55 protein-coding genes and 1 riboswitch (2 of these 56 running past the window's edge) are annotated in these 57,345 nt (G+C 53.6%); of the genes, 18 read left to right on the top strand and 37 right to left on the bottom strand.

Features of this window, described 5'->3' with window-relative positions; translation table 11 throughout:
• From CJP46_RS33575 to yyaC, 3 genes are all read right to left on the bottom strand, one after another.
• A protein-coding gene (locus CJP46_RS33575) for a DUF6483 family protein (protein WP_094599964.1) crosses the window boundary here: on the bottom strand, positions 1 to 447 show its 5' portion. The gene continues 207 nt to the left of window position 1, outside the view; the window shows 447 of its 654 coding nt (coding positions 1-447); its start codon is at positions 445 to 447; its stop codon lies beyond the left edge, outside the window.
• Between the two features lie 192 nt (positions 448 to 639).
• Positions 640 to 1,434: an alpha/beta fold hydrolase gene (locus CJP46_RS33570; protein WP_094599963.1), complete on the bottom strand. Its 795-nt coding sequence runs from the start codon at positions 1,432 to 1,434 to the stop codon at positions 640 to 642.
• Between the two features lie 181 nt (positions 1,435 to 1,615).
• Entirely contained in the window at positions 1,616 to 2,194 is a 579-nt protein-coding gene (yyaC, locus tag CJP46_RS33565) for a spore protease YyaC (RefSeq protein WP_094599962.1), read from the bottom strand.
• 173 nt (positions 2,195 to 2,367) lie between these two features.
• Between yyaC and CJP46_RS33560 the strand changes: the two genes are divergently transcribed.
• Positions 2,368 to 2,592, top strand: coding sequence for a DUF1128 domain-containing protein (locus tag CJP46_RS33560; RefSeq protein WP_094599961.1), 225 nt, complete (start codon positions 2,368 to 2,370; stop codon positions 2,590 to 2,592).
• Positions 2,593 to 2,690: 98 nt separating this feature from the next.
• Here CJP46_RS33560 and CJP46_RS33555 read toward each other — a convergent pair whose 3' ends face one another.
• Together CJP46_RS33555 and CJP46_RS33550 are read right to left on the bottom strand one after the other, a co-directional pair.
• On the bottom strand, positions 2,691 to 3,425 hold the full coding sequence (locus CJP46_RS33555; RefSeq protein ID WP_094599960.1) for a pirin family protein: 735 nt from the start codon (positions 3,423 to 3,425) through the stop codon (positions 2,691 to 2,693).
• 202 nt (positions 3,426 to 3,627) lie between these two features.
• Complete coding sequence (locus CJP46_RS33550; RefSeq protein ID WP_094599959.1) at positions 3,628 to 4,635, bottom strand: asparaginase; 1,008 nt, start codon at positions 4,633 to 4,635, stop codon at positions 3,628 to 3,630.
• Between the two features lie 330 nt (positions 4,636 to 4,965).
• Here CJP46_RS33550 and CJP46_RS33545 point away from each other — a divergent pair, with 330 nt between their 5' ends.
• The 3 genes from CJP46_RS33545 to CJP46_RS33535 all read left to right on the top strand — a co-directional run bounded on the left by CJP46_RS33545 (position 4,966) and on the right by CJP46_RS33535 (position 6,130).
• Positions 4,966 to 5,223 (top strand): GlsB/YeaQ/YmgE family stress response membrane protein, encoded by a 258-nt coding sequence (locus CJP46_RS33545; protein WP_076176073.1) that lies wholly within the window; start codon positions 4,966 to 4,968, stop codon positions 5,221 to 5,223.
• A gap of 37 nt (positions 5,224 to 5,260) precedes the next feature.
• Positions 5,261 to 5,701 (top strand): YtxH domain-containing protein, encoded by a 441-nt coding sequence (locus CJP46_RS33540; RefSeq protein WP_094599958.1) that lies wholly within the window; start codon positions 5,261 to 5,263, stop codon positions 5,699 to 5,701.
• Between the two features lie 102 nt (positions 5,702 to 5,803).
• Positions 5,804 to 6,130, top strand: a complete 327-nt coding sequence (locus CJP46_RS33535) for a DUF5665 domain-containing protein (protein WP_094599957.1) — start codon at positions 5,804 to 5,806, stop codon at positions 6,128 to 6,130.
• 64 nt (positions 6,131 to 6,194) lie between these two features.
• Here the strand turns inward: CJP46_RS33535 and CJP46_RS33530 are convergent, their stop codons facing one another.
• Positions 6,195 to 7,367, bottom strand: coding sequence for a Gfo/Idh/MocA family protein (locus CJP46_RS33530; RefSeq protein WP_094599956.1), 1,173 nt, complete (start codon positions 7,365 to 7,367; stop codon positions 6,195 to 6,197).
• Complete coding sequence (locus CJP46_RS33525) at positions 7,367 to 9,772, bottom strand: DUF4091 domain-containing protein (RefSeq protein WP_094599955.1); 2,406 nt, start codon at positions 9,770 to 9,772, stop codon at positions 7,367 to 7,369. Before CJP46_RS33525 ends, CJP46_RS33530 begins: the two co-directional genes overlap by 1 nt.
• A gap of 412 nt (positions 9,773 to 10,184) precedes the next feature.
• On the opposite strand from CJP46_RS33525, the gene CJP46_RS33520 reads away from it, so the two are divergent.
• From CJP46_RS33520 to CJP46_RS33500, 5 genes are all read left to right on the top strand, one after another.
• Entirely contained in the window at positions 10,185 to 11,078 is an 894-nt protein-coding gene (locus tag CJP46_RS33520; RefSeq protein ID WP_094599954.1) for an ABC transporter permease, read from the top strand.
• Positions 11,079 to 11,090: 12 nt separating this feature from the next.
• The gene (locus tag CJP46_RS33515) at positions 11,091 to 11,981 is read left to right on the top strand and encodes a carbohydrate ABC transporter permease (protein WP_094599953.1); all 891 of its coding nucleotides are present in this window, start codon (positions 11,091 to 11,093) and stop codon (positions 11,979 to 11,981) included.
• Positions 11,982 to 12,028: 47 nt separating this feature from the next.
• Positions 12,029 to 13,645 carry a type 2 periplasmic-binding domain-containing protein gene (locus tag CJP46_RS33510; RefSeq protein WP_094599952.1) on the top strand — a complete coding sequence of 539 codons (1,617 nt, stop codon included), beginning with the start codon at positions 12,029 to 12,031 and terminating at the stop codon, positions 13,643 to 13,645.
• 105 nt (positions 13,646 to 13,750) lie between these two features.
• Entirely contained in the window at positions 13,751 to 14,746 is a 996-nt protein-coding gene (locus CJP46_RS33505) for a LacI family DNA-binding transcriptional regulator (protein WP_179281438.1), read from the top strand.
• Positions 14,747 to 15,056: 310 nt separating this feature from the next.
• The gene (locus tag CJP46_RS33500) at positions 15,057 to 15,503 is read left to right on the top strand and encodes a copper amine oxidase N-terminal domain-containing protein (RefSeq protein WP_094599950.1); all 447 of its coding nucleotides are present in this window, start codon (positions 15,057 to 15,059) and stop codon (positions 15,501 to 15,503) included.
• A gap of 252 nt (positions 15,504 to 15,755) precedes the next feature.
• Here CJP46_RS33500 and CJP46_RS33495 read toward each other — a convergent pair whose 3' ends face one another.
• Positions 15,756 to 16,097 carry a winged helix-turn-helix transcriptional regulator gene (locus CJP46_RS33495; protein WP_094599949.1) on the bottom strand — a complete coding sequence of 114 codons (342 nt, stop codon included), beginning with the start codon at positions 16,095 to 16,097 and terminating at the stop codon, positions 15,756 to 15,758.
• Positions 16,098 to 16,247: 150 nt separating this feature from the next.
• Here CJP46_RS33495 and CJP46_RS33490 point away from each other — a divergent pair, with 150 nt between their 5' ends.
• On the top strand, positions 16,248 to 16,601 hold the full coding sequence (locus CJP46_RS33490; RefSeq protein WP_094599948.1) for a DoxX family protein: 354 nt from the start codon (positions 16,248 to 16,250) through the stop codon (positions 16,599 to 16,601).
• 133 nt (positions 16,602 to 16,734) lie between these two features.
• Here the strand turns inward: CJP46_RS33490 and CJP46_RS33485 are convergent, their stop codons facing one another.
• The 11 genes from CJP46_RS33485 to CJP46_RS33435 form a co-directional block, all read right to left on the bottom strand.
• Positions 16,735 to 17,703, bottom strand: a complete 969-nt coding sequence (locus CJP46_RS33485) for a magnesium transporter CorA family protein (protein WP_094599947.1) — start codon at positions 17,701 to 17,703, stop codon at positions 16,735 to 16,737.
• 133 nt (positions 17,704 to 17,836) lie between these two features.
• The gene (locus CJP46_RS33480) at positions 17,837 to 18,607 is read right to left on the bottom strand and encodes a sigma-70 family RNA polymerase sigma factor (protein WP_076176089.1); all 771 of its coding nucleotides are present in this window, start codon (positions 18,605 to 18,607) and stop codon (positions 17,837 to 17,839) included.
• Positions 18,604 to 19,056: an anti-sigma B factor RsbW gene (rsbW, locus tag CJP46_RS33475; protein WP_094599946.1), complete on the bottom strand. Its 453-nt coding sequence runs from the start codon at positions 19,054 to 19,056 to the stop codon at positions 18,604 to 18,606. The genes CJP46_RS33480 and rsbW overlap by 4 nt, the downstream gene beginning before the upstream one ends.
• Before the next feature lie 18 nt (positions 19,057 to 19,074).
• Entirely contained in the window at positions 19,075 to 19,413 is a 339-nt protein-coding gene (locus CJP46_RS33470; RefSeq protein ID WP_094599945.1) for an STAS domain-containing protein, read from the bottom strand.
• A 113-nt stretch (positions 19,414 to 19,526) separates the two neighbouring features.
• Complete coding sequence (locus CJP46_RS33465; RefSeq protein WP_094599944.1) at positions 19,527 to 21,203, bottom strand: response regulator; 1,677 nt, start codon at positions 21,201 to 21,203, stop codon at positions 19,527 to 19,529.
• 17 nt (positions 21,204 to 21,220) lie between these two features.
• Entirely contained in the window at positions 21,221 to 22,081 is an 861-nt protein-coding gene (locus CJP46_RS33460; protein WP_094599943.1) for a CheR family methyltransferase, read from the bottom strand.
• A 73-nt stretch (positions 22,082 to 22,154) separates the two neighbouring features.
• On the bottom strand, positions 22,155 to 25,814 hold the full coding sequence (locus tag CJP46_RS33455) for a response regulator (protein WP_094599942.1): 3,660 nt from the start codon (positions 25,812 to 25,814) through the stop codon (positions 22,155 to 22,157).
• Positions 25,811 to 26,980, bottom strand: a complete 1,170-nt coding sequence (locus tag CJP46_RS33450) for a PP2C family protein-serine/threonine phosphatase (RefSeq protein ID WP_094599941.1) — start codon at positions 26,978 to 26,980, stop codon at positions 25,811 to 25,813. The genes CJP46_RS33455 and CJP46_RS33450 overlap by 4 nt, the downstream gene beginning before the upstream one ends.
• Before the next feature lie 214 nt (positions 26,981 to 27,194).
• Positions 27,195 to 27,539 carry a YflT domain-containing protein gene (locus CJP46_RS33445; RefSeq protein WP_094599940.1) on the bottom strand — a complete coding sequence of 115 codons (345 nt, stop codon included), beginning with the start codon at positions 27,537 to 27,539 and terminating at the stop codon, positions 27,195 to 27,197.
• 92 nt (positions 27,540 to 27,631) lie between these two features.
• Complete coding sequence (locus CJP46_RS33440) at positions 27,632 to 28,144, bottom strand: hypothetical protein (protein ID WP_094599939.1); 513 nt, start codon at positions 28,142 to 28,144, stop codon at positions 27,632 to 27,634.
• A 48-nt stretch (positions 28,145 to 28,192) separates the two neighbouring features.
• Positions 28,193 to 28,693, bottom strand: coding sequence for a DUF948 domain-containing protein (locus CJP46_RS33435; protein ID WP_094599938.1), 501 nt, complete (start codon positions 28,691 to 28,693; stop codon positions 28,193 to 28,195).
• Between the two features lie 246 nt (positions 28,694 to 28,939).
• Between CJP46_RS33435 and CJP46_RS33430 the strand changes: the two genes are divergently transcribed.
• Positions 28,940 to 29,104, top strand: a complete 165-nt coding sequence (locus CJP46_RS33430) for a DUF1328 domain-containing protein (protein ID WP_094599937.1) — start codon at positions 28,940 to 28,942, stop codon at positions 29,102 to 29,104.
• Positions 29,105 to 29,249: 145 nt separating this feature from the next.
• Here CJP46_RS33430 and CJP46_RS33425 read toward each other — a convergent pair whose 3' ends face one another.
• Together CJP46_RS33425 and CJP46_RS33420 are read right to left on the bottom strand one after the other, a co-directional pair.
• Positions 29,250 to 29,822: a hypothetical protein gene (locus CJP46_RS33425; protein WP_094599936.1), complete on the bottom strand. Its 573-nt coding sequence runs from the start codon at positions 29,820 to 29,822 to the stop codon at positions 29,250 to 29,252.
• A gap of 30 nt (positions 29,823 to 29,852) precedes the next feature.
• The gene (locus tag CJP46_RS33420; protein WP_094599935.1) at positions 29,853 to 30,506 is read right to left on the bottom strand and encodes an SGNH/GDSL hydrolase family protein; all 654 of its coding nucleotides are present in this window, start codon (positions 30,504 to 30,506) and stop codon (positions 29,853 to 29,855) included.
• Between the two features lie 239 nt (positions 30,507 to 30,745).
• On the opposite strand from CJP46_RS33420, the gene CJP46_RS33415 reads away from it, so the two are divergent.
• Entirely contained in the window at positions 30,746 to 31,120 is a 375-nt protein-coding gene (locus CJP46_RS33415; RefSeq protein WP_094599934.1) for a hypothetical protein, read from the top strand.
• Positions 31,121 to 31,294: 174 nt separating this feature from the next.
• Here the strand turns inward: CJP46_RS33415 and CJP46_RS33410 are convergent, their stop codons facing one another.
• Both CJP46_RS33410 and CJP46_RS33405 read right to left on the bottom strand, forming a co-directional pair.
• Positions 31,295 to 32,128 (bottom strand): C40 family peptidase, encoded by an 834-nt coding sequence (locus CJP46_RS33410; RefSeq protein WP_094599933.1) that lies wholly within the window; start codon positions 32,126 to 32,128, stop codon positions 31,295 to 31,297.
• Between the two features lie 297 nt (positions 32,129 to 32,425).
• On the bottom strand, positions 32,426 to 34,261 hold the full coding sequence (locus tag CJP46_RS33405; protein ID WP_094599932.1) for an outer membrane protein assembly factor BamB family protein: 1,836 nt from the start codon (positions 34,259 to 34,261) through the stop codon (positions 32,426 to 32,428).
• A 365-nt stretch (positions 34,262 to 34,626) separates the two neighbouring features.
• On the opposite strand from CJP46_RS33405, the gene CJP46_RS33400 reads away from it, so the two are divergent.
• A complete protein-coding gene (locus CJP46_RS33400; protein WP_094599931.1) occupies positions 34,627 to 34,812 on the top strand; it encodes a hypothetical protein in 186 nt (61 codons plus the stop codon).
• Positions 34,813 to 34,894: 82 nt separating this feature from the next.
• Here the strand turns inward: CJP46_RS33400 and CJP46_RS33395 are convergent, their stop codons facing one another.
• Positions 34,895 to 36,520 (bottom strand): ABC-F family ATP-binding cassette domain-containing protein, encoded by a 1,626-nt coding sequence (locus tag CJP46_RS33395; protein ID WP_094599930.1) that lies wholly within the window; start codon positions 36,518 to 36,520, stop codon positions 34,895 to 34,897.
• A gap of 282 nt (positions 36,521 to 36,802) precedes the next feature.
• Between CJP46_RS33395 and CJP46_RS33390 the strand changes: the two genes are divergently transcribed.
• Positions 36,803 to 37,177, top strand: coding sequence for an OsmC family protein (locus tag CJP46_RS33390; RefSeq protein ID WP_094599929.1), 375 nt, complete (start codon positions 36,803 to 36,805; stop codon positions 37,175 to 37,177).
• Between the two features lie 105 nt (positions 37,178 to 37,282).
• Here CJP46_RS33390 and CJP46_RS33385 read toward each other — a convergent pair whose 3' ends face one another.
• Positions 37,283 to 38,266: an MBL fold metallo-hydrolase gene (locus CJP46_RS33385; RefSeq protein ID WP_094599928.1), complete on the bottom strand. Its 984-nt coding sequence runs from the start codon at positions 38,264 to 38,266 to the stop codon at positions 37,283 to 37,285.
• A 449-nt stretch (positions 38,267 to 38,715) separates the two neighbouring features.
• On the opposite strand from CJP46_RS33385, the gene CJP46_RS33380 reads away from it, so the two are divergent.
• Positions 38,716 to 39,852: a virulence factor gene (locus CJP46_RS33380; protein WP_094599927.1), complete on the top strand. Its 1,137-nt coding sequence runs from the start codon at positions 38,716 to 38,718 to the stop codon at positions 39,850 to 39,852.
• 129 nt (positions 39,853 to 39,981) lie between these two features.
• Positions 39,982 to 40,189: riboswitch (Lysine riboswitch) on the top strand.
• Between the two features lie 131 nt (positions 40,190 to 40,320).
• Positions 40,321 to 41,778: an amino acid permease gene (locus CJP46_RS33375; RefSeq protein ID WP_094599926.1), complete on the top strand. Its 1,458-nt coding sequence runs from the start codon at positions 40,321 to 40,323 to the stop codon at positions 41,776 to 41,778.
• 130 nt (positions 41,779 to 41,908) lie between these two features.
• On the opposite strand, the gene CJP46_RS33370 is transcribed toward CJP46_RS33375, so the two are convergent.
• From CJP46_RS33370 to CJP46_RS33360, 3 genes are all read right to left on the bottom strand, one after another.
• Positions 41,909 to 42,433 carry a hypothetical protein gene (locus CJP46_RS33370; RefSeq protein ID WP_094599925.1) on the bottom strand — a complete coding sequence of 175 codons (525 nt, stop codon included), beginning with the start codon at positions 42,431 to 42,433 and terminating at the stop codon, positions 41,909 to 41,911.
• Positions 42,434 to 42,556: 123 nt separating this feature from the next.
• Positions 42,557 to 43,699: a transglutaminase domain-containing protein gene (locus tag CJP46_RS33365; RefSeq protein WP_094599986.1), complete on the bottom strand. Its 1,143-nt coding sequence runs from the start codon at positions 43,697 to 43,699 to the stop codon at positions 42,557 to 42,559.
• Positions 43,700 to 43,954: 255 nt separating this feature from the next.
• Positions 43,955 to 44,605 carry a bifunctional 4-hydroxy-2-oxoglutarate aldolase/2-dehydro-3-deoxy-phosphogluconate aldolase gene (locus CJP46_RS33360; RefSeq protein WP_094599924.1) on the bottom strand — a complete coding sequence of 217 codons (651 nt, stop codon included), beginning with the start codon at positions 44,603 to 44,605 and terminating at the stop codon, positions 43,955 to 43,957.
• A gap of 256 nt (positions 44,606 to 44,861) precedes the next feature.
• On the opposite strand from CJP46_RS33360, the gene CJP46_RS33355 reads away from it, so the two are divergent.
• Complete coding sequence (locus CJP46_RS33355; RefSeq protein WP_094599985.1) at positions 44,862 to 45,059, top strand: hypothetical protein; 198 nt, start codon at positions 44,862 to 44,864, stop codon at positions 45,057 to 45,059.
• Positions 45,060 to 45,325: 266 nt separating this feature from the next.
• Here the strand turns inward: CJP46_RS33355 and CJP46_RS33350 are convergent, their stop codons facing one another.
• The 7 genes from CJP46_RS33350 to CJP46_RS33320 all read right to left on the bottom strand — a co-directional run bounded on the left by CJP46_RS33350 (position 45,326) and on the right by CJP46_RS33320 (position 53,638).
• The gene (locus CJP46_RS33350) at positions 45,326 to 45,559 is read right to left on the bottom strand and encodes a glutaredoxin family protein (RefSeq protein WP_089549838.1); all 234 of its coding nucleotides are present in this window, start codon (positions 45,557 to 45,559) and stop codon (positions 45,326 to 45,328) included.
• A gap of 87 nt (positions 45,560 to 45,646) precedes the next feature.
• Complete coding sequence (trxB, locus tag CJP46_RS33345; protein WP_076176148.1) at positions 45,647 to 46,588, bottom strand: thioredoxin-disulfide reductase; 942 nt, start codon at positions 46,586 to 46,588, stop codon at positions 45,647 to 45,649.
• 282 nt (positions 46,589 to 46,870) lie between these two features.
• The gene (locus tag CJP46_RS33340; protein WP_094599984.1) at positions 46,871 to 48,835 is read right to left on the bottom strand and encodes a heavy metal translocating P-type ATPase; all 1,965 of its coding nucleotides are present in this window, start codon (positions 48,833 to 48,835) and stop codon (positions 46,871 to 46,873) included.
• A gap of 346 nt (positions 48,836 to 49,181) precedes the next feature.
• Positions 49,182 to 50,480 (bottom strand): hypothetical protein, encoded by a 1,299-nt coding sequence (locus tag CJP46_RS33335; RefSeq protein WP_143813072.1) that lies wholly within the window; start codon positions 50,478 to 50,480, stop codon positions 49,182 to 49,184.
• Between the two features lie 314 nt (positions 50,481 to 50,794).
• A complete protein-coding gene (locus CJP46_RS33330; RefSeq protein ID WP_094599922.1) occupies positions 50,795 to 52,090 on the bottom strand; it encodes a homocysteine synthase in 1,296 nt (431 codons plus the stop codon).
• 208 nt (positions 52,091 to 52,298) lie between these two features.
• A complete protein-coding gene (locus CJP46_RS33325; RefSeq protein ID WP_094599921.1) occupies positions 52,299 to 52,889 on the bottom strand; it encodes a permease in 591 nt (196 codons plus the stop codon).
• Between the two features lie 119 nt (positions 52,890 to 53,008).
• Positions 53,009 to 53,638 carry a TetR/AcrR family transcriptional regulator gene (locus CJP46_RS33320; RefSeq protein WP_094599920.1) on the bottom strand — a complete coding sequence of 210 codons (630 nt, stop codon included), beginning with the start codon at positions 53,636 to 53,638 and terminating at the stop codon, positions 53,009 to 53,011.
• Positions 53,639 to 54,260: 622 nt separating this feature from the next.
• Here CJP46_RS33320 and CJP46_RS33315 point away from each other — a divergent pair.
• Positions 54,261 to 54,716, top strand: a complete 456-nt coding sequence (locus CJP46_RS33315) for a MarR family winged helix-turn-helix transcriptional regulator (protein ID WP_179281437.1) — start codon at positions 54,261 to 54,263, stop codon at positions 54,714 to 54,716.
• Positions 54,717 to 54,882: 166 nt separating this feature from the next.
• On the opposite strand, the gene pruA is transcribed toward CJP46_RS33315, so the two are convergent.
• Both pruA and CJP46_RS33305 read right to left on the bottom strand, forming a co-directional pair.
• Entirely contained in the window at positions 54,883 to 56,454 is a 1,572-nt protein-coding gene (pruA, locus tag CJP46_RS33310) for an L-glutamate gamma-semialdehyde dehydrogenase (protein ID WP_094599918.1), read from the bottom strand.
• Positions 56,455 to 56,472: 18 nt separating this feature from the next.
• Positions 56,473 to 57,345, bottom strand: partial view of a proline dehydrogenase family protein gene (locus CJP46_RS33305; RefSeq protein WP_094599917.1) — the 3' portion only. The gene runs 42 nt beyond the window's last position; only the last 873 of its 915 coding nucleotides appear in the window; its start codon lies beyond the right edge, outside the window; the stop codon is at positions 56,473 to 56,475.

Genomic DNA, 57,345 nt, shown 5'->3' with positions numbered 1-57,345 from the left:
CAGCAGAACCTTCTCGGTCTTGACCGGAAGAAGGTATCCCTTCACTTCGTCTTTCAGCTCCGCCACGCGGTCCTGCAGCTGCAGCATGGAGCGCTGGGCCCCGTTCAGGTCGGCGTATATATAGAGGTGGAGCGACTTCATGAAACGTCTGAGCGCTTCATCCTTTTCTCCCTTGTCTTTGTACACGCCGCCTTCCTCCTGCAGGAGCCGGGCTACGGTCTGCAGCTTGTCGGCCTCCACGCCGCCGCCCAATCGAAACATATCAATAATATCTTCTACAGATAAGGAATTTAACAGACGGGTATTGAGACGGAAGTTCTTGCTGAGCAGATCGTCGATTTCCCACAGGGCTTCGGCATACTTCTTCTGCTGCTTCAAACCGAACACTTTACCAACCATTTCGACCATATCTTCAACCATCTGTACGAGGTAATCTTTGCGGAACATGGATCGTCCTCCGTCCTTCCTTCAGATCAGCTTGTCAGCTTCCCTTTGATTGTAAGGCATTCGGGAGGTCAAAGCCAGTTCTTGCGGGATTCGCCGGGAAAGGGTTGATCGGGCTGGGATTCGTGTAGGAAAGATCCGGGAAAAAGAAAAAGCCGGAAGCCTGCGTTCGGCTTCCGGTCGAGCGTTACGGATTTATGCGTTTTTCATCTGCTGCATATATTGAAGGATCACCCGCGCCAGCTCCTCCGGGGCTTCCATCATACTCATATGGCCTGCCCCTTGGATCACAGCCTGGGTCACGTTCGGCTTATCCACCGTGAACACCTTCTCCGGCGGCGCGACGCTGTCATATTCTCCGGCAACCAGCAGCAGCGGCAGCACCGTCGCCGACATAACGTCCCGCCGGTCCGGGCGCTCCCGCATGGCGAGGGCGGCCCCAGCCGCTCCCTGCGGCGGTGTCAAATAACCGATTTCCTTGGCCCGTTGGATGAGCTCGGGATGAGTCTGGTCTGCATCGGGTGCAAACAGCCCGGGGATCAGCCCGTCGATAAATGCGGTAACGCCTTCCGATTGGATCGTGCTGACTGCCTTCAGGCGCTTCTCCTTGCCTTCCTCGGTATCCGGATAGCCCATCGAATGGATGAGGCCGAATCCGTTCAGCCGCGATGCGTAACGCTGCGCAAAGGATAGCGTCACATACCCGCCCATCGAGTGGCCGAGCAGCGTCACCTTCGACAGGTCCAGCTCGTCCAGCAGCTTCAGGACGTCATCGGCCATCTGCTCCAGCGAATAGGCACCGAGCGGGGCATCCGAGTGCCCATGGCCACGCAGATCGACCGAGATGCACCGATGGCTGCCCGACAATAACGGAACCAAATAATCCCAGTATTCGGAACTTCCGCAGAAGCCGTGGAGCAGCACAATCGGCTCTCCTTGGCCATGATCGGTGTAACAAAGGGTATGACCGTCACAAATCAATTTTTCCATGATGACATCCTTCTTTCTATATCAGCTTGAATTTCACCGGTTTCATCGTAATAGGATTGCAGAAATGAAGCATATATATAGAATGAACTAAAGATGAATTCTCTTTTCATACCGAAGTTGCTCCGTATGAGGTGATGACGATAAACAAGCTTTAGTTCAATCTATATAATTATGTATATTATTAAGCCAAAGGCCATAACTTGAAACGGGCCTCTGTCTCGGCTCCGCCGAGCCCGAAGCCTTCCACAGCGGCAGACGCGATCTGGCCGGCCATCGACATGACCTGGTACAGCGAGGTCATCTGCAGTGTCGAGTACGGCCGCGGACCGTTGACATTAACGACCGCCGCCACGCTGTAATGCCCGACGGCCGGCAGCATACGGCCCACCGATTTGGCGGGGAGCAGTGGCTCGTCCGACAGCAAATAGCTTCCAACCGAAGCCGGATGCCCCAGACAGGCGTCCACCGCCACGACGATATGGTCCGCCGGAATCCCCGCAATGGCCGTTTCCAAATTGTGTGCGTCGCAAGGAGAGAACAGCGTGCCGATGACATTCGGTACCCCGCTTAGGACGAGCTCGCTTCCCGTGAGCGGTCCGAGGGCATCCCCCGTGGACCGATCCGTGCCGATACATACAAAGGTAATTTTATCTAGTTGGTGGCGTTCATGAATCTGCCTGAAAAATGCGATCAATCCCTGCGCATTCATCTGCTTGCTGCGCTTGGTGCCGCGGATGTGATGGGGATCTTGAAATGACATGTCCAGCCTCCTCCCTGCTTCTTTCATTCTTGGCTCGATAGATTGATTTTACTGCAAAATCATTCGGTTGAAAAACAGGGCCTGCTGGATGGGCCGAAAAAAGCAGGTAACGGGCGTTAAGACATGCTACAATAGAACACAAGCTTAGGCACAGGAAAGGATGGGCGCTTGACATGGATTTATCCCAAAAAACACCTGAAAATATAGAGTATATGATTGAAGGTATTAAATCGAAGCTGAGAATGGCCAGCGGCGCAGCCATGAATGCATCGGCTTTCTCCGTCGACCGGTACGAAGACATCCAGGACGTCTATGACCTGGTCATGTCCAAGGACAATTTGAGCATTTCCGAGGTGGAAGCATTAGTCTCGGAGCTGGGACGCCTGCGTAAAGCGTAAGGCACCCCTTTACATTTCGAAAGCCCCCTGATGTCCGGAACCGCTGCAATCAGTCGATTCCCGGAACATCCGGGGGCTTTTCCGTCAAGGGACGCCAATTAAGGTATATCCACCAGTACAAATTCAGACTCTCCTTCACTGCTCGTTCCTTTAATATGAAGATCGCATGATTTTCTCACTCTGGCCGAATCGCCGGGCTCGAGCTGGAACGTTCCGTCGTCGCAGCCAATTTCCAGGTTGCCCGAAATCAGGAACAGAAACGTCCTGCGTTCTTCTTTCTGCGGGAACACGATTTCCTGTCCGGTCTCCAAGATCGGAAAACAGACGGATACGTCGGCATGGATCTGAAGTGCATCCGCGGACTTCGGCAATCCCTCCGCCGAGCCACTGACGAGCGGTACCAGCTTGTTAAGCCTTTCCTCCCTTGTGAAAGGGTGCGCTTTCCATGCGGGCCTGTGACCCGGTGTGGACGGCAGGAACCACATTTGCAGAAAGCGGACCGACTCTTCTTCCGACGGATTGGTTTCGGAGTGCATGATGCCGGACCCGGCGCTCATCGCTTGAACGGTTCCTGCCGGAAGCTGAACCTGATTTCCCATGTCGTCATTATGTTCAAGCGTGCCGGATATGACGTAGCTGACAATTTCCAAATCATGATGAGGATGTTTCTTAAAGCCTTGTTTCGGACTTAGCTGATTGTCGTTATGGGCCAAGAGGCAGCCAAAATGCGCATTGCTCGGATCATCATAATCGGCAAACGAAAAGCTGAATTCGCTGTGGATCCATCCCCGTTCCGACGTATGGCGCTCCGCTGAAGTCACTACTTTAATCATTTACATCCACCTCCATGAACTGCATGTGTTATTGGAATATGTAATTCTTACCCCCAACTTCGGGGGACTAATCAATCCGCTCCCCTTCTTTCGCCAAAGAAAGCATAGATACGAAAAAAGCCCCTCGCTGCGCGGCAGCGGGGGCCAAAGATTCCTTCCGAAGGACATTATTTGTTACTATATATCGGCCAAACATCTGCCTCTAGCGGGATCGCTCCAGTGTAAATACGGTTTCGGCGTGCCCCACCTTCCGGCCGGCATCATTGTATATATCTTTGGTAAATTCGGAACGCAGGCCCTCCAAAAGACGGCGGTTATCATATCCGATCTGCTGCAGGATCGATTCAACCACCCAGCCCCATTCCTCTTCCGATCCGTCCAATATTTTCAGCGCGATGCCAAGCCGCTCCTTTTTCAGACCGAAACAATACACACCCTTGAAGCCGCCTTTGGCAACAATGTTCGTGTCATCCAAAATGAACGTGTCCACCCGGTGGGTTCCGCCAACCATGGCGGGATAATGGTTCATGGCCGCTGTAATCGTCCGTACGGCCGTCCGCGTCGGTTCGTCCGTAATGAGGTCCGGACAGGCCAGCTTCACATAGGCGCTCGCCATCGCGGACAACGGCAGCGCAAATACCGGAAAGCCGCAGCCATCCGTTCCCAGCCCAATCCGTTCCGCTTCCAGACCGCTCATCATCGCGACCACGTCCAGAATTTCCCGCTGCGCGGGATGATCCGGTTCGGCATACGTCTCCTCCGGGTTATGCCGCATCCGGCTGTAACCCAAAACCCCCAAGTGCTTTCCGGAACAATTGTGGTACAGGCGCCGCTTGTGGCCTTGTTCCCGGATGGTGTGCTCCTTGCTGTCCTCGCTTAGAGGGTATGTCGGCGCGCAGACCATCTGCTCCTCGTTCACCCCGATTTTCCGCTGAATGCTCTCCAGTACTTCGATATGCCGGGGTTCTGCCAGATGGGAAGCAGCCATAATGGCGATTTCCTCCTCCGTCAGCCCGTAATAATCCGCGATCCCCGCCCGAATCCCGGGGATGGCCTGCAGCGGTTTGGCCGCGGAGCGCGTAAAGGTGACAAAATGGGGATCTCCCGCCGATGCGTACACCTCGCATCGATCATTTACGATACATATATGTCCATAATGGGTACTTTCCACGATTCCGGCCCGATATTCTTTCACCAATAAAGCGTCCATACAGCCTCTCTCCTTTTCTTGTTGCCTACCTATGATACAACTTATTCAAAGCATAATAAAGTTGATTGTCTACAGGCTCATTCCCTGCCGGGAGAATAGTGTGCACTCCACGATATTTGTAAAGCCACTTAAATGGCCAAATCCTTAATAATATCCCATGTCTGCAAAATAATTCTCCACATTTCGCTGAATATCTTCCTTTTTCACGCCTGTTGTTTCACTCCATATCTCCTCGTTTATATACGAAGTAAGATCGACGCATTGTTACAGCAGGTTAGAACGCATTCAGCGGAATTCTTCATCAAACCTTATAAAAAGGAGGCGATCGTCATGTGGGGAATTATCATCAGTATCGTTATGGCCATCATTATCGGAATTATCGGTGATGCCATCGCGGGACACAACATGCCGGGAGGCGTGATCGGTGCCATGATCGCTGGCTTTGTTGGCGCATGGGTTGGAGCTTGGCTGTTCGGCGACTGGGGTCCTGTCATCGGCAACTTCGCCGTTATACCGGCGATTCTTGGGACGGCGATCTTCGTCTTTATCCTTGGCCTGATCAGCCGCTTGTTCTCGCGTACCACCTAAATTCATATAAACCAACAATTAATAAGGAGTGATTGGCATGAATAAAGAAGAGACGGAATATCCAGTTCAAAGCGGAAGCACGTTCTTCAAGGGCGTATTTATCGGAGGTTTGCTCGGGGCGGCCGCAGCGCTGCTGTTTGCGCCCAAGACGGGACGCGAACTGCGCGGAGATCTCTCCGACAAGCTGAGCGTCGTTACCGACAAGACGAAAGAGGTCGCTTCCGTCGTGTCGGAAAAGGCAACGGATTTGGCCAAATCGGTATCGTCCAAGACGAGCGATCTCGCCAAATCCGTCAATGAAAGCAAAAATACGATCATGGAAAGCGTCAAGCAGGCTTCGGCCGACGTGGCGGATGACGTGAAGAGTGCATCCGGCGACGTTGCAGGCGATGTCAAAAGCGCTTCGAAGGATGTCATGGACAAATCAACCGATGCATCCAGCGATATCCGCCGGGAGCTTAATAAGACTTCTTACTAAGCTGCCGATTCACCCGATAGCCAGCTGACCAGCTGGCTATTTTCATGCATGGGTCCGTGATCGTCAAGGCCGAAATACCGACTGAAAAAGGAGGGGATACTGATGAGCAAAGCCAATCCTTATGACGTGGATGAACATCCTTTTGAACTGCGGCACGAAGTGAAGCGGCTGAATAACCGGCTTGACCAGATTGCCGATTCATTAGATCGATCCGAACTTCAGGATATGATCGAGAACTACACGAACACCAAGAAGCGGCTGATCACCAACTTTACGGCAGGCTTGTCCCGAGGTCTTGGCCTATCCCTTGGAACCTTTGTAGTGCTTGGCCTGCTCGGATACTTGCTCAGCTTGTTTGTCGATATGCCGGTGATCGGCCAATACATCGCCAACCTGCAGGATTATATCAGCCAATACAAATCGCAGTAACGGGTCGTGCACGGGCAAAAAGAAACGGATGGTTCCGGGGAATCCCGGGCCATCCGTTTTGGCATTATGAAGGTGCCGGTTCTTCGTTCGCCGCGACGATGACCGGCTCGATCTCTTGAAAGGCGTTCGCCTCGGCCGACTCCCTCGCCTTCAGGCAGATCAGCGCGCTCCGCAGGCCGGCTTCGAGATCCGGGCCCGCCGCAGCTCGGCCAGTCAAGCGCTCGACGAAGTGGCCGGCAATCGCGGCGTCCCCGCCAAAATGTCGCCCTTTCGCCTCAAGCCGGTAGGTCTCGACCTGCGGCGTATGATGCAGATCGACATGAATCGTCTGTGTGTAAAAATCGAACTCGAGCGTCCCTTTGTAGCCCAGCAACCGGGCGCCGCGGCGGGCAGCACCCCGGCGGGCGAAGAAATTCTGCGAATAGCTCACATGCATTCCGCTGTCGTACATGAGTAGAGCGCTCCCCGAATCCTCGTTGCCTGTATCCTGGGCGAAGCAGCAGTAATCCTGGATGTCGGAGTCGGAACCGGGCTCCTTGGCGCTCACTCTTTCCGCGCAATACGCCTCCCCGCATTCGAAGCAGCGCAGGCCGGCCGGCTTGTTGCCCCGGAATACCCTTTTGGAGGTCATGGCCCCGATCCGGACGGGAGTCCCGCCGATGATATGATGAATATAGTCGAAATCATGCGTGGCCTTCTGCAGAAACAAACCGCCCGTCTCCCGCTCGTCGCGGTACCAGTCGTGGAAATAGACCCCGCCGTAGGGGACGTTGTTCAGCGCCTGAACATGTTCCACCGTTCCGATTTTGCCGGAGTCGACGATTTCTTTCACCAGCTGAACGATCCCCGACATTCGCAGCGGGAACGAGACGACCACCTGGGATGCGGATTGGCAGGCAGCCTCATAGAGACTGCTCCATTCGGCCATTTGGGTGGCTACCGGCTTTTCCAGAAAGAGCGGAATGCCTCTGGAGAGCACCTTGACGGCCATTTCCGCATGCAGGCTGCAGCGGGTGCCGATCAGGACCGCATCGAGCTGTTCCCTCTCCAGCATTTCGTCAGCCCGCTCATAAAACCGCGGGGCCCACTTGGCGGCAGCAACCGATCCCATCCGGTGCCTCACCTGGTCCGGTTCGACATCCGTCACGGCGGCAACGTGCAATCCCGGGGCGAACGCCTCCATTTCCCGGATCATCAAGCTGATTCGAAAACCGTAGCCGATCACGCCGAGCCGCATTATCCGGCTCCTTGATCCGAAGCAGGAATCATCGTGCCACCGGGAGTTTTCGAGGTGAGCCGGAAGCTGTCAAAGTAAAGCGTAAACGGCTGCTCCAGCTGGAACATCCACAGCTCGATGCCTTTCATCTGCGTCAAATCCAGCCGCACTTCCCGCAGCGGTACGGTGATGGTCCGCGTCTGTCCCGCCGGCACCGAGACGAAATGCGTATCGTCCGAGCTGCCGTTGGTCTGATGAAATTTGACATAGAAGATTGCGGTCCGGTCAGGATTCGGATTCCGGACGTCAAACTGCAGCGCGCCATAGGAGGACCAGTCGGCGGACTTAAACCCGGTTCCGGCGCCAAACAAGCGGATGTTTGGAAATTTCACGCCCGAGGCAAAGTCAGCCTGCAGCCCCTGGCCGCCGCCGGTCGAGAATGCATCCGTCAGACGAAGCGTTACGCCCGTCTTGGTCCAACGGGACACATCGGCTTCCGAATCCGCCTCGTTTAAAGGTGCTGCGTACGGATAGCTCTCAGCCACCTGCAGCTTGCGCACGGCCGTCTTCGTCTTCCCATCTCTCGTTATCGCAATCTCCACCTCGTGCATACCCGGCTCAAGCGTCAAAGTCCGCTCGAATCTGTCGTAACCCGAGCTGTTCTCGGACGGCTCCATCGACTCCCCGCCGATCTGCACCTGCGCTCCCTTGGCCGTATATACGGCAATCGTCCGGATCGATTCGTCCGGCTTGCGGACCGTGACCAGCGGGGTGCCCTGGGGATCCTGAGCGAGTTCCGCGATAAGACCCGCCACTTCTTTGCGCACTTTCAGCAGGCGCTCCGGCTCCTCCGGATAATCCCGCATATTCGTATACAGCTCGTCAAAAATCGGCTGGAGAACGTCATGAGTATCAAACTCGTCCCCCAGACCCAAGGATGCGGCCGATTGCTTAACAAGCTGCTCCAGCCGCCATAAATACTCGTAATCCTCCGCGCCTTCGCGGAGATTTTCCAAACGCAATGTCGGTAACGGGCCGTCGATACCGAGATCATAACCGGGATAGAACAGGTATCCGTCGCCATTCGCTCCAGGAAAAGCGACCGGATCGGTCCACACTTCCCGGGGGACGTATTTCTGGCCGTTCCATTTCTGAAAAATGGTCGTCGACCAGTACAGCGTGCCCTCCACGCCGTAATCCTTTTGTTCCCAAGACAGCAGCCGGCTGCCCAGAAGATCGTCGTCGGTATGATAGGTCGGGAACGGATCCTTCGGTACGACGCTCGTATACCACCATACATGGTCGCCGCTTGCCTGGAGTTGATGCGCAAAGCTCTCATCATATTTATTGACGAGCGCGACCCACGAATGAACGCTGCCAGCCAGCTCATCGACCGGCTGGGTCGTGTTGAAGCTGCGCACGTCCGGCGCCGCCTCCTTCAGCTGCTCGGCGATGCTAACGACCTGCGGATACTTCGCCGGTCCCGGTTCATCCACCATGCTCGGGTAGAAGTAGGCTTTGTCCAGCAGCCCCTTGGAGCGTAGCAGATCGACCAAGGCTTTGATTTTCCGCACATCCAGCGACCCGTCTGCATTGGTGTACACCGGCAGCCGGTAGGCGGATACCTTGGGATTCTTGATATAAGGCTCAGCCCTCCGGACGAATTCCTCCACATCGCCCGTCGGAACCGGGAGGTAGCTGGGGGTCAGCCGCTCCTCGACCGATGCCCAGTAATACTTATCCAGCAAGCTCCAATAAGCCTCCCCTTCGACTCCTCCGTGCGCCGCGGCCACCTGGTCCCCCCATAAGGTAAAGGCCGTTTCGGCATGGCTTTCGTCGGTTAATTCGAAATCCCATACCGTAAACGAGACCGGAATCCGCACCGGGTTTCCCGTCTCATGCAGGGTGATCTCTCCCGCGTAGTTCCCGGCCGGAAGCCCTTTTGGTACATGGACCTTTACGTAAATCCCCTGATTTCGTCCGGCTTCGACCTGCAGCGTCCCGTCTAGAGGGATAAGCGCATCGGGATACCAACCGGCAGGGTACACGCCGGTCGTCGGCTTCGTGACCTGTATGTAATGCTCCGTAAACAGCTCGATCTGATCCTTGCCGATCTTGGCGTCTCCCCCCTCCTGCTTCAGCTCGCTGATACTGACCTGCAGGCGGCCGAGCGGCCGATCTCCGGCGTGAACGATCACCTGTCCGCCTTCATATTCGTTTCGCGCAGCTGCCATCTTAAGTACAGGCGCCGCCTGCTCCGGCACAGGATCGTCCCGGAGAATTTTATCCATGTTCGTCGGAACGTACACCGCGAATGGCGGAGAGCTCTCGGCCCGTACAGCCGCCGGACCCCACCAGCTTGTACCCAGTTCCATCCCAACCAGCAGCATGGCAGCGGATACCGCCATCATCCCTTTCCTTTTCATCCAAACAGCCTCCTTAAGCTATCATGATGATTGTTTCCTCAGCGGGTTCACCTCCCACCTGCGTCAGGCGGGCAACATGCACCCGCAACATCCAAGCATTCATAACGTGTTATGGAATAATCAGCAGGTATCGATAGTCTTAATGTTAAAAAACCACCTCCAATCGACCGTATTTTTTTGTACGTCCTTCACCACCACTAGTAACGAACGTTATTTTCCCTGATTATGGCAGGTAGAATATAACACGGCAAACACCCCTGGTCAATCCTTTTGGAACCCCTTATTCCTACTGTAATCTCTATGTTAAATTTCAAAAAAACGCTTGACTTTTAGGTCTGGTGCCGTAAGAATGTGGAATAAAAACAGGCTCATTTTTATAACGCGTTATTAATTATGTTTGGAGGCGCCGCTTATGAGAGTGTTCAGGAAATACTGGGATTTGTATTTGCTCATCCTTCCCGTCTTGGTGTATGTGCTCATCTTCCACTACTATCCGATGTTCGGCCTGCAGATCGCCTTCAAGAACTTTGTCGCCGTCAAAGGCATCTGGGACAGTCCCTGGACCGGGCTCGATCACTTCCAGCGATTCTTCGACAGCTATTACTTCTGGCGCCTCATCCGCAACACGCTCGGCATCAGCCTGTACGAGCTGGCCGTCGGCTTTCCGGCCCCCCTGCTCCTAGCGCTGATGATTCACGAAGTCCGCCACCGTACTTTCCGTAAATTCGTCCAAACCGTCACCTATGCGCCGCATTTCCTGTCCATGGTCGTGCTGGTCGGCATGGTTCTGATGTTTCTTTCTCCGCAAAAAGGCGTCGTCAACCATCTGATTACCTGGTTCGGAGGCGAGCCGATTCCCTTCCTGACCGAACCCGAATGGTTCAAAACGGTTTATGTGCTCTCCGGTGTCTGGCAGTCCGCAGGCTGGGGATCCATCATCTATCTGGCCGCGCTCGCGGGCATTGATCCGGGCCTTCATGAAGCCGCTATCATCGACGGAGCCAGCCGCCTGCGCCGGATTTGGCATATCAACCTCCCCGGAATCATGCCGACGGTCGTCATCCTGCTGATCCTGAACCTCGGGAGTCTGATGGGAGTCGGCTTCGAGAAAGTGTACCTGATGCAAAACAGCCTGAACAAAGAAAGTTCCGACGTTATTGCCACCTATGTTTATCAAAGCGGCATCCTCGGTTCCCAGTACAGCTTCTCGGCCGCAGTCGGATTATTCAATTCGGTGGTGAACTTTATTCTGCTGGTGATCGTCAACGCCGCCGCGCGCAGGCTTAACGAAACCAGCCTTTGGTGAGGAGGGATTACCGTGGATCATCCAACGATCGGCGACCGCATTTCGGGCGCATTCATTTACGCCGCCTTGGCCGTCATTCTGATCCTTGTGCTCTATCCGCTCATTTATGTGCTGAGCGCATCGGTCAGTGAGCCTTCCGCCGTGATCGAGGGCCGTATGTGGCTGTTTCCCGTCGACTTGACGTTTACCGGGTACAACAAAATCTTCCACAACCAAGAAGTGCTGATCGGCTATCGCAATACGATTCTCTATACCGTGGTCGGGACCGCCATCAATTTGTTCATGACGACCGCCGCAGCCTACCCGCTGTCCCGAAAGGACTTTGCCGGACGCGGCGTCATTACCGCCATCCTCGTGTTCACCATGTTCTTCAGCGGCGGCCTGATCCCTACGTACCTGCTCATCAAAAGTCTTCATATGATCAATACCGTCTGGGCGCTTATCCTTCCGGGGGCCGTTTCGGTTTATAACATCATCATCATGCGCACCTTCTTTCAAATGAGCATCCCGCCGGAGCTTCAGGAAGCGGCGGCGATCGACGGCTGTGGCAATCTGCAGACGCTGTGGCGGATCGTCCTTCCGCTGTCGATGCCCATTCTGGCGGTTATGGTGCTCTTCTACAGCGTCGGGCACTGGAATTCCTACTTCAATGCCCTCATTTATTTGTCCGAACGCAGCAAGTTCCCGCTTCAGCTGTTTCTCCGCGAAATCCTCGTCAAGGGGGAAGTCGACAACATGGTTCAGGGCGGGGCCGCCATGATCGGCCAGGATCAGCAAATATTGGACGCCGAAATCATTAAATACGCCATGGTGGTTGTCGCCAACGTCCCGATTTTTCTGCTGTATCCGTTCCTGCAGAAATACTTCGTCAAAGGCATTATGATCGGCGCGATTAAGGGCTAAACCGCTCTTGTCGATAAATTTGATGTGTTCAGGGAGGTCTTATCCGTATGAAATGGAAAAAAGGTGCACAGCTGCTGACCACAGTTTTGATGGTGACCGGGATAATCGCAGGCTGCAGTGGGGGTTCTGGAAACGGACAAGCGGAGGAAAAGCCTGGCGGGGAAACCAGCGGGGAGTCATCCGTTAGCGCAACCGGTTTTCCCATCGTGCAGCAGCCGATTACGCTGAACTTCTTTGCCGGGCAAGCGGCCAGCGCGCCCCCGGACTGGAACCAGGTAGAGATTTGGAAAGAGTATGCGGCAAAGACGAACATCAACGTCAACTGGCAGCTTACGCCCGTGGACAGCCTGACGGAAAAACGCAACCTGCTGCTGGCGGGCGGGGACCTGCCCGACGCCTTCCATACCGCGAGGTTTACCAGCGTCGATCTGGCGAACTATGGTGCCCAAGGACTCTTGATCCCGCTGAACGACCTGATTGACAAATACGCCCCCAACTTCAAGGCTTTGATGGAAAAGCATCCGGAAATCAAGAAGGGACTGACGATGCCCGACGGCAACATCTACTCCCTCCCCACCTTCTATGATCCGGACTTCAAATCCGTCGTCATCGGCTCGGAGCTGTGGATCAACAAAAAGTTCCTTAGCGCACTCGGGATGAAGGAGCCGACGACGACTGAAGAGTTCTATCAGTATCTAAAGGCTGTGAAGACAGGCGATCCGAACGGTAACGGCAAGAACGATGAAATTCCGTACGCAGCCAGCGGAGTCGGAGGACTGCTCGATCAGCTGAAGGGCTCCTGGGGTCTCGGCAACCGGGGGAACACCCACCCCCGCGTAGATATGGACCCGGATAGCGGCAAGCTGAGATTTATTCCGGCGGATCCGAAATACAAGGAGCTTCTGCAGTATGTGAGCCGGCTGTATAAAGAGAACCTGTTTATACCTGAAATTCTGACGATCAAAGGAAATGAGGTACTCGCCAAAGGTAAGGACGGCCTGTACGGTTCCTTTATGTACACCAATGCCGATACGTTCGGCGATCATAAAGATGATTATACGGGCGCAAACGCCTTGACCGGCCCGGGTGGGGACCGGCTGTTCTCCCGGGCGCGCTCCCCTCTCGTGGATGCCGGCGCCTTCGCCATTACCAGCAGCAACAAGTACCCGGAAGCTACGATGCGGTGGGCGGATTACTTCTACAGCGAGGAAGGCAGCACGATGTTCTTCATGGGCATCAAGGACAAAAGCTATGTCGTCAAACCTGACGGCTCTGTGGACTATACCGACGAATATAAGGCCGATCCCGAATTCGGGAAAAAGTACGTTTCCTGGGCCGGCGGATATTATCCGGCCATGCTGACGGCCAAGACGTTCAAGGGCGGCGAGAGCTCGCCGGCGAACCTGGAGGCCGCGAAAAAAATCGAGCCTTACTATCCGGAAGAGGTATGGCCTCCGTTCACGTATACACAGGACGAAGTGGCCCGCTTCACCTCGCTCGAAACCGACATCAGCGCCTATGTCGAAGAAATGACGACCAAATTCGTGACGGGGGATGCCCCGTTCTCCGAATGGGACAGTTACGTGGCCACGCTCAAAAAAATGGGGCTGGACGATTACATGGACATCTATAACCAAGCTTACGAACGGTACAAGAAGGAATAGGCAACTTTTTTCAACGGAAATCGACCTATGCTATAATACAGCAAAGAACAGCCCGCAAGGCAGCCCATGTCTCGCCGCCACGGTTACAAGGAGAGTGTAATACGCATGTCCGTTACAAAAAAAGAAATTGCCGAGTACCTCGGCGTGTCCCGCTCTGCGGTTTCCCTCGTTCTCAATAACGCGCCGGGCAGCACGATTTCGGAAAAGACGCGCCAAAGGATCCTTCAGGCCGCCAGGGAACTCGGGTACGACGGGGCGGATGTCACGCCGAAGCTGTGCTTTATTTTGTACGGACGCGCCCCTGACGACCCCAGGTACATGTACGACCTCGCGACGATTGAGCAGGCGGCAAGCCGCCACCATTTCTCGCTGCTGTTTATGAACGTGCAGGCGGATGCCGAGGGGCTCGAAAAGATGCGCAAGGCGGTTCTGAGCAAGGAAGCGGAGGGCTACTTCGTGACAGGCGATCTGGACGATAAAGCGATCGACCTGATTACCGAAGCCAAGGTACCCTACCTTTTCTACGGGGGCATCCCCCGTGAAGGCACGAACAGCATCGTAATGGATCATGAAAAAGGAGCTTACGAGTCCGTGAAACACCTGCTTTCGTTCGGGCATAAGCAGATCGCCTTCTTCAGCGGGAGTTTGAATATTCCCATTCATCAGAAAAACCTGAACGGCTACTACCGGGCGCTGGAGGAAGCCGGCATTCCGGTGGACAAATCGCTGGTCCAGGCCAGCAGCGGCGAAGACGGCTACGAGCTGTGCGCCCGGATGAGTGTCCTTGATATCGGCTATACGGCGGTATTTGCCGTCAATACGGTGATTCAGTTCGGTGCCCTGCAGTGGCTGAAGGAGCACGGCGTGCAGGTCCCCGGCGAGGTCAGCCTCGTCGGTTACGGCTTCTCGGAGCTGGCGAAGCTGAGCAAGCCGCCGCTGACCACCTTTTACGTCGCCCCTGCGAGCCGCGAGCTGGCGGTTAACCGGATGATCGAAATGATCCGCAGGAAGGATCTGGAGCCCCAAGTGACCTATTTGACCGAGATGGAGTGCTTTCCCGGACAGACAGTTGCCGCGAACACGGCAAACACGAAGCTTTAAGCAATGACAAGCGTACGGTCGGGACTGGTGTTCCGCCCATCGAAGTAGACAGCTATAGGAATAAACCAGGCAGCCTTAGTACGGTACTCCACCGGACTAAGGCTGTTTCATTTTAGGCGCTTCCTGTTTTCGTTCTATTCGATTACCGTCGTATAGCATTCCCGGGTAATTTTTCAATTCCGTACACTGACAGCAATAATACTGTAACAATTGTTGTAGATAGCTCGTTATATTAATAAAAAACGTATTTAATAGGCAATGGATACCATGATATCTATTGCCTATTAAATATCAAAGGGGGATTTGCAAAATGAAATCTACGGTAAAATTATTAATTTCGACTATGGCGATTTTCATGATATTTGAGGTAAATGCGGCCTTTGCTTCTCGAGAAAAGCCTTCCATCTTCGTAAATAATGAGAAAATGGATATTTACGCAAGCGTAACAAATAGTGGAACCACTCTAGTTCCGATGAGGCCTATTTTTGAAAAGTTCGGTATGACTGTAAATTGGGATAATAAAACGAAGTCAGTATCCGCAACAAACGGTGGAACATCAATCAAACTTATTAATAATTCCAATGAGGCTTACGTCAATGGAAAAGTTCAAGTTCTGAATCAGGCACCTAGTTTTAATCCAGACAACAGTACTTTTTATGTAAACCTCAGATTTATCGCGGAGACTTTAAAAGCAAATGTCGAATGGAAAAAAACAGCTAATGATGCATCAATAAATATTAATTTTCCTCAAAATTAAATTAGTGCCAAGCAAGCCAAAGAAAAGAGGCCTCTTCTCAACTAATGAGAACCGAGGCCCTTGTTTGTTCCAGCGCCTGGGATTCAACCAGAAACATAGCATGATTAAAAGCCGCAACCTGGTTTCGACATTTCCCACCGCCTTGGAAATCGGATAGGAATACCTTTCCCCCGCTTCGTAGCACAGCAGACCCTGCAGCAGTTCTTTATCAGACACTCCAGGATCCAGCCAAATCTTCAGTTCCTTGCCCCGTCACTCTGCCTGCTCTTCCCCATAAAGCTCCTGCAGATGAGCAATGTGATTGACTCCCCAGTCATTCATAGCCTGGAGCAATGGAGTCATTCGCTGGCCATAGTCCGTAATGGAATATTCGACCCTTGGAGGAATCTCCTTATACACCTCGCGATGCACGATATCGTGATATTCCAATTCCCTTAACTGTTGGGTCAGCATTTTCTTCGTGATGTCCGGGATCGACTTCTGAAGCTCGCTGAACCGCATCGTTCCATGGTTCAACAGACGGAGCAAAATCACGGGCTTCCATTTCCCGATCAGGATATCCAGCGCCGTTTCAAACTTACAATAAGTATTCACGCACATCCTCCTATCCCCTTGATTGGCTTAAGGTATATTTTTCGATACTACGTTTATTTAAAGTGCCTACTTCCATCATCCCACCCTTACTCCCTATTATATATCCATGGTTAAAGACGAAACAGAGCCAGGATAAGGAGCAGTGAAGACATGAATGTTGTACTTTGGATTGTGCAAGGAATCTTGGGAGCCGGATTCATCTATTCCGGTTGGATGAAGGCGTTTCAGCATGAACAAGCGCGAACGGCCTGGCCGTGGGTTGGAGACGTACCTAAACCGCTCGTTTGGGGGATCGGAATGGTGGAATTGGCCGGGGTTCTCGGATTGATTTTGCCCTTGGCGACGGGGATTGCACCTATATTGACGCCTATTGCCGCACTTGGCCTGGCCGTGACTGTGCTGCTCGGAGCCGCTTTTCATGTGAGTCGGAAGGAATATAAAGAGATTGGCATCAATATCGTGTTTCTGGTGCTGGCGATCGTCGTCGTTATCGGCTGGTGGTAGCCTCGTTAAATGCACAATCCCCTCCAAGCATACGGCTGTGCGCTTACTCAGCCTTTGTCTGCTTGCAGGGGACCTATCCGTCGACGGGATTAACTATTTAACTCGAGTCCTGTTTTTGATATTCGGCAAGATGTTAGATCTTCGACTTTTTCGATTTGACTTTGAGCAAATCGCCGGTCCATCCCTTCCGGTGCATCCACAGATACATGATGGCAGTGCTGAGGAACGTAATCAGCATGATCCCGATGAATCCCCACGGCATATTGATGCCCGGCAGGTTCTGAAAGTTCATCCCCCAGATCGCACCGGCCACGGTAGCCGGGGTAAAAATCGCCGTCAGGATTGTCAGTGTCTTCATGATCTCGTTGCCGCGGAACGCCGAGATGGCATCATCAATCGATATCAGGGTATCGATCTCATCCTCGTAATGGCGGAACGCCCGGTCCATCCGTTCGATCCGGTGCAGCAGCTGCATGAACGGCCGGCTGTTCTCCAGCTTGTCCAGATATCCTTCTCTGGCGGCCGCGATCAGCTCCTGAAACGGAGTGAACAAATTGCTCCAATACAGCAGCGCAAACCGCGAATTCAGGATTTTGTCCATCAAATACCGTTGATTGTCCATCTCCATCGCATGCTCCAGCTTACGGAGGTTTGCTTCGAAATGATCCAGACCGAGATGAAAATAGTGCAGAATCGTCCGTGCCAGCACGAACATACCGTCCACCGCACTATGGCATTGATGCAGCATGGCTGTGCGTTCTGCCGTAGCCATGATTTCGCGGGTATTCTGATCCAGATTGATCGTAATAAGCTGGTCGCGCTGGACGTAAAAATGGACCCGATCCACCTGACCACTGTCCTCCACTTCCATTTTGACCGAGTAAGGCAGCGTGCCGAACATAACGGCGTCCACGCCGTTGGGAAACCGGACGGACATATAATTCTGCCCGATGTTCGGAATGACTTCCAGCCATTCCTCGATCAGGGGGCATGCCTCCTGCAGTTGCCTGAAGTCCTCCGATGACCAGTCCTCCACCGCCAGATCATGCCACGTCCAGTGGCCCGCAAAGGATAACACATTGTTTGAAACCTCAGCAGCCATACTATCCGCCTCCTTTTTCTCACCCAGTCCATATCTCTGTTCACCAAAAAGGACACGCCGTATATTCTCAGGGGAGAACTGGCGTGTCCTTACGAACTTCCGGTTGACTCGATACATAACATAAGCTTGTCCGTCATTGGTATGAATTAGACATGATTTCTTTCAGCTTCTCTGTTGCCCGTTTCTGAATCCTCGATACGCTCATCTGGGAAACTCCCAGCTTCTGAGCAATCGAGCGTTGGGATTCACCATCCTGGAAAGCAAGCAGCAGCACTTTCTGCTCCTGTTCCTTCAGCTGGCTCATGGCCTGCTGAAGGTCCATCCGTTTTTCCACCGAATCATAGTCATTGACGTCCGAGCTGATCAGTTCACCGAGCGTTGCACCCGTTTCCTCTTGGGACAGCGGAGAGTCCAGGGAAACATAGTGGTAGCATTCGCGTCCGGCTAGAACCTCCACCGTTTCTTCCACGGACAGATCCAGGAATTCGGCGATTTCGCGGACGTCCGGCGAACGCTCAAGCTTGACGGTCAGCTCATCGATCGCCTGCTGGACGAGTGCGCCCTTCTCCTTGATCCTTCTTGGAACCTGGATATACCAGGACTTATCCCGCAAAAAGTTTTTCATATGGCCGATCATGCTCTTCATGGCATATGGCTCAAATGGAATTCCCAAGCTGATGTCATACTGCTGCAACAGCCGGATCAAAGCCATCTGACCGACCTGATACAGGTCTTCATACAGATCCGGACGGTTTCGGGCGATTTTGCCCGCGGCCATCTTGACCATCGGTTCATATTTTTGGATAAGCACGGTAGCGATATCGTTGTCTTTGGTCTGCTGGTATTCCCAGATCAGACCGACCGCCTCGCTCATGGACTCGGGGGGAGTCACCTTATCATTCATACTTTCTCCTCACTTCTCATGAGCCGTTTAGTCATAACCACCTGGGTGCCGTGTCCGGTCTCATTATCTACCGTCACATTGTCCATCAGCGCCTCCATCAAATAGAAGCCGAGTCCGCCGATCTCCACATCATGCAGGTCTTTATCATGCAATGTCACGGTGTTTTCAGTGCGGTCCATCCGGTCAAAGCTCTCCCCGTCGTCCTTGACCTTTATGGACAATTGGTCACTGCCTATTTCGAATGTTACTTCCACCATGCCGCTTTCCTGACCATAAGCATACAAAACGGAGTTGTTACAGGCTTCCGATACAGCTACCTTCATATCCTCAATGTCTTCATACGAGAAACCCATCTTCGATGCAATCCCATATAAGTTCAACCTTACGATATCTACAAAATCAGCATTGGCCGGTAATGTTATCACGACTTTTTGGACTTCAGCATTCATACTTTCTTCGTTCCTTTCCTATTGGGAATTCCTACTGGCAGCAAAGAACTTCGCAATACCCGTCATGTCGAACAGCCTTTGGATTTGGGAAGGAACCTCTTCCACGACAAAACGGGCATTCATTCCATGTCTCGCTTTCAATATGGACAATAGAATGCCGATTCCCGTGCTATCGATATATTTCAAATCCTTCAAGTTAATCACTAAATCGATCTCGGAATCCCCAACAAGCGGTTCCATGACAAGTCTGAAGTCGGGCGCCACCGATAAATCCAGCTCCCCGCTCAGGTAAACCGTGCAGGACCCTTCATGGCGCTCTGTCGTTGCATTGAACTTTTCGCTCTTATTTGTATTCATAGACATTCTCTCCCGATTTTTTTGTTTTTCTTGTATATGAAAAGTTAACCCTAAAGTTCCCCGTTTGAATCAGCTTGTACGCAAGCTTATGCCTAGCAATATTTGGGCGACCGTTACATCGAGTTGGCATCGGACGTTTGAAGGCCTTGGCTCTGCGCAGGTACCGGATGCTTCATCAGCATCTCCTTCACCGATTTCATATTGACCGGCTTGCTGATATAATCGTCCATCCCGGCTTCCCTGCACCGGCTTCGGATGCCTTCCATCACGTTGGCAGTCATGGCGATGATAGCCGGGCGGTATCCCTGGAACTGCATCTCACGGATGATGGCCGTCGCCTCCAGACCGTCCATCACCGGCATCTGCAGATCCATGAAGATCAGCCGATACACCGGATTGTCGCGGATTTTATCCACCGCCTGCCTTCCGTCCTCGGCCACCTCCGCTCTCAGTCCCAGCTTGGCAAGCATGCTCACCATCAGCTTCTGGTTGACCGGATGGTCGTCTACCACGAGGATCAGCGGCTCTTCGTCTTTCGCGGACGGCAGTGATACATGCAGGTCGTCGCCCATTCCCATCATGCCGTCATCCGATTCAGGCTCGCTTGTCCGGATCGTAAAGATGAACGTGGCCCCTTTCTCCTCGGTCGATTCCACGTAGATGCTCCCGCCCATCATTTCAACGAGCGATTTGCAAATAGCCAGCCCCAGTCCCGTGCCCCCGTATTTCCGGCTCATGGAGGAATCCAGCTGGGAGAACGGCTGGAACAAACGGTTTTGCTTATCCGGCGTAATGCCGATACCGGTATCCTTCACCGCAAATTCGATCATAAGACTGCCGTCTTCGGCTCTCTCCCGAAGAGACGCCATCAGATAGACCCCACCCTGATGCGTAAACTTCACCGCATTGGAGATCAGATTGATCAGTACCTGGCGCAGGCGGGCCATATCCCCATAGATGATAGGCGGAATCCCTTCGTCAATAAAGTACGCCAGCTCCAGTTCCTTCTTCCCTGCTTCCATGGAAAAGAGGCTGAATACTTCCTTGATGCAGTTTTGCAGCTCAAACGGATGCTCCTCCATCTCCATTTTCCCGGATTCCATTTTGGTAAAATCGAGAATGTCGTTGATCACCGTCACCAGCGCGTCGGCACTTTTACGGATAATCTCGGTATATTCCAGCTGCTCTTCCCTAAGCTCGGTTTCCATCAGCAGATCCACCATGCCGATCACGCCGTTCATCGGCGTGCGGATTTCATGGCTCATCATGGCCAAAAATTCGGTTTTGGCCTTGGCCGCGATTTCAGCCGCCTCTTTGGCTTTAATGAGCTCCTGGTTGGCTTTCTCCAGCTCCTGCGTTTTTTGCTGCAGCAGCATGGACTGGGTTTTATGCTTTTTGCTGGTCAAGTACATTTCCACAAAGCCTTCAATCTTGGACTTCAGAATTTGCGGGATAAACGGCTTCACCATATAATCAATCGCTCCGGCTGAATAGCCTGCGAATAGATGCTCGGCTTCTTTACTGTTCGCTGAAATAAAGATGATCGGAATATCCTTTGTCTTATCCCTTGCCTTGATCAATTTGGCTGTTTCAATCCCGTCCATACCCGGCATTTGAACATCCAGTATAATCACAGCAAACTCATCCTTCAGCAGGCACCGGAGCGCTTCTTCTCCGGAAGTCGCCTTTACAAGATTATATTGCTCACTCTCCAGCACAGCTTCCAGGGCGAGTAAGTTCTCCGGACGGTCATCAACCAGCAGAATATGAATCGGTTCTTGAGACCCCATGGAATCCTCCCACTTCTCTAGTTAATCTTCCTGTAGATTTTCTCCACACGATCCAGCGGTTCGTATGAATCGCTGTACTCCGTAAATTGTATCGACTCTTTTGCTCCAAGGACCAGAATCCCGAAACGGCTTAGGCTCTCATAAAACAGCCCGTGGACATGGTCTCTGAGCGTGTCGTTGAAATAGATCATGACGTTGCGGCAAAAAATGACGTTAAACTCGTTAAATGAGCGGTCCGTTGCCAGATTATGCTCCGCAAAAATCATGTTTTTGCTTAGAAAAGGCTGAAAAATCACCGAGTTATACTTGGCGGTATAATACTCGGAAAAAGAACGGGTTCCGCCCGCCTCAATGTAATTTTTCGTATACAGCTTCATTTTCTCAATCCCGAAGATCCCCTGCTTTGCCTGCTCCAGAGAACGGTCGTTCATATCCGTGGCGTAAATCCTGGCCTTGTCCAGAAGCCCCTCTTCATGCAGCAGGATCGCCATCGAGTAGACTTCTTCTCCGGTAGAGCAGCCCGCATGCCAGATGCGGATATACGGATAGGTTCTCAGCAGGGGAACGATCTTTTTCCGAAAAGTCAGAAAGAGATTCGGATCGCGAAACATTTCCGTGACGGGAATCGACAGATTATGAACCAGCCGCTCAAAAACAGGCCGCTGATGCAGCACCTTCTCCTGGAGCTGGGATATGTTGCTTAAATTCTCCGCACGGATAAAGTGCCATACCCGGCGCCGGAGCGACGGGATCGCATAATCGCGGAAATCGTAGCCATATAAACGGTGAATCCCTTCAAGAAGAAGCTCCAGCTCGATATCTTCTCGTTCCGTCTCGTCCTTCACGGGGATGTCGTGATCTGTATTACCCAAATCCATTCTCTTTCCTCCTGCTTATGTTTGCTTCAAAGATGAAAATGAAATGCTATTACCTATTACCCCGTTATTGCCATTACGAATACAACCAAACCCGCATCAGGGACAACAGCTGCTCGGTCTGGATCGGCTTCTTTACGTAATCGGAAGCGCCGGCCTCAATACACTTGGAGCGGTCCTCCTTCATCGCCTTGGCGGTCAGGGCAATCATCGGAAGCTTGTGGAACTGAGGCATCTGGCGAATCTGCCTCATCGCTTCATAACCGTCCATCTCCGGCATCATCATATCCATCAGCACGAGATCGAACGGCTGGCCTCCGGTCAGAATGTCGATTGCCTCGCGCCCGTTCTCGGCGAAGATCACCTCCATGCCGTAATTCTCCAATACGCTCGATAAAGCAAATACGTTCCGGATATCGTCGTCGACGAGGAGAATCCGTTTGCCTTCAAACAGCGATTCCTTATTATGAAGCTTCTGCAAAATTTGACGCTTGTCCTCGGGCAGGTTGGCTTCCACCCGGTGCAGGAACAGCGTAGTTTCGTCCAGAAGGCGCTCAGGCGATTTCACGTCCTTGATAATAATGGACTCGGTATATTTGCGCAGGCGCATTTCTTCCTTGCTGTCTAGATCCTTGCCGGTGTACACAATGATCGGCAGATAGCCCAGGCTTTCATCCTGCTGAATCTGATCCAGCAGCTCAAAGCCGGTCATATCGCTCAGCATCAAATCGAGCACCATGCTGTCATAGCGCGTTTTCCGCAGCTCGCTGAGCGCTTCCTTGCCAGTGGACACGGCGGTGATCGCCACGTCATCATAATCTATAAGCTCAATAATCGAACGGCGCTGGTTGTCATCGTCCTCGACAATGAGGAGATGCTTCAGCGACTGCTCGGTATACGATTCAATATGCGAGAAGGCATGCTCCAGGGACGCTTTGGTGGAAGGCTTCTTCAAGTAGGCAATAGCCCCCATTTTCAGGCCCTGCTTCACTTCATCCGATACCGAAATGATGTGGACCGGGATATGGCGGGTTGCCGAGTTACCCTTCAGCTCACCCAGGATCGCCCAGCCGTCCATGACCGGAAGCTGGATATCCAGAATGATCGCATCCGGCAGGTAAGTCTTCGCCATATTGAGGCCAACATCGCCCTGCATCGCTGAGAGGGCCTTAAAGCCTCTCCCCCGTGCCATATCCATCAGAATATGGGCGAATTTGGTGTCGTCCTCAATGATGAGCAATACTTTGTCTTTGTCGGCAATCCGCTCGCGGTCGTCTTCCAGCGGCGTCACCACCTCAGGCTCCGCCTTAGGTTCGCCCTGCGGCTTCTGCACCGGCTTAGGCAGCAGCAGCTCCGCCGCGGGAGCAGCCTCCGCTTGAGCGGATAGGAACGGAGACGCCTCCGCTTCCATTACCGGGAGATACAGCGTAAAGCAGCTTCCATGCCCTTCTACCGATTCGACATCGATGCCCCCGCCAAGCAAGCGGGACAGCTCGCGGCTGATGGAAAGACCCAGCCCGGTTCCGCCATACTTGCGGCTGGTCGTACCGTCCACCTGCTGGAACGCTTCAAAGATTAGGTCGGTCTTATCTTTCGGAATACCGATGCCGGTATCCTTGACGGCCGCCGCGATATATTCCTTGTTCCGATCCAGATAACCCGGCAAGGACTCCGGATCCGCCCGCCGGACCGTGAACACGACCGAGCCTTGACTAGTAAACTTAAAGGCGTTGGACAACAGGTTGCGCAGGATCTGTTTGACCCGGTATCCGTCGGTCACGACGGACTCCGGCACATCGGCGTCCACGTGAACGTGAAGCGCGACCTGCTTGGAATTGGCCAGAGGTTTGAAGTTCTGGTTGACGAAGGTCTGCCATTCCTCGATCGGCACCTTCTCCGTGTTGATCTCCATCTTGCCGGCATCAACCTTGGACAAATCCAGAATTTCATCGATCATCTTGAGTAGATCGGCACCCGACATGTAGATTGTATGAGCGTATTCCTTCTGCTTATCGCTCAGGTTTCCTTCCTTATTCTCGGACAGGAGCTGCGACAGGATCAGCAGGCTGTTGAGCGGCGTGCGGAGCTCGTGGGACATATTCGCCAGAAACTCCGATTTGTATTTACTGGTCACCGCCAGCTGCATCGCCTGCTGTTCCAGTCTGGCCTTCGCATCCTCGACCTCGATGTTCTTCTCCTCAAGCTGCTGCATTTGTTCTTCCAGCGCACGCGTCTTGCCGATCAGCTCGGTATTGAAATGCTCGAGCTCCTCCTGTTGGCGCTGCAGCAAATCCTCGGAACGCATGAGCGCTTCGGTCTGCTCCTCCAGATTTTCGTTGGAGCGGCGCAGCTCCTCCTGTTGGGTCTGCAGCTCTTCGGATTGGCACTGCAGCTCCTCGGTCAGCGCTTGGGATTCGCGCAGAAGCTCCTCCACGCGGACACGGCGGTTAATATTGTTCACAATGACGCCGAGACTCGTCGTGAGCTGGGACAGGAGCTGCCTCGACAGCTCGCCGAACGGCTCGAACGCCGCCATTTCGACGACACCGAGCAGCTCCTCTTCAAATATAACCGGGTAGATCAGCAGGTGGGCCGGCTTGGCCGAACCAAAAGCCGAATCTACCGACAAGTATTCCTCCGGCAGCTCGGTTACGATCGGTTTGCGGTCGAGGGCGCTCTGCCCGATCAGACCCTCTCCGATTTCGATCCTTGATCTTGGCGTGCGTTCCCCCTGCCCGGCGTAAGTTCCGCCAAGAGACAGCATATTCGGATTTTGATCATCGTCCTGAACATAAATAGCCCCATAGGCTGCCCCGATGATCGGCGTAAACTCGCTGATAAACATCTGGGACACCTGCTTGCTGGAATTGATACCGCGCAGAAGCTCGGTCACCCGGCTGGCATTGGAATTGAGCCAGTTCTGGTCCTTCTGGGCCTGAAGATAGTTCTGCTCCAGCTCCTGCTTCTCTTCCAGATCTTCGGCGATTTCCTTGAATACGTGGGCCACCTGGCCGATTTCGTCCCTTGAAGTCACCTTAATCCGGCGGATGGCCTGAATCCGTCCTTTGGCAAAGCTGCTGATCATCATGTTCACGACGCCGAGTCCCCTCGTGATGGTGGAGATGACCCACAGGATGACGACAAGTCCAAGCAGCAGGCCGGCAATCATAATGGCGGTCGTGATCTGAACGGAACGGCTGTATGCCGTTTTGGCATTACTGATCTGCTGATCGACCAGCAGATCCTGGTACTCGGACAGCGCGTTGATGCTGTCTACTGCTTCCTGCTGGATCGGGGTTCCGCTTGCGTTCCGGTAAGTGTTGGCGTCGTCCATCATCCCTTTGGATAACAAGGAAGATTGCTTGTTGATATATTCCTTGTAATCCGACCATGCTTTCTGAACTCGGTTCAGCATTTGCTTTTCCTCAGGAGAGGTGGTGCTTGCATTCAGCTTCTGCAAATTTTGTTCGCCCTTGGCGATCATATCGTTGATCTGTGAAGTGCTGTTCTCTGTCGCCACGTTGTGATTCAGCATCATGCTCATGACAAGCCTCGACATATCGTTCACTTCGCTCCGGACACCGCTGGAATACCGCACTTTAAGATACCGGTCCTCATAGATACGGTCCATCTGCTTGTTCATATAATTCATGCGGTCGTAGCCTACCACCGTCAAAGCAATCAAAATGAGCATGAGCGAACCGAAGCCGATGACCAGCTTAGTCTTCAGTTTCATTCTTTATTCGCTCCCTCTTTTAACGAAATCCAGACGAGACATTTATCGTCTTCCCGTTCCTGGGTTCCATGGTCTTCAAAAAATGCCTGGTACATCTTCTTCTCATCCCATTCATGCGAATGCTTCAGATGGCTGACCAAGAAGTCGACTTGTTCGTCATGGTCGCCTTGGACCAGCTCCAGCAAGCCGTCGGTGTACAGCGCAATATGGCCCTCGCCTTCGTAAGACAGAGTCTGCGGATCGATGTCCATCTTGTCGAACAGGCCGACCGGGCAGCAGGCCCGGTCAAGCAGCAGCATGTCCCCGTTCTGCTGAAAAAATATAGCCGGAGGATGCCCGGCATTGACATAATCAATCCGTTTCATCGAAGTGTCCACAACCAAATAAATAGCGGTAAAATAATATTGGACGAGCTGATTCTCGATGTGAAGCTGGTTGAACCGGCGGTTCAGCTCCTGGATCACTTTCTCGGGCTCCACATAGGTTGTTACCGTATCCTTCAGGACCGACGCAATAAACATCGTAAACAGGGACGACGAGATGCCGTGCCCCATCATATCCAAAAGAATGACGCCGTAACGGCCGTTGCCGAGGGAATACCAGGCATACAAATCGCCGGCAAGCTCGGCGGAAGGCTGATAAATGGCGTGGACCTCAAAAAAATCGTCCTCAATGGCGGGACTCAGCACCGCATTCTGAACAAGCGCAGCCAATCTCAGTTCTTCCTGAATCCGCTCATCGCGCTCCTTATGCCAGTCCTTCTCATGTTTTAACCGGAGCGCCAGCCGGATCCGGGCCATCAGCTCCACTTTGTTGATCGGTTTGGTCACATAGTCGACCGCGCCGGCATCAAGCGCCTCGGCTAATTTTTTGGAATCCCCCACCGCCGTGACCATGATGATCGGTATATCCTTGAGATGCTCATTTTTCTGGATCACCTGACAGGCTTCGATCCCGTCCATTTCAGGCATCATCATATCGAGCAGAATCAAATCAAAATTGGATGGCTTCGGCTGATCCTCTTTGGCATAGCCTTCCGCTCCCAAGATTTCTAACATTTCTCGTGCCGATGAAGCTTTATCGATATCCCGGTAGTTTTCCTTTTTTAAAATCTCCCGGATAATAATGACGTTCGTCGGATTGTCATCAACAATTAATATTCTCATAACCCTCTCCTTACGGTCCTATGAAATTGTTGAAATCTCTATTTATATACTATATACCATACAACGGGAATTTTTCAGTATCTAAGGTCTATCAGTCGTTGGAACTCAGGGCATGATATGCCACTTGTTCCAAAAACATAGATAAGGAATGGGATAACGTCTCCCATTCCTTATCTATGTTTTTGACATGCATCTGTATGCGGCGCAACCGATCTCATGCCTTTTTGGCAATCACCAGCACCTTGCCCAGATCCAGTTCCTTTTCATAAAATTGAGCCTCGGCCTCCGTAAATCCAAGCGAAGTGATTTTGGCCCGGAGCTCGTCCCCGCGCGAACGGAACAGATTAGCAAGAGCATCAAACATGCCTTCTTCTTTAATGCCAACTTCACTTGCCCCTGCCGTATCCGCGATCCGGTCGGTCCGGTCGCCGTCATGGGCCAGTACGAAAATATCATCGTATAAATAACCCGCGCTGCGAAGCTGATTGACTTCCTCTACCGCTTGGACGCCGTTTTCCACGATTTTTGCAAATGACTTGGTATTGGTTGATGAATTCATTGTTCTCACTCTCCTATTCTTTGTTGATCCCGTACATCTTCTAATTAACCTCCGCTGGTTTAGATGAAACGCCGGTTCCAGGAAAAGGCAGGTTATTCGCTCGCTTGGTCAAAGAAATCGACTCCCGCAAGTCCTCCCGTTTCCGGATTCGTATAGACCTTGACGGCATGGTGTCCGCGAATGTAGACGTCACCATCCTCCGCCTGGAACTGCGGCTGTCCCAAAGCATGGGCAACCTGGAACTTGCTCAAAGGGATCCAGGAGCCGTTGATTTGGATCTTCCCCGCGGCCGATCCCACGTGAACGTAGTCCACAATGCCGTCACACAGCACGACCGCCGCGTCTTGGTAGACGTAGGCCGAGCAGCCGGTGAACGGATCGGGTGTTACAGTGAGCGGCTTGCCCTTATGGGCGATCACATCCTGTTTGGTATCGTTCAGGGAAACCCCGTTCATCGTATCAAACGCGGTAAAGTGCTCAGGAGTTAGCCGGACTGCCTGACGGACAGTTTGGGCATTCGCAATATGGCCCGGATCAGGCTGGGCAGAAGACACGAAGGACAAGGGTGACAGTATTCCAAGCAGCAGCGTAATCATTTTCAACATGATTCCCATCCTTTCTGTTGTCAATTGATCCAGCCTGAGCCGTTGGTCCTAGTGGCGCAGTCTTTGCCAAACCGCCGCGGCGGTGTCAATCCATTTGACCATGCTAACCGCAGGCTTGGCCTTTGCTCCCGTTTCATATACAGCCGAATAGGATTGGATCGTGCGCTCTTCCGGCGTCGACGCGGAAGCAATGCGCCGCGGACGTGACTCCACCTGGTGCTTAGGCTGCTTAAACCTGTGAATCAAGGTTGTGGAAGCCTGCTTCGCGGCCAGGGTTACTTCGCTGAGCACTTCGCCCAAATTTTTTACCGAATTCATAACCGGATCAATCTGCTTCATCTTATGCTCGACATCCGCCGTAATATCGTTGGCGTGCCGGACGATTTGCTTGATCTCATAGCTGAGTTCGTCGATCGTCGACTGAACCTCCTGCAGGGTTTGGGTCGTCTTCTCGAGCGAACTTTTTGCGGCCAGCAGCGTTTTAATGAGATAAACGACAAGGACCGCAAAAGCGACCGCGATTAACGCGACACTAAGCGACATAATCATGAGCATAACCTCTCTTTCGTTGTCTCTTGCAAGATGCCCTCCATGCTTCCTGTAAGGCCCCGTTAAGCGTTAGTTACCCTATCGCCCAAATGACGAAACAGCGCCGTTTTATACCTCGGACAGGGCTTGTTTCATTCCGCATAGGCCCGGTTAAGTATGACTACGAGGGTGAACGGGACCTGCTGATTCATCGGCTTCGGTCCAGCAATCCATCGCCCAACTTTACAGGAAAGAAAGGTGAGCAAGATGCTAAAATGGTCGATTATTTTCTTGATTATCGCGATCGTCGCCGGAATCTTCGGGTTCTTCGGAATCGTATCTGCAGCGGCTACTATCGCCAAGGTGCTGTTCTTCATTTTCCTGGTTCTCTTCGTCATTTCGCTGTTTACCGGCCGCAGCCGAACGCCTTAACGGCATAAGGCAGAAGATAGAAGAGAACATACAAACACAAAGAGATAAGAAAAAGGTTAGAATGAGCAAAAAAACCAAGCGGTCCTTCGGAGGAAGGCGCTTGGTTTTTTTATTGATCAGAAATTCGTCCGTCATGTTTGTTTCATTAGAAGAGCGACGGCAGCTCTAGCCAGTTCACCTTGAATGTCAGCTTGACGCCCTGATCCAAAAACTGAACTCCGTCCACTCTGAGAATGTCCGGCAAATGCTCCTTAAGCGGTACGGAAAGGGTGCCGAGCCCCCAAGTCTCCGCCGGGACGCGAATGGACTTGATCCTCGTGGATTCATGTTTCAGCACAATGACGCTGCCGTCGGCATCCATCGTAAAGGTCAGCTGGGCACCAAAGGGGATAAACTCCCATTTGCCGTTAATATCCGCAGTAACCTCCTGCCCATGGAACTGAAATTCGGCTCCAGTAACGGTAACCTGCGGGGGCATGTCGCCCATGTGCTTGATAAGCTCCTTCTTGGCCAGCTCATTCAATTCCTCGCTGCTCAGCGTAATTTCCGGCTTCTTCGTCTTCAGCATCTGCATGGCCATATCCTCGACATTCAGATCCATATAGTTCAGATTGAGCTTACGGTCCGGAGCAATGTACCAGATCAGCATGCCGGCGGCGATAATGACCACGATGACGAGCGTGATGATGAACCGAAATAAAAACTTCCCCAGGCGCATGTCCGCCCCCTTTCTGCCTTAAAGGCAAATTCACTCCAAAATCCCGCTTTGCTGTACCGCTGCAAGCCATTGTGCGGCGACAAGGTCATGGCCCGCTGCAGTCGGGTGAACCCCGTCCCACAGCCAATAAGCCGCATCGGACCGCTTCGTCGCCTCATCAAACGCAGCCTGGAGCGGCACGTGAACCGCATTAAATTCTTCCACCAGCCGGCGAACCGTATCCTGGTATCCCGACAGAATCCTCATCCACTGGTCCCATGCCTGGTCCGTGGCCCCGGTCCGCAAGATAAAGGGCCCGCACAGGACCAGCTTCGTTTCCGGCAGCTTCTCCTTGGTCTCCTCCAGCACATGCCGGTAAGCCCGCTCGAAACGGTCCGTGACCCCGCTGGGTTCCCCGGAGACCGTCCGCCATGCGTCGTTCACCCCGATCAATATGCTGATCACATCAGGATGAAGGCTGAGCGCATCTTCATTCCAGCGTGCATACAAATCGGATGCCCGGTTGCCGCTAATGCCCCGGTTAATGAACAGGGGCTGCTTATCCGCATGCTCGTGCCCCAGTTTCGCCGCGATGATATAAGCATAGCTGTGCCCCAAAATGTGATTAAGGTCGCTCCCCCGGTCGCGCTTGCCGTCTGTAATGGAATCTCCTTGAAATAAAATGACCTGCCGTGATTTTCGCATTGTGCACCTCTGTTCTAAGAATAGGTTGATCAGAGCATTTCTAAAGTTTCATTATCGGCCTATTTCAAAAGCAGGCAGCCGGGATTTTTGGTACCATCCTCCCTGACGCTTCTACCATATTTATGGTAAACTAAAACAATGTTTTTTTCTACGATCTACTAGATAACTTGGTTCATTTTACCGCCAGAGGGTTATTTGGATAGTGTAGAAGCATACTATTCCAAGGAGGAACACAGTCTATGAAAAAAATCATTACTATTGCAGCAGCACTCGGATTAATGGCTTCCATGGGAACCGCCGCATTCGCGGACAACGCATCAACAACGGACAGCACGTCCACTGCGACTTCTGTCACAGGCACGTCGGAGACCGTTACCGAACCTAGCAAGCTGGTACCTGAGCCGATCATCTCGGCTGGAGAAGAAGTTACGCAGCCTACGGTACCTCTCATCCTGACGGTAAATACACCGTTCTACTTTGAGCCCGGCGGTAAAGTCGCAAGCGTGCTGGCTCCGCAAGTGGTGAACACTACGGGAAACCGCGTCGGTTCGCTAATCGGTGAATGGGTAGAAGTATATACGTGGCTCGGAACAGCCTGGATTCTTGTAAAATAAGACATCCTGAAGCAACATGCAAGTACTAGAAAGAACTAAGGGTTTTACTAACGGGTGTCGGCGTCATTTAGTTCCTTCTACATAGAATATAATCAAATCCTCCGTACAGCAAAGTCTTTGCGGGGACAACAAAGGACCGGAGAATTCTCCGGTCCTTTACAATTAAGCGGCCTGTTATTTCAGAACGCTGCCTCCGTACATAAATCTCAGCTTCCAGGAATTGCTGAAATCCGATACCGTGACGCCGCCGGCCTCATTCGAGTACGTATGCAGCAGCTTACCGTCGCCTAGATACACCGCTACGTGGGTAATCCGCTGGCTGGACTTGTTGATGCCCGAGTACGCGGAAGCGCTCGATCCGCGGTAGCTCATAAAGAACACGAGATCTCCCCGCTTCAGCTGATCCGTACTGTATACAGCCTTGCTGTTTTCCTTCACCCAGGAGCCCTGCTGTCTGGAATCCGCCGGAAGCACGACGCCGGCAGCCTCCTTGTAGATTTGGCGGGTAAAGTCCGAACAGTCGAACGTGGTCGTTGTATTCCGGTTGGAACCAAACTCGTAAGGGGTCCCCAGGTATTTCATACCGGTCTGGATCACCTTTTCGATCGTGGCATTCGTATTTTCAGCAGATGCAGGCGGTGCCGATTCAGAGGATCCGGTACTTGGCTGGGATGCCGATCCGGAGCCCTTGACGGCTATGTATTTTTCGCGGGTGCTGACGTAGCCGACTTCGCCCGACGATGTCTTCACTTTATAGTAATAAGCCGTGCTCTTTTCCAAAATCTGCACGGTCTCTCCTTTTTTCACATAACCGAGCACATTGCTGGACAGGGAAGGCTTGTCCCGAAGGTTCACCGAGGCCTGAATGACGCCGACCTGGCCCTGTGCCTGAACCTGGCTGGATGCCGATGCCGCTTGTGCCTCATGGCCGGTCGGGATGATGACGGCTGCAGAAATGGCAGCGGATAATAGCAGGCACCCGAGTAAGCTTTTCTTGATGTTAATCATTTCATTCCTCCTTGAGATGTCTGAGTCGCTTGAAGAAGCCGGGGAATACCGGCCCGCTTTGCGCTTGCTCTCATTATAGGCAGGAGGGTCGAGAAACCGCATGGCCCTTTTTACACAAAAAAGCACTCCAAATGTTGGTATAATGCAGGTCTATGGTCTCAAGTCCCCCTGGTTCCTGGAAATCAGGGAACATTAAGTCAATGCCCTCGACCGGAATCCCAACAGAAAAACAAGGCCGACTCCTGTTCAGAGTCAGCCTTGTACGTTAATTTTTTCACCAGACGAGAGCTTTCCCGACTATTCCTCTACAGGGGTCCCGCTTTCCGTCCCATCAAGAACCGGGATGTCTTTCCCGATTGGAGCGGCGGCGCGGACGACCTGCACCGGGGCAGACGTTCTGCCTCCTCTATATTCGGCATAGATCTGGGTCAATCCCGGCTTGTGACCGATCAGATTCCCTTCCTCATCGACCTCGGCGATGTCCGGGTGACTGCTGCTGAATTGAACCTGCTTGGTTATGTCCGATTGCATCTGCGTGTTATAGTCATACAGGAAGACCTTGATATCCACCGCCGAACCTTCCGAAAGCGAGTATTCATTCGAATCCAGCGTGAGATAGCCGTTCAAGGGATCATATTCGTTCGTATCTTCCGGTAATACGGTCACGTTCAATCTGGCTGTATAGCCCTCATAAGATGCTTCTACATAGGTGTTCCCCGGCTCCCGTCCCGTGATCCGGCCCAATGCGTCGACGTCCGCAATCGTCCCGTCCCCGGAAACGTAGACCGCCGCGTTGGACAAATCGCTTTTCGTTCCGTCGTCATATACTGCTTGAAGCACGGTGGAGACGCTGGAACCTGTTTTCAGCTTCTTTTCCTTCTCCGTATACTCGATGCCGGTCAGCATTCGCTCAGCAGGCGGCTGATCCGCCGGCGGCGTGAGCTTCATCAGCTGGAATTTCGCGCCGTCCCCCCGCTGAACGGTCCCAGGGAATATATAACCTCCGTCCAGAGTTCCCGATGCGGTGCCAACTCTGTAGATCGGAGGCCCCTTGAACAATTCCCTGCTGATCAACTCTCCGTTCCGATTGACGCTTAACACGCCGTACTGATGCTTCCACTCTGCACTCCAGTCCAAGTATGTAACATGTTCCCCCAGCATCGCGTAGCCCTCTTCCGTTTGGACCAGACGATTGAAATTCTGGGAATTGGTACCATCCTGATATGTTTTCTCCCATTGCACCTTTCCGGTCAGATCCGTCTTGGTAAGGACCGGCACGCCGTTGCCGTTGACGGATTTACGGCTCAAGATCATATAGCCTCCGTCCTCCGCCGGAATAACTGAGTAGGCTGTCCAACCGCTGCGCGGCTCGACCGATTGCTTTGACCATACCTCTTTGCCTTGATCATCGATCTTCATCACCAGCATCGCATCATGTTCTCTCGATTCATATTCCACCATACCTGCGTGGCCGACAGCGATGTAACCCCCGTCGCTCGCGGGAATCAGATCGGTTAAATAGTCGCTTCCCGAAAAACTGTACTGATTGTACCACAGCGTATTCCCGCTTTGATCGATCTTTGTGATATAAGCTCTGTCATAAGCTACCCAGTGGACGATCCCGCTACCGGCGATCAAAAAGCTGCCATCCTCCGTCTCGACGATGGATTTCGGGTTTTGATCATACCCCTGGACATCCATCGCTTTCTGCCACACCACTTTCCCCGATGCATCCAGCCTGATCAGGAACAGCTGCCGAATCGGCTCGAACTCTTCAGACGTGTTCCCCGCGATGAGGTAACCCCCGTCCTTTGTCTCAATGGCCCGGTATGCCGTACTGGACCCCCAGTCATAATAAGCCAGCTTCTGCTCCCATTCCACCTGCCCTTCTCCATCCAGCTTTACGACATAGGCCTTTCGATACATATCATAGATATCGCCCAAGGCTAAATAGCCGCCGTCCGACGTAGGGATGACCCCCTCCCCGCTGGATTGGCTTCCGTAATCCCTGGACCATTCGACAGCCGACCTCCCCGATTCCGCGGCCGCATGGCTGAATCCCGGCAGAAGCCCAAACATCAGCAGCAAACCGGCAGTACACGCAGTCAATAATCGCGAAAAAGTTCTGCTCATAGCCCCACTCCTTTCAATAAATGAGATTTGTTAGACGCAAGAATTTGTAAAATCCCCCCATCTATGTCATTATTCATTGAATTCCTAAGAGTGGGTATCCTCCAAACTTCATAATTACCTGCTACGTTGGAACTGTCTTCCAGTTCCTTGTTTTCACGATCCGCCTAGCTGCCCATGACGGTGAACGAATTTCCCGAATGGCAGCAGGCGGGCATTTACCGTTTCTACCCTAACAAAAGGAGCGGTGCGGTTCCAGAGAAACATGGGCTGCTTCGGGTTAAGCGGTTTTGTCTCTTCTATCTCTTGTGGGGAGCCGCAAAAACAGCTAGAATAAGGACACAACCCCAAAGGGAGGGACCCTACCCATGACAGAGAACCAGGACGCCAAGAAAGTCAATTTGGCCGACGCGATCCGCGCGAAGCTGGAGCAGAAGAAGCAGCAGGACAAAGGCGCCAAGCCCGGCGGCTTCCAGAGCAATGCTCCTCACGCGATGAAGAGTCAGAACACGAAAAAGCCGAACAACCAGCGCCGCCGCACCGGCGGATCCTAAACAAACCGCAGGCTTTCGAGAAAACAAAGAAAAGCTGCCATCCCGGTTCAGGGAATGGCAGCTTTTTTCATGGCATGAAGCTTTACGCTTCCTGCGGATACATTTTCTCGCGCAGCGCCTTGGTTTCATCGTTTTCCAGGTACTCGTCGTACGTCATGACCTTATCAATAATCCCGTTCGGCGTGATTTCAATAATCCGGTTGGCGATCGTCTGAATGAACTGATGGTCATGCGACGTGAACAGGATCGTGCCGTCGAAATCGATTAGCCCGTTGTTCAGCGCCGTGATGGACTCGAGGTCCAAGTGGTTCGTCGGCTCGTCGAGCAGCAGCACGTTCGCGCCGTTCAGCATCATCTTGGCCAGCATGCAGCGCACTTTCTCTCCCCCGGAGAGAACGCTCGCCTTCTTCAGCGCTTCTTCGCCAGAGAACAGCATCCGGCCTAGGAAGCCGCGCAGGAACGTCTCGTCCTGATCTTTCGAGAATTGGCGAAGCCATTCGACCAGGTTCAGGTCTACTCCGTCAAAATACTCGGAGTTGTCCTTCGGAAAATACGCCTGTGTCGTCGTGACGCCCCAGGAGAACTCGCCCGCGTCCGGATCCGCCTTGCCCATCAGCACTTCGAACAGCATTGATTTCGGCAGTCCGTTCGGGCCGACGAAAGCGATCTTGTCGCCTTTGTTCACGACAAAGCTCAGCTCATCCAGCACCTTCTCGCCTTCAACGGTCTTCGTGACGCGGTCTACCGTCAGCAGCTGCTTGCCTGCTTCACGCTCCGGCTTGAAATGAAGGAACGGATATTTCCGGTTGGAAGGCCGGATATCGTCCAGCGTAATTTTATCCAGCTGCTTCTTCCGGGAGGTTGCCTGCTTGGATTTGGAGGCATTCGCGGAGAACCGCTGAATAAAGGCCTGCAGCTCCTTGATCTTCTCTTCCTTCTTCTTGTTGGACTCACGTTGGAGCTCCAGCGCCAATTTACTGGATTCGTACCAGAAGTCGTAGTTACCCACGTACAGCTGGATTTTGCCGAAGTCGATATCCGCGATGTGCGTACATACCTTGTTCAGGAAGTGACGGTCGTGGGATACGACGATGACGGTGCCTTCATAGTCCATCAGGAAGTTCTCGAGCCACTGAATCGATTCGAGGTCCAAGTGGTTGGTAGGCTCGTCGAGCAGCAGGTTGTTCGGACGTCCGAACAGGGCCTGCGCCAGCAGGACGCGGACCTTCTCGTTGCCGCTCAGCTCCACCATCTTCTTGTCGTGCAGCTCACGCGGAATGCCGAGGCCGATCAGGAGCGCAGCCGCGTCAGGCTCGGCGTCCCATCCGTTCAATTCGGCGAATTCGCCCTCAAGTTCACCCGCACGAAGTCCGTCTTCTTCGGAAAAGTCCGCTTTCGCATACAGTGCATCCTTTTCCTTCATAATGGTATACAGACGGCCGTGACCCATGATGACGGTTTCCAGAACCGGATATTCGTCGTATTCAAAATGGTTCTGCTTCAGCACCGCGAGGCGTTCGCCCGGTGTCATGTGAACATCGCCCTGGTTCGGCTCGATTTCGCCGGAGAGGATCTTGAGGAACGTCGATTTGCCGGCTCCGTTGGCGCCGATCAAACCGTAGCAGTTGCCTGGCGTAAATTTTATATTTACATCTTCAAAAAGTGCGCGTTTTCCGTAACGGAGTGTCACGCCGCTTGTACTGATCATGAAGTATTACCATTCCTTTCGCTAGTAGGCTTCAGCACATTATAGCATAAATCAACGTGCGATCGAAGCCCATTTCCTAATAGAAAAACGAAGAAGATCCTGCCGTCCGCCCAAGCCCCGGGTATTCCTTCCCCTACCCGGACGTTTGTCCTATTATTGCCTATCTCTATCAATATAATCGTTTTTATCTATTTCTATTCCCGTTCGCTCTAAGAGATAATCGAGTGGACCCCAAAACGGAAGGATGAGGGGACGAACATTCCACATGAGAGGTGAATGCCCTTGGTAACTTCCACTAGCGGACGCGAGCTTTATTTGACCGAGCTCTCTAATGGTACAGCGGCTATACAAGCCGATGTCACCCCCGATAAAGGCGGCAGCGGCAAGCACTTCCGTCCGCATGACCTGATTGAGGCCGGTTATGCGGCCTGCCTGAACATCACGGCACGAATGGTGCTGGACCGGCTGAACCTGCCCTATGACGAAGTCCGGGTTACGGTCGAACTGGACCGCAAGGAAGAAGCGACGGCATTTCATTACCGCATCGACATCTCCGGTGAGTTGGAAGAAGCGTCCAAGCAAATGGTCCTCCGCTTAGTACGGGAGTGCCCGGTATACAAAACGCTGTCTAAACCGTTGGAATTCCGCATGGTGTAAAGTCCGTGCAAAAAAACACCGGAAAGAAGCCGGCCGTTCCGGCAGCCTTTCCGGTGTTTCGTATGAATCCATGACTGGACGCATCCGTTCTCCTCCGGTATCCGGCTACCGCCGCTCCGGGTGAATCAACAGCGTCTCCCCGTAGTGCATCACTCTAATCCGCTCCTCGCTCAGTCCGAGACGGATGCGCTCTGCCTCCATCCGGTCCAGCGCCTCCCGGGCCGTGTCGTCGGCCAGGCGGAACGTCCCGTAATGCATCGGAATCATCATCTCGGCCCCCACATCCTGAAAAGCCTGCAGCGCCTCCTCGGGATTGACGTGCTGCGACGTCATAAACCACTCGGGCTCATACGCCCCGATCGGCATCAGCGCCACATGCAGGTTGAAGCGCTGGCCAATCTCTTTGAATCCGGCAAAATACCCGCTGTCCCCCGCAAAATAGACGTTGGGCGGCAGCAGCGTTTTGCCGTCTTCCGCTGTTCCGGGATCGGCTTCCCCTGTCTCATGCGGCTCCAGCACAAAACCTCCCCAATGCGAAGTGTTGGTGTCAAACGGCGTGCGGCGCGTCCAGTGCTGCGTCGGTACGAAGCTGATCTTCACGCGGCCGATCACCAAATGCTCCCACCATTTCAGCTCCCGGCAGTTGTGGAACCCTTTGCGGACCATCTTCCCGCGGAGTCCGACCGGAACGATCAGCGTCGTGCCCGCCCGGTACAGCTTCCGGATGGAAGCCAGGTGCATATGGTCATAGTGGGAATGCGATATAAGAATAACGTCCACCGGCGGCACATCATCGATCAGGAGACCGGGCGTGCCGATGCGCCGCTCAAAACCCATTCTTTTGGCCCAGACTGGGTCTGTCAAAATGTTGAGGCCCTCATACTGGATGAAAAAGGTGGAATGGCCGATCCAGGTAATCGACGTATCCTGACGGTTGCCGTGCAGGTAGTTCAGATCCGGCGGCATATTCGGGATTTGGTAGCTGTAGTCCTTTTTCTTCTGCCGCCGCTCCTGGCGCCACTGTCTGAACTGCTTCAACGTTTTATCCGTGCTGACATTATCCATGTTATTGTAGCGGATCTTCGGCAAGAGACCTCCTCCTTCCCGGGTGTAATCGCTGTTTACTCCATTTTACCCGATCCGAAACCTCGTGTACCACACGTAGAAAATGCCCGGGTGCGCCCTTTCGTTTCAATTCTCGTCTGTTGTTTTTTCAGAGTCTATGACTTATTCGTCATGCAGGTCAGAGTAATGAATGATGTACAGCGCCAAAAACATGATGGTCACGACGACGATCAGCATCGGTGCGAAATAAATGGTGAGAATCACGAGGAAGTGCAGCCCCTTCTATGCAGCTTAGGTAACCTTTTAGTCATTGTAGTCTTCCCATCCATTTTCTATCCGCGGCAAAAGGTTTATGTTTGGGGGCAAAGTGAGGTAAACTGTAGTTTAGATAGATGATTCAATCTATACAAGCATGAGATTAATTCATTTTTTCAATAGTAAGAATGATTGAAAAAGAAGGAGGTCTTTTACCTGTGAAAATCAAATTTATCGAGCCAACGCCGAGTCCGAACTCTATGAAGCTGCATTTGGATGAGAGTCTGGAGCCCGGTATCCGCAAAACATATACGCTTGACAATGAACGATCCGCCCCGGCATGGATCCGGGAGATGCTGCATATCCAAGGGGTCAAAAGCGTGTTCCACACCCTCGACTTTGTCGCATTGGAACGCCAGGGCAGCGCGGACTGGTCCGCCATCCTCGGCGAAGTACAGGAGCGGTTCGGTCAGGAGGGCCTTGCGAGCCAGTTTACGGAAGAAGACGCGGAAGCCGGCAGCCATTACGGCGAGGCGGAAGTGTTCGTGCAGTTTTTCCGGGGCATCCCGATGCAGATCCGCGTGAAGTCCGGCACCCAGGAGGTCCGCCGGGCGCTGTCCGACCGCTTTACGAAAGCCGTGATGGAAATCACCGCAGCGACGATGATCAAGGAGCGTAAGCTGAAGGATTATGGCGTCCGCTATGGGGAGCTGGAGGATATCGCCGGCGAAATCGAGCAGGAGCTCGAAGCGGCATTTCCCGAGGATCGGCTGAAGAAGGTCATCGAGCAGGCGATCGCCCACGGCGCCAGCGAGAGCGAGTTTGAAGAGGAACGGCGCGAGCTGAGCGATGCCGAGCTCGCCGAAGCCATGCACAGCGCTGATTGGAAGGTTCGCTACGCTGCCCTGGACGGCATGCAGCCGACCGAGGAACGGCTGCCGTTCATCCGTCAGGCGCTGCATGACGAGAAGATGCAGACCCGCCGCTTGGCGGTCGTCTATCTGGGCGATCTGCGCACGCCGGAAGCGATGGAGCTGCTGTACGAGGCGCTGAAGGACAGCTCACCGACCGTCCGCCGGACGGCGGGCGACACGCTGTCCGACATCGGCGATCCGGCGGCCACGCCGGCGATGCAGGCGACGCTGAAGGACAGCAGCAAGATCGTCCGCTGGCGCGCCGCCCGCTTCCTGTACGAAGTCGGTACGGAAGAAGCGCGCGATGCCTTGGAGGAAGCGGTGAACGATCCCGAATTCGAAGTGAGCCTGCAGGCGCGGATGGCCTTGGAACGCATCGAATCCGGCGAACAGGCCGCAGGTACCGTGTGGCAGCAGATGGCCAAGCGGAGCCGCTCCTGAAGCTTGCAGGGAACGGCTCTCCCAGGTTCCAGCATTAACCATTGTCTTTTCCCGGTGCAATAAGTTACTATGTTACGTGTTCAATACATCAATACAAAGAAATATGTAAAAGATAACCTCATCCGTCCAAGGTGAGGTAGAGGTTGCGGAAGCGATGAGTAGCTGTTCCGAGGCGTAAGAGCCGCCGGTGACGGACAGCGAAGGGCGCCTTCCGCCGAAGTGTGCGAACCCGCTCTACCGGTTGGCATGCTGGGTCTGTTCTCCGAAAGGGACAGAACTGTCACGGCGTTCCTTCCTTCAGCAGGAAGATCGGGCGCTGTGATGAGCTATCTTTCATGGAAGCACGGGTGCGGAAGCCATAGAGTCATTTATAGGGACCGCGGGTACTTCATACCTGGGGTCCCTTTTTGGTTGTTCCCCTTCCACTCCATGAAGTCATATTCATATTTGAAGGGATGATTTCTTTTTATGCGTTCAAAAACACCGGTAACGGCACTCAAACAGAGCCTGAAATCCCGGCACATGACGATGATCGCCCTCGGCGGCTCCATCGGAACCGGGCTCTTTCTGGCGAGCGGCAGCGCCATCTCCTCTTCCGGACCAGGCGGAGCGATTCTGGCCTATGCCGCCGTCGGCCTGATGGTATATTTTCTGATGACGAGCCTGGGGGAAATGGCCACCTACATGCCGGATTCCGGTTCGTTCAGCACCTACGGCACCCGCTTCGTCAGCCCGGCCTTCGGGTTTGCCGTCGGCTGGAACTTCTGGTACAACTGGGCGATCACGATCGCGGCCGAGCTGTCCGCGGCGACCGTCATTATCAAATATTGGTTTCCGGACTCTCCCTCTTTTTTATGGAGTCTGCTGTTTCTGGCCATCATGTTTGCCCTGAATATTTTATCGGCCAAGGGCTACGGTGAATCCGAATACTGGTTTGCCATTATTAAAATCGCGGTCGTCATTATTTTCCTGGTCGTCGGCATTCTGATGATCGTCGGGATCATGGGCGGCAAGCCGGTCGGCTTCGAGAACTTCAACCTGGGCGGCAGCTCGTTCCATGGCGGATTTTTTGCTTTCGTCGGCGTCTTTATGGCGGCGGGCTTCTCCTTCCAAGGGACCGAGCTGATCGGGGTGGCTGCAGGAGAGAGCGAGAATCCGCGCCAAAACGTGCCGCGTGCCATCAAACAGGTATTTTGGCGGATTCTGATCTTCTACATTTTGGCGATCATCGTTATCGGATTCCTGATTCCTTATACGAATCCGAACCTGCTGAAGAGCGATCTGAACAATATCGGCGTCAGCCCGTTCACCTTGGTATTCCAAAAGGCGGGTCTGGCCTTCGCGGCGTCCGTCATGAACGCGGTCATTCTGAGCTCCGTATTGTCGGCGGGCAACTCCGGCATGTACGCCTCCACCCGCGTGCTGTATGCCATGGCCAAGGACGGCCTGGCACCCAAATTTTTGAGCCGGCTGAACAGCCGCGGCGTTCCCGTGTACGCACTCTTGATCACCACGGCGATCGGCATGCTGGCATTCCTGGCCTCCCTGTTCGGCGATGGGGTCGTGTACAATTGGCTGCTGAACGCCTCCGGCATGTGCGGCTTTATCAACTGGCTCGGCATCGCCGTCTGCCACTACCGTTTCCGGCGGGCTTTCATCGCCCAGGGACATTCCCTGGATGAGCTGCCCTACCGGGCGCGCTGGTTCCCGTTCGGTCCGATCTTTGCCTTTATCTTGTGCATCATCGCGATCCTGGGGCAGAACACCGGCGCGTTTACCGGCAGTAAAATCGACTGGTACGGCATTCTCGTGACGTATGTCAGCATTCCGCTGTTCCTGGCCGTATGGTTCGGGTACAAGTGGAAAAAGAAAACCAAGCTGACCCCGCTGGAGCAGTGCGACCTGACCAGCCACGATCCGCGGTGACGTTAATCTGCAAATAAAAAGGAGACTCACATATAACAATGTGAGTCTCCTTTTTGTGCTGTTGGCCTTTGAGACAGTGTCCTTAGGGAAGTCGGCAGAACCACTAAATGAGATCAACCTATTTTTCAGATCATTTCTGGGGTAATATCTCAATGTTCTCATCAATCGACATATTAGGATCTAAATAAAAAAAGTAAATCCTGCCGTCCTTTTTTATCGAAGAGGCGGGATCTTTAATATTCCCATGAATTCTAATCTTAACAGACTGGTATTCATCTTTGTGAGCACTTACTGATCCGCCCCATACAGGAATTGTTTTACCAGCGTTATCTATATATAGAGGTTGGTAACTTTTCAACAAAGTAATATTAGGCGAGCTCTTTGAAATTGAAACATCTCTCGAATAATAATACTTCGACCACAGTTTCCCTTCCCTTTGCAGGGTCATTATTCCAGCAGGTTCCCCTTTCTCCATAATAAAATAGTGACGAAAACTATTGCTATCAGCAGACATGACTACATTGCTCTTTGTGATTCCAGCACGTAAAAGAATTCCGGAGGGGATATTTTCGAAGTAAAAAATTCCGTACAAAAACACGATTCCCACTATAACAATACCTGTTATTATGCCGGATTTTATTCTCTGCCTGGTCATAATGCACCCATCCCTAAAAATTATAATGTAGTTGGTGCGTAAAAAGACCCCTCCTGCAAGCTCCTGAGCTTTGCAGTGAGGGGCCTTCTGCTTCGTTCTGCCGAACCTCGCCCATGCTTTTGCCTATTTCCAAGTGACGTAAATTCGCAGGTCCTCCGTCTCATCCAGCGGGCTTTGCGTGTATGAGATCGAGCTTACCCCAAGCCGGTACAAATCCTGCAGGGCGCCGAGCAGCTGCTCCTTGTTCCCGTGGAACCGGAAGAGCAGCGAGCGCCCTCCCGCGGCGGCCACCGGTTTGGCCTTGGCGCTGAGCTGGGCGGACGTCGATACGATCTGTGCCGGATCGTACAATTGGTACTCGAGCTGTTCCTGCAGCTTCTTGTAAAACGCCAGATGGCTCCCTCCCTGCCGGATCAGGCCGGACAGCGTGTCACGGTACAAGGTTACGGCAGCGGGATAGGTTTTGGTCCAGGCATGGTCCTTCCTCATCTGCGCATCCGTGCGCAGGTAATAGCCCGTACCAACTTCACCGGCCTTGTCCGGAGCAGGATCATCCCAGGTCGTGTCCAAGTGGTACCATTTGCCGTCAAGAAGCACCAGATTCCAGGCGTGCAGCTGGCTCACGCCCGTATCCCTCGGAGCGGCGGTTCCTTCCACGATTTTATTCGGAATTCCGGCTTCCTTCAGCATCTTGTAAGTCAGCAGCGAATACCCCTGGCAGACCGTGCTGCCCGAGCTGAGTCCGTCATAAGCGGTGTATTTCTGAAGGGTCATATCGTATTTCAAATGGAGCACTACCCAGTCATGAATCGCTTTGATCTTCTCATGATCGTTCATGCCGGGCCGGATCAAGCTGCTGAGTACCGCCTTCACCCGCTGGTCAACGTAAGCCGTCTGCACAGCGGTTTCCCGGTAGCGGAGCTGCACGCTCACCGTGGCCGATTTCGAGCTGCCGCTGTAGGAGTAGCCATAACTTTCGATCGTATAATTGATGTAGGGATCGCTCTCCAGCGCCTGTTCGAGGGCGCTCTTCAGCTGGCTCTTGAGGGTTGACGTCTTGCCCTGGTACACAAACTGAATCTTCTCCAGGCGCTGATTCATGGCGGCCAGCATCTTCGCCTGAATCCCGTCTACGGTCGTGACCACATTCCCCGGAGAGGTCGTGGCCGCATATACCCTTTCCCAATCGATGCTCGGGGAAACAGCAGCGGCGGCCACCGTTCCAAAGAGCAGCACCGCGACGAGCGAGAAGCGCTTTACAATCATATGGCCCCCTCCCTTCCTGACCATCATGCCGGTCCACACCCTTACCGCTTCCGTCATCCCATGGCCGAACGAGCCCATCCGTACATGAAAATGGCCCTTCCAAATGACTCTATTCCGGCCATGGGCAAGTTATGACACATCCAGCTTCTACACTGCTTGTGAACGGCTGGCGGCGGCTTGTGAACGGCTTACGAACGACTTCCAAGCGGCATCCCGGCTGCCTGCACTCGGCTTAAAGCACCACCTGCCGTTCCATTACTTATCCGTTTTTTTTCGGGCGGCCGCTCGAACAAACGCCGCGGCCCGTTCCCGGACGGCCTCGTCATTCCCCGACTCCAGCTCCGCTCTGGGCAGCAGCGAGCTGCCGATACCAACTGCGCACGCCCCTGCTTCGAAATAATCGGCAATATTGCCGATCGTTACCCCACCTGTAGCGATCAGGGGAATATGATCCAACGGCGCGCGGACCTCTTTCAAATAGCCGATCCCCAGGCTGCCCATCGGGAACAGCTTAACCGCACGGGCACCGGCCTCGTAAGCGGCCACAATTTCCGTCGGCGTCATGGCGCCTGGCCACACGTCGATTCCCTGCTCCAAAGCAAAGGAGATGACGGCTTGATCGACATTGGGCGAGATGAGAAACTGCGCTCCGGCCTGAACCGCCTCCTTGGCCATCGCCAGATTCAATACGGTTCCGGCGCCTACACAGGCTCGTCCGTCGTAAGCCGAGCGCCAGTCTGCTATCATGTTCAGCGCCCCATCGGTGTTCAGCGTAACTTCCATCAGCCGGACGCCTCCGGCGACCAATCCCTCGCCTGCCGTCTTGGCCTGATCCCGAGTGATGCCCCGGACAATCGCGACCAGTCTTGCGGACAGCAGTTCTTGCAGCTCTTGTGATGTATGCATCGTTTTCAATCCCTCCGAATCTTTTTTCTAGTATATTCGGAATTTACAGGCATTTTCCTTCCCAGACATGGCAATTCGGCAAGATCCTCTCAACCTTCCGTTTTTTCGACCTCAGGAAAAGATTTGACGAAAAATCGACGAATTTTTGCCCCGAATCTACGTAGATGCAGAGCGGGTTTCGTATATAATAGAAATGCTGATGTTTTTGGACGTTGATAAATCCGATGACTTTACCTTAGGAATGGAGAGATTGTCCGTGACTTACGTGGATATTTCCAATATATCGGTCGAGGTATTCGTGACCGTGCTGCTGTTTCTTCTGATCATCGCACCGCTGTTCAGCCTGGCCATTCTGCGCTTTTTTCAAGGCCGTCCCAAGGCAGGCTTCACACTCATCGCTACGGGCATTATCATTTACTTCGTGCTGCAGCTGATCGGGAAGCTATTCTTTTGACAGCGTTTTTAAAAGCAACAAACACAAGGGATACCCCAGGGATGGCCCGGATCGCGGCCTGCCTTTGGCGGTCATCCCTTTATTTTTTTCGCCGCCCCATGAAAAAAAGGCCGCCCCGGCGGCAGCATCTCTGCTCCCGGGACGACCCTTCAATCAGCGGTTATAGATAGATGGAACTAAAGTATTGCATTAAATTCCCTGTTATACGGTCTAATACGGCATTTAACTTTCATTTCTTTAGTTCATTCTATATAGAACGAAACAGATTATTGTTGATTCAAAAACTTCTCGAACTGAGTCGTGTTCATGCCCAGCACGCGGTTCTCGCCAATGACGGTCAAAGGAACGGCGCGAACGCCCATGTCCCAGACCTGCTGTGCATACTCATCGTTCTGCTCGATATTGCGTTCTTCGAACTCGATGCCCTTGTCGGCCAGGTATCCTTTCACCTGACGGCAGTGCGGGCAGTTGGTGCTGGTATATACAATCACTTTATCCATTGCTAGAGGTCACCTCGTATTGTGAAAATGTCGTGTATGTCAACAGGCTCTTGCGCCAGCCTGATCCTGATCAGTCCAAACCATCCATTACAGAGCGACTGCGCTGTGCTCCAGGCTTTCAATATACTTCTCGCAATCGATCGCTGCCATACATCCGCTGCCGGCTGCCGTAATGGCCTGTCTGTAACGGGTGTCCTGAACGTCGCCGCAGGCGAAAACGCCCGGGATGTTCGTTTCGGTCGTTCCCGGCTGCACAACGATGTACCCGTTCTCGTCCAGCGTAATTTGGCCGCCCAAAAATCCGGTATTCGGGTGATGACCGATGGCAACGAACACGCCGCTTGCTTCGATCAGTTCCTCTTCACCCGTCTCGTTGTTCAGCACTTTAAGGCCTTTCACGCCGCGTTCATCAGCCACAACTTCAAGCGGAGTACGGTTAAGTGCCCATTCGACCTTCTCGTTGGCACGAACACGGTCCTGCATGATCTTGGAGCCGCGCAGCTCAGTGCGGCGGTGTACCAGCGTCACTTTGGACGCAAAGCGTGTCAGGAAGCCGGCTTCTTCGAGCGCGGAGTCACCGCCGCCGACCACGATAATTTCTTTACCGCGGAAGAAGAAGCCGTCGCAGGTCGCGCAGGTGCTGACGCCGCGGCCGACATTCTCCTGCTCCCCGGGAATGCCCAGGTACTTGGCGGTAGCGCCAGTGGACAGGATCAGCGTCTCGGTTTCGATATGGCCGATGCCTTCCACGTCAAGCTTGAACGGACGCGCGCCCAGCTCCACGTTGTTCACCCAGCCCGTGCGGAATTCAGCGCCGAAACGCTCCGCCTGCTTGCGCATATTATCCATCAGTTCCGGTCCCATAACGCCTTCAGGGAATCCCGGAAAGTTCTCAACTTCCGTCGTCGTTGTAAGCTGGCCGCCCGGCTGCGGCCCTTCAATAATCAGCGGACTCATATTGGCCCGTGCCAAATAAATCGCTGCCGTCAATCCGGCAGGTCCTGTCCCGATAATTACGGATTTATACATAGGATCTCCCTCCAAGCTTCCCGTTCCCGGTGCATCGTCCCTTAGCGGGATCGTCCGGGATCTATTTATCATTTAATTTAAAATAATTATTATCTGATAATCATTATCATACATTTTTCATAAGATGTCAATAGATTAAGTATACATGCCTTTCACCTGAATTGTGAACAATTTAATTTTTACAAATCATTTAACGATTTCCTGCCACACACAAAAGGAACCTCCGATACTCCTTCGGAGGTTCCTTCACTTCTATACATTGCTGCGGCCTCAATCCTGTGCTTACCGCAGCAGACGGAGTCCGTTCAGAATGACAAGGATCGTGCTTCCCTCGTGGCCGACCACGCCAAACGGAAGGGCGATGCCGGCGGCAAAGTTGCTTACCATCAGCAGCAAAATCACCGACACGGCGAACACCATGTTCTGCTTGACGATGCGCCGGGCGCGGCGGGCGAGCGTAATCGTCGAGGCGATCTCCTCGATGTTGTCGTTCATCAGAACGACATCCGCCACCTCGAGCGCAGTACCGCTGCCGTTCATTCCCATGCCCATACCTACGGTGGCCGTAGCCAGTGCGGGCGCGTCATTCACGCCGTCCCCGACCATGACCACGTGGCCGTACTGCTCGCGCAGCCGTTTCACATGGTCCACCTTCTCTTCAGGCAGCAAATCGGCAAAGACGTAATCAACGCCAATGCTGCTGCCGATGGCGTTCGCCGTCAGGCTGTGATCGCCCGTCAGCATCGCGACTTTGACGCCGATCGACTGCAGCTGCTTCACGGCAGCGGCCGCCTGTGGTCGGATCATATCAGCGAGTGCGACCAACCCGGCAATACGCTCCCCGTCCAGGATCACGGACACGGTTTTGCCTGCCGCGTTCAGCTCCTGGCGCTGCCGTAGCCATGCCGCATTCTCGCCGGACGGGTCGGCCTGATCCAGCATATCCGCCTTCCCGATGCGCCAGCGTCTGCCCTGAACCCAGCCTTCCATGCCCCAGCCGGTCAGCGAGGTGACCGATTCCGCCGAAGGCAGCATCGCTCCCTCCTCCTCGGCTTTCGCCACGATGGCTTTGGCCAGCGGATGCTCGGACAGCTGTTCCACGGATGCGCAAATGCCCAGAAGCTCCAGGCGGTCGTACCCGTCCGCGTGAATGAAATCCGTTACCTGCGGCGTTCCGAGCGTCAGGGTTCCCGTTTTGTCAAAAGCGACCACGGACGTCAGCGCCATGTTCTCTACATGCGCACCGCCCTTGAACAGGATGCCACGGCGTGCCCGGTTTGAGATAACGGACAGCATCGCCGGCATAATGGAAGACACCAGCGCGCATGGAGAAGCCACCACCAAAAACACCATCGCTTTATAAAACGAAGTTCCAAAGCTCCAGCCCAGCACAAACGGAGTCAGAAAAATGAGGACCAGCGTCGCCGCCACCACGATACGCGCATAAATGGCTTCAAACCGCTTCATAAAACGCTGCGAATCCGGAACCTCGGTCTCAGCTTCCTCAACGAGCTTCACGATTTTGGCAAAGACGGTGGACTCCGCCGAACGTGACACCTCTACGTAAAGCACGCCTTCCCCGTTCAGCGTTCCGGCAAACACCTCATCACCGGCGGCTTTGTCGGCCGGGACCGATTCGCCGGTGATGGACGATTGGTTCACCGAGGAGCTCCCCTTGTGGATGATACCGTCCGCTGGAATCAGTTCACCCGGTTTGACCAGGACCAGGTCGCCGATGGCCAGCTCCCCGATCGGAACGAGCTTCATCTGCCCGTCCTGAACCCGCAGAGCGGTTTCAGGCTTCAAAGCCATCAGCGATGAAATATCTTTCTTGCTTCGTTCGGTGGTGTAGCTCTCCAATGCTCCGCTTAGGGCGAAGATAAAGATAAGCATCGCGCCTTCGTTCCAGTAGCCGATGCTTGCGGCGCCCAGCGCGGCAGCCACCATCAGCAGGTTGACATCCAGATCGCGCTCGTGGATCAGCGTCTCGATCCCTTCTTTCGCTTTCAGCCAGCCGCCTGCGGCATAGGACAGAATATACAGCACGATCGATACAACGGCCGGAGCGGACAGCCAGCTGGCGGCCCAGCCGCCCAGCATGAGAAGGCCGCTCGCAAGCGCCGCCTGCATCTCCTGATTGCGGATCAGCGAGCGTAAGTCAAAGCGTCCCTTCTTTCCGGGACCGGGACGGTTCAGATTAGCCTGACGCTGGATCGATTGAACAGGAGCATTTCGTATGTTTTCCATGAGTATCACCTTCCAAATGAGAATGAATAGCATTATTAGTCCCCTTAAAATGGCACATGCTGCTCCGGACAAGCCGGAGCAGCATGGTATGCGGATGGAAACAGGCCGTCTCTGACGGACCGTTCTTCCTTCGCGTTTCTTTGTGTTCAATTGAGAATGATAATCATTTTTGCATCAGTACAATAATTTTGTGTTAAGGAAACTTTTAATAATTACAGTATACGCTCCTTCCCATAAAAAGTAAACGGATATACTCCTTTTCGCAAAAAAAATAGGCTTAAAGAACATGGAGCTATGCCCCATCATTCTTTAAGCCCATTGATTATTTATCCTATAAAGCGCCGTCTTACGTTCTTCCCTGCACTGATTTGCGCCTTTGCTCACGCTGCCTTTCCAGGAGCTCCCACTGTGCTGCGGCGAGCCGCACGCCCGGAAGTTCGGAGGACACCGTGCTGACCTCGTTCAATCCCAAACGATATACATACACCAGATCCGCCGGTTTCACCGCTCCGGAGAGGCGAATCCGGATGGCCGGCTTCGTCCGTCGGATGCTGTGCACCAGCTCTTCCAGCACGCTGAACGGAATACCCGCGCTGAGCACTTTTCCCCTCTCCCCTTCGCCGACCAGGTATTCCATCAGCCAAGCCCCTTCATGCTTCCCGTTGATGATGATAAAATCTGCAGACCTGGCGATTTCCGCAGCCGCCGTTTCACGAACGTCCCAATCCAGCATCGCCCCGACCCGGTATCTTAAGGATCTGCGTTGGTGACAAAGGGTTTCTTCGCCGACCCGATCGATAAATTCATGAATCTTATGAAAAGCCTCCCTGTCCTCCGGATAAGGAACGAGCAGTTCCAGACTGCAGTCGATCCTTTGCATCTGGCAGGACTGAGCGGCCCGAAACAGGGCTTCCAGTTGAATATCGCGCAGCATATCAATGTCCAGCGCCGCATCGCCTTTCAGCTTACGGTAATCTTTCAGGCGTCCGGACACGAGGGCCACCGTCAGCGGCGCTCCTTGCAGGCTGTGCAGGAGATTAACCAAATGTCCCTTCCACCGGTTCATCAGCCGCTCCTGAATCTCCCGTCCCCGGCCGTCTTCTTCGAGATCCCGATTCAGCCACTCCGCATAGATTTCCTTCAGATGGCCGGTTCTCAACCACTCTTCTTCCCGAAGCAGAACGAGACCCGCCGCTCCATCCAGACGTTCGTTTTGCCGGTACAGGTAAGGAGCTTCTTCCGTATACACCCGCAAACTGCGCATGGAATCACTCCAATCCAGCAGCATTTCCGGGGTCGTGCCCTCCTCGGGCTTAGACCGGAATTCCTCCGCTTCCTGAAGGATTTCCCCAATCCGCTCGGAATCCGCGGATAGAAGCGCCTTCTCCCTTGTAATTGAGCCGATGGAGGCAAGCTCTACCAGGGATGCGATCTCGGGAAGGGATGCTGCCCTTGCATAGTCTCCGGCATCTTCCAAGTGGGGGGCATCCGTCTGGCGGCCGTCTGCTTCTTCCCTACCATAACGCCGGTCATGAGCGGCCCCGCCCATTTTTCCGCATGCCGGCTGGTGAACCGCTTCCACACCGCAAGGTGCGGGGCAAGAGCCGAATTGGCAGAAGTTGTTCTGACACCGTTCACCCTTCATTTTTGGCTGTCCACCCTCTCTTCAGAGATAAATGAGCTTCCATGTGCGTAAGTCCTATATAGAATGAACTCAAGAAATTCATGTTGAAAGGCTTGGATAAGCCGTTACAACGGGGGTTTTAATTCGAAACTTGAGTTCAATCTATATACCCTACAGAATATTAGCCGAAAGGGCGAAATATACGGAATTTGCGCGGTTCCCCGGAAAGTCTACAGGCAGAGAACCCCCTCTGGTCAAGCGTCATGTTCACAGCACAAAAAGCCGCCTCAAACGAGACGGCTGATCAGGATAAGGACAGGATTTACTTGTATCGCTTAGGCTTGCTGGCTGGCCACAATGGCCTGCTCCAAATCGTGCAAAATATCGTCAATCGCTTCCGTACCGATCGACAGACGCAGCATTTCCGGATTCACTCCGGCAGCCACCTGCTCCTCTTCCGACAGCTGCTGGTGAGTGGTGCTGGCCGGATGGATGATCAGCGACTTCGAATCGCCGACATTCGCCAAGTGGGAGAACAGCTTCACGTTCTCGATCACCTTGCGGCCTGCTTCCGTGCCGCCCTTGATGCCAAACGTCAGAATCGCTCCCTGCCCCTTCGGCAGGTACTTCTTCGCCAGCTCATGCGAAGGATGGCTGGAGAGCCCAGGGTAACTAACCCACTCAACCGCATCGTGGCTTTCCAGGAACTGCGCGACTTTCAGTGCATTTTCGCTGTGCCGCTCCATCCGCAAGTGCAGCGTTTCCAGACCTTGAAGCAGCATCCAGGAGTTAAACGGGGAAATCGCCGATCCCATATCCCGGAGCAGCTGTACGCGCGCCTTGATAATATAGGCGATCGGGCCGACAGCTTCCGTATAGACGACGCCGTGGTAGCTCGGATCCGGTTCGGTCAGCCCCGGGAACTTGCCGCTGGCCGCCCAGTCGAACTTGCCGCTGTCGACGATAACGCCTCCGATGGACGTGCCGTGACCGCCGATGAACTTCGTTGCCGAGTGAACGATGACGTCGGCGCCATGCTCAATCGGACGCAGCAGATAAGGGCTCGGGAAAGTATTGTCCACGATCAGCGGAATCCCGTTCTCGTGAGCAATGGCGGCAACGGCTTCCACATCAAGCACATCCCCCTTCGGGTTGCCGATCGTCTCAGCGAACAGCGCTTTCGTCTTATCCGTAATGGCCGCGCGGAAATTCTCCGGGTTGCTGGCATCGACAAAATGCACCTTAATGCCGAGCTTCGCCAGCGTATTGGCAAACAGATTAAAGGTGCCTCCGTACAGCGTCGAAGACGAGACGATCTCATCCCCGGCGCCGGCAATATTCAGGATGGAGAAGGTGATCGCCGCCTGTCCGGAGGAAACCGCCAGCGCTCCGGCACCGCCTTCCAGAGCCGCAACGCGCTGCTCAAATACGTCGGTGGTCGGGTTCATAATGCGGGTGTAAATGTTGCCGAACTCCTTCAGGGCAAACAGGTTGGCGGCATGATCGCTGTCCTTGAATCCGTAAGACGTGGTTTGATAGAGTGGCACGGCACGAGAAAAAGTCGCAGGATCGATTTCCTGGCCTGCATGGACGGCGAGCGTTTCAATAGATAATGGGCGTTTCTCGGACATAGGTGGATCCTCCTTCATGTGACTGTGGAAAATGATTCCACACGCGAATTTTTTCATATTTTCTCATACTTTGTGAGGTTTGAAAAGAAGCAAAATATTATAAATCCGATAAAGTTTATTGGAATTATTTGTCCGAGAACAAAAGCGCCAAAACAACTAGTGGCCAGGCAGACCGGGAAATCAAAATTTCAGCGAAGCGCAAGTCAGATTAAATACCGATCAGATCTGAAATAAACGATCCCATCAGCAAGACGGCCATTACCGCAGCAGCCCATACCGCTTTGGCAGGTTCTGCGCGTCCCGGCATTTTCGGCGCACTCCGTGCTCTTAATCGCAATGACCGGTAATACATGACCGTACCCACGACAATAAGAAGAACTTCCAAAGCGCCACTGATGAAAGGCCATTTCCATAAGCCGAACCCCATCAGAGGCAGTGACCCCAGATTTCCCGGCAAGATCGGCATGTCGCTCCGGTGCACCAGCAGATCGAGCAGCCAGTGGCTGAAGACCACGCCGCCGATGACCCCCGCACTCCGCTTTCCCCATAGTTTCCATGCCGCAGCGCCGGCAAGCAAGGCGATGATCAGCGCACCGACCAGGGAATGCGTATAGTCTGCATGGATAACGGCTCCGCCGTATCCTCCACCATCCGTTTCTACGGAGGTTTCAATTCCCGTAAGCAGCAGCGGCACAAAAATGACGTCGAGCAGCTGCGTGCCCAGCATGATCGCCCATAGCGGAGTCTTGGGACTTACAGCTTTGACCGCGGCGCCGATTCCAAAATGACCTGCGAACATTTTACTTCCCCTCCTTTCGCGTCGTCCGGCCGATTCGGGAATCCAGCCAGCCGCAGACCACCGTAAACATAAGCATCAGAACGATAAAGCTCATCCATCAACCTCTCCTTTTCGGATCCTTATTCATCCGGCGCGTGTTGCGCACGGAAGCCCAACAGCAAAACCTCGATCGCTTCACGAAACGTGGGAAGCAGACGATCCATCAGTTCCTCGGCCGATTCTTCGGAAAACTGATAAGTGCCCACAATGCCATGGAGCAGATAGAAATAAATTCGGGTGGCCGACAGCAGCCGCTCGCTTCCCTCCGGCAAATCCAGACACTGCTGGACAGCCTGCATCAGCAGACGGAACATCCCGTTGCGGACGTGGTTAATCTCAAGTTCGGGCTCCGCTTCGTCCACCCTTACGGAACGTGCCTCGAAAAAGATGCGGTGCATATTGCGGTGAATCAGGCAAAAGCGGATAAAACCCAGGCTGATTTGCCTCAACGCTTCTTCCGGCTCCAGCTTCCCGGACAGCTTCTCCTCGATCTGAAGCCGCAGTTCCATTAGCGCCGGTATGGACAGTTCGTGAAGCAGCTCCTCCTTATCTTCAAAATAAATGTAGATCGCCGTATGGGAGCAGCCGGCTTCCTTCGCCACTTCCCTCATGGTGACGGCATCGTACCCTTTGGCGGCGAAAAGGCTGCCTGCCGCATTCAAAATGTCTTGTTTGGTTTGTTCGGATCGAACTTGCTTTTTTCTGGGCATCTGGATGTTTGTTCCTTTCCGCCATTATTAAATAACCACTGGTTACTTTAACTGTATGCCATAAATATAACCAACGGTTACCTTTCCGTCAATCCTTTTTTTAAGAGATCAGAAAGTATATGTTTCGGAGCTTCTGCTTCCTGATCTCGCAAGAAAAACTTTCTCTAGACGCGGTCTGTCTTCTTTGAAGGTACGTCGATAGACGTTTTTCTTACCTTTTTTTGATAGCTTCTTAATTCTGTCCCTGCCGCCTAAAGGAACTTGCAAGGCAATAAAAAAGAGCAGCCGCGTCGCGGCTGCCATAACAATGGAATCCTGAGAGTTATAAAGAGAGTAATCGATGTCGAATTAAGCGAATGAATGGTTGCACATTCGGATCACATAATCCTATCGATTGATAAGTAAGAGCTTATTGGATATAAGCTTACTTTTAATAAGTGCACGGAAAAGTATATATCTTCCACGCGCGGTTTGTCAAGCACATACCGTCCCCATGGAACCCATCCGGCGAATGTTGACGGTATCTTAAAATCAAACTAACATGTCATTAGGACCTATTAAATGCATGAACGGACGTTTCGAGCCTGCCGGCTTGTCCGTTGCCTCCAGGAGGGAGATTAATTTGCATTCTACATCTACAGAATTAGCGACCCGATATTTTGAATTGATGGACAGACTTCCAAGAATCATAGATTATGCCGGTTTGGTTCGCCAGGTGAAGCTAAGTACGACAGAATCGTTCATACTTCAATATTTGCAAAATTTCGGCAGCCAGCGCGGCACGGACATCGTCAAGGTCACCGGCCTGACCACCAGCGCCATTACGCAAATCTGCGACAAGCTGGAGCAGGAAGATCTTATCGTGCGCAGCCGCAGCGAGCAGGACCGCCGGTTTGTCAACATCTCCATTACGGACAAGGGTTCTGCGCTGCTGAAAAAGCTGGCGGAAATGAGCGCGGTCCGGATCGTCGAGACGTTGGGAAATTTGACGGACGAAGAAACCGACCATCTGCTGGACACGATCCGCCAACTCGGCGAACTCATTCAGCTGCAGCGGAATGAGCGGAAGGCACAGTGATCGCCCTCATAAGAGGGACCCGGATCAATAGGTTAGAACCGGGATTGAATGGGCCCTAGCAGCACTGTAACTATCGAAAACAAACCCAATAAAGCACCCTGTATTCACGGCGAACCGCCGGAGATACTGGGTGCTTTGTCATTTGTTCCTGCCATGCGGTGCATGCTCAGGGCAGCTTGCGGGACGTCACCTTCGCCTGGGTGAACAGCAGCAGGTAATCATGTCCGCCCGCTTTCGAGTCGGTCCCGGACATGTTGAAGCCGCCGAAGGGTTGGCCGCCTACGAGCGCGCCGGTACACTTGCGGTTGACGTACAAATTACCGCAGTGCATGCGCTCCTGAGCAGCCGAGATCCGGCTCTCGTCCGTCGAAAAGAACGAGCCGGTCAATCCGAACTCGGTATCGTTATAAATTTCGATCGCTTCCTCCCAATCTCGTGCCGGCACCACTGCGAGCACCGGCCCGAAGATCTCCTCCTGCATGATCCGGCCCTTGACCGGCACATCGGTAAAGACAGCGGGCCGGATATAATACCCGTTTTCCCCGACCTGTTCCCCGCCGGTGACGAGGCTTCCCTCTTCCCTGCCAATCCCAATGTACTCCAGAATTTTGTCCCGCGACTTCTCGTCAATGACCGGTCCGACCGGCGCGTTATCCTCCGCAGGCCCCACCTCCAGCAGGTTGGTCAGCTCCGTCACGCGGGCAAGCACATGATCATAGACAGACTCGACGATAATCGCCCTCGACCCGGCGGAGCACTTCTGCCCTTGGTAGCCAAAGGCCGATACCACGATTGCCTTCGCGGCTGCTTCCAGGTCCGCCGTCTCGTCCACCACGATGCCGTCCTTGCCGCCCATCTCGGCGACGACCCGTTTGATCCAAATCTGCCCCTCGGCCTGCTCCGCAGCCAGCTTGTTGATCCGCAAGCCGACCTCCTTCGAGCCCGTGAAGCTGATGAACCGGGTCTGCGGATGCGTCGTCAGGTAATCGCCGATGACGGCGCCGCTTCCCGGAACAAAGTTGATGACCCCGTCCGGAAATCCGGCTTCCTTCATCAGGTTGAAGAACTGGTAGGCGATGACGGACGTGTTGGATGCCGGTTTGAGCAGGACCGTGTTGCCGGTCACCACTGCGGCCGTCGTCATGCCGGCGCATATGGCCAGCGGAAAATTCCACGGCGGGATGATAACGCCGACCCCTAGCGGGATGTACTGCAGGCGGTTCTCTTCTCCCGGCACCCTCGTCAGCGGCTGATGCAGCGACGTCTCGCTGAGCCGGACGGTCTCCCTGGCGTAATACTCCATAAAATCGATCGCTTCCGCCGTATCCGCATCGGCCTCGGCCCAGTTTTTGCCGGCCTCTACCACCATCCAGGCGGAGAACTCGTGCTTGCGCTGGCGCAGCAGGGAAGCCGCCTTGAGCAGCAGCGCCGCCCGCTCGGTTGCCGTCGTTCTTTTCCAGGTGGTAAAAGACTTCTGCGCCTGCTGCATCGCCTGTTCCGCCAAGTCGGTACCGGCCTGGCTCACCAAGCCGACCACTTCCCGCACATGGCCGGGATTTTGCGAAACCAGCTCCTGCTCCGTGTATACCTCTTTTCCCCCGATCACGACAGGATAACGCCGGCCCACCTGACTTTTGACGGCGGCCAAAGCTTTCAGAAAAGCTTCGCGATGCTCAGGCTGGTTAAAATCGGTGAAAGGCTCGTTTTGAAACGCCGCGCTTCGGGCAAACGAGTTCATGGCTACCTCACTCCTTTTTTACTTAAAGGTATTTTTGAGCACAAACCATACATTGGCCGGCCGTTCCGCGAGCCTGCGCATGAAATATCCGAACCAGTCCATACCGAACGGGACGTATACCCGGAACCGGTAGCCCTCCTCGACAAGCTTCAGCTGCAGTTCCTCGCAGATGCCGTACAGCATCTGAAATTCGAAGCGGGAGCGCGGAATGCCCTCCTCTTCGATGAACCGTTTTGCCTCGCTGAGGATTCGCTCGTCGTGGCTGGCGATCGCCGTATAGCTGCCGGACTGCAGATGCATTTTGATCAAGCGGATCAGGTTGTCGTCCACGTCTTCCTTGCGGGGATACGCGACGCTTGCGGGCTCCTTGTACGCCCCTTTCACCAGGCGAAGATTGACCCTTTGGGCGCCCAGTTCCTTCACATCCTCCTCCGACCGGTACAAATACGATTGGATGACGATGCCCACATTGTCATAACCGCCCCGCAGCTTCTTCAGCATGTCGATCGCCGGCTGGCAGTGGGTATGGTCCTCCATGTCGATCCGCACGAACAATCGGTAGCTCTGTGCCCTGGCCAAAATTCTCCGCATCAGCTCAAAGCACAGGTCCGGGCTCAAATCCAGGCCGAGGGACGTCAGCTTGAGCGACAGGTTGGCCTGCACCTTGGACCGGTGGATCGCATCCAGCGTCTTGAGGCACATGTCGGCCGTCTCGCGCACCTCCTCCTCGCTGCTCGTGAACTCCCCCAGGTAATCGAGGGTGGCCATCCGCCCGCTGGCATTCAGCTTGCGGACGGCGTCGATCGCATGCTCGATCGTCTCGCCCGCAACGAAGCGCCTGGCCCCGAGCCGGAGTCCATACCGTTTGGCCCAGCGGTTCGCCGCCCGGTT

This window comes from Paenibacillus sp. XY044, assembly GCF_002257645.1.
GTDB lineage: Bacteria > Bacillota > Bacilli > Paenibacillales > Paenibacillaceae > Paenibacillus_AQ.
This window is presented reverse-complemented; position numbering and strand designations above follow the sequence as displayed.

Coding starts and splice junctions, on each gene's coding strand:
- CJP46_RS33570 (WP_094599963.1), bottom strand. CDS start 1,434: ATGGAAAAATTGATTTGTGACGGTCATACCCTTTGTTACACCGATCAT.
- yyaC (WP_094599962.1), bottom strand. CDS start 2,194: ATGTCATTTCAAGATCCCCATCACATCCGCGGCACCAAGCGCAGCAAG.
- CJP46_RS33560 (WP_094599961.1), top strand. CDS start 2,368: ATGGATTTATCCCAAAAAACACCTGAAAATATAGAGTATATGATTGAA.
- CJP46_RS33555 (WP_094599960.1), bottom strand. CDS start 3,425: ATGATTAAAGTAGTGACTTCAGCGGAGCGCCATACGTCGGAACGGGGA.
- CJP46_RS33550 (WP_094599959.1), bottom strand. CDS start 4,635: ATGGACGCTTTATTGGTGAAAGAATATCGGGCCGGAATCGTGGAAAGT.
- CJP46_RS33545 (WP_076176073.1), top strand. CDS start 4,966: ATGTGGGGAATTATCATCAGTATCGTTATGGCCATCATTATCGGAATT.
- CJP46_RS33540 (WP_094599958.1), top strand. CDS start 5,261: ATGAATAAAGAAGAGACGGAATATCCAGTTCAAAGCGGAAGCACGTTC.
- CJP46_RS33535 (WP_094599957.1), top strand. CDS start 5,804: ATGAGCAAAGCCAATCCTTATGACGTGGATGAACATCCTTTTGAACTG.
- CJP46_RS33530 (WP_094599956.1), bottom strand. CDS start 7,367: ATGCGGCTCGGCGTGATCGGCTACGGTTTTCGAATCAGCTTGATGATC.
- CJP46_RS33525 (WP_094599955.1), bottom strand. CDS start 9,772: ATGAAAAGGAAAGGGATGATGGCGGTATCCGCTGCCATGCTGCTGGTT.
- CJP46_RS33520 (WP_094599954.1), top strand. CDS start 10,185: ATGAGAGTGTTCAGGAAATACTGGGATTTGTATTTGCTCATCCTTCCC.
- CJP46_RS33510 (WP_094599952.1), top strand. CDS start 12,029: ATGAAATGGAAAAAAGGTGCACAGCTGCTGACCACAGTTTTGATGGTG.
- CJP46_RS33505 (WP_179281438.1), top strand. CDS start 13,751: ATGTCCGTTACAAAAAAAGAAATTGCCGAGTACCTCGGCGTGTCCCGC.
- CJP46_RS33500 (WP_094599950.1), top strand. CDS start 15,057: ATGAAATCTACGGTAAAATTATTAATTTCGACTATGGCGATTTTCATG.
- CJP46_RS33490 (WP_094599948.1), top strand. CDS start 16,248: ATGAATGTTGTACTTTGGATTGTGCAAGGAATCTTGGGAGCCGGATTC.
- CJP46_RS33485 (WP_094599947.1), bottom strand. CDS start 17,703: ATGGCTGCTGAGGTTTCAAACAATGTGTTATCCTTTGCGGGCCACTGG.
- CJP46_RS33480 (WP_076176089.1), bottom strand. CDS start 18,607: ATGAATGATAAGGTGACTCCCCCCGAGTCCATGAGCGAGGCGGTCGGT.
- rsbW (WP_094599946.1), bottom strand. CDS start 19,056: ATGAATGCTGAAGTCCAAAAAGTCGTGATAACATTACCGGCCAATGCT.
- CJP46_RS33470 (WP_094599945.1), bottom strand. CDS start 19,413: ATGAATACAAATAAGAGCGAAAAGTTCAATGCAACGACAGAGCGCCAT.
- CJP46_RS33465 (WP_094599944.1), bottom strand. CDS start 21,203: ATGGGGTCTCAAGAACCGATTCATATTCTGCTGGTTGATGACCGTCCG.
- CJP46_RS33460 (WP_094599943.1), bottom strand. CDS start 22,081: ATGGATTTGGGTAATACAGATCACGACATCCCCGTGAAGGACGAGACG.
- CJP46_RS33455 (WP_094599942.1), bottom strand. CDS start 25,814: ATGAAACTGAAGACTAAGCTGGTCATCGGCTTCGGTTCGCTCATGCTC.
- CJP46_RS33450 (WP_094599941.1), bottom strand. CDS start 26,980: ATGAGAATATTAATTGTTGATGACAATCCGACGAACGTCATTATTATC.
- CJP46_RS33445 (WP_094599940.1), bottom strand. CDS start 27,539: ATGAATTCATCAACCAATACCAAGTCATTTGCAAAAATCGTGGAAAAC.
- CJP46_RS33440 (WP_094599939.1), bottom strand. CDS start 28,144: ATGTTGAAAATGATTACGCTGCTGCTTGGAATACTGTCACCCTTGTCC.
- CJP46_RS33435 (WP_094599938.1), bottom strand. CDS start 28,693: ATGATTATGTCGCTTAGTGTCGCGTTAATCGCGGTCGCTTTTGCGGTC.
- CJP46_RS33430 (WP_094599937.1), top strand. CDS start 28,940: ATGCTAAAATGGTCGATTATTTTCTTGATTATCGCGATCGTCGCCGGA.
- CJP46_RS33425 (WP_094599936.1), bottom strand. CDS start 29,822: ATGCGCCTGGGGAAGTTTTTATTTCGGTTCATCATCACGCTCGTCATC.
- CJP46_RS33420 (WP_094599935.1), bottom strand. CDS start 30,506: ATGCGAAAATCACGGCAGGTCATTTTATTTCAAGGAGATTCCATTACA.
- CJP46_RS33415 (WP_094599934.1), top strand. CDS start 30,746: ATGAAAAAAATCATTACTATTGCAGCAGCACTCGGATTAATGGCTTCC.
- CJP46_RS33410 (WP_094599933.1), bottom strand. CDS start 32,128: ATGATTAACATCAAGAAAAGCTTACTCGGGTGCCTGCTATTATCCGCT.
- CJP46_RS33405 (WP_094599932.1), bottom strand. CDS start 34,261: ATGAGCAGAACTTTTTCGCGATTATTGACTGCGTGTACTGCCGGTTTG.
- CJP46_RS33400 (WP_094599931.1), top strand. CDS start 34,627: ATGACAGAGAACCAGGACGCCAAGAAAGTCAATTTGGCCGACGCGATC.
- CJP46_RS33395 (WP_094599930.1), bottom strand. CDS start 36,520: ATGATCAGTACAAGCGGCGTGACACTCCGTTACGGAAAACGCGCACTT.
- CJP46_RS33375 (WP_094599926.1), top strand. CDS start 40,321: ATGCGTTCAAAAACACCGGTAACGGCACTCAAACAGAGCCTGAAATCC.
- CJP46_RS33370 (WP_094599925.1), bottom strand. CDS start 42,433: ATGACCAGGCAGAGAATAAAATCCGGCATAATAACAGGTATTGTTATA.
- CJP46_RS33365 (WP_094599986.1), bottom strand. CDS start 43,699: ATGATTGTAAAGCGCTTCTCGCTCGTCGCGGTGCTGCTCTTTGGAACG.
- CJP46_RS33360 (WP_094599924.1), bottom strand. CDS start 44,605: ATGCATACATCACAAGAGCTGCAAGAACTGCTGTCCGCAAGACTGGTC.
- CJP46_RS33350 (WP_089549838.1), bottom strand. CDS start 45,559: ATGGATAAAGTGATTGTATATACCAGCACCAACTGCCCGCACTGCCGT.
- trxB (WP_076176148.1), bottom strand. CDS start 46,588: ATGTATAAATCCGTAATTATCGGGACAGGACCTGCCGGATTGACGGCA.
- CJP46_RS33340 (WP_094599984.1), bottom strand. CDS start 48,835: ATGGAAAACATACGAAATGCTCCTGTTCAATCGATCCAGCGTCAGGCT.
- CJP46_RS33335 (WP_143813072.1), bottom strand. CDS start 50,480: ATGAAGGGTGAACGGTGTCAGAACAACTTCTGCCAATTCGGCTCTTGC.
- CJP46_RS33330 (WP_094599922.1), bottom strand. CDS start 52,090: ATGTCCGAGAAACGCCCATTATCTATTGAAACGCTCGCCGTCCATGCA.
- CJP46_RS33325 (WP_094599921.1), bottom strand. CDS start 52,889: ATGTTCGCAGGTCATTTTGGAATCGGCGCCGCGGTCAAAGCTGTAAGT.
- CJP46_RS33320 (WP_094599920.1), bottom strand. CDS start 53,638: ATGCCCAGAAAAAAGCAAGTTCGATCCGAACAAACCAAACAAGACATT.
- pruA (WP_094599918.1), bottom strand. CDS start 56,454: ATGAACTCGTTTGCCCGAAGCGCGGCGTTTCAAAACGAGCCTTTCACC.